Below are 57,671 nucleotides of genomic sequence, written 5' to 3' on the forward strand. Positions count from 1 at the left end.
TTAAATTGACGAAGCTTGCGCTTCATTCAAAAATTGTAAAACTTATTTTTGCCTCATCGTTCAGTTTTCAAAGTTCGTCTGCCGCTCTTGGCGACTTCATTAATCTATCACGTTTCAATTGTTTTCGTCAACAACTTTTTTCACAAATTGTTTTTCTGAAATAATCTTTTGCCGTGACAACGTTTATAACTATAATCTCTATTTACCACTTCGTCAATACAAAAAACAATAAAATTTAAAAAAAGATTTACTCTTCGTTTATAAGACGAAAAGTAAACCTTGATCACCTGTTTCATTTAAGACGAACGTAACCTGTCTTTTCAACCAACGCCTGACCATCATCGCTACCTAACCATGCTAGAAAAGCATCATATTGTTCTGCTTTTTCTTCCGTAGTGACTGCGTAGAATTCAGAGGTCAGCGGATAAGATCCGTCTTGAATCGTTTTAACAGTTGGTTCGATTCCTTCTATACGAAGTAACTTGATTTTATGATCATTCACCATTTCTGTCGCATAGTATCGGAATGAGAATCCAATCGCATTTTTATGATTTCGATACGATGAGGCTTGTTGAATGATTCCACCCATTCCTTCAGGGACATCTTCAACCGGTGCCGCCATCAACTTCCGTTCACCCATCATCTTTTGCAACGCTGTTTGACTACCGCTATCCTCTGGTCGTTGGAAAGCACGAATGGTTTCGGAGCTGCCACCGACCTCTTTCCAATTGCGAATGTCACCCGCATAAATTCCACGGACTTGTTCCATCGTCAAAGATTCGACCGGATTATCTTCATGAACGAAGAAAACAAATGCTTCTCTACCAACAGGTGTCATATGTAGAGATACGTCCTTTTGCTTGGCGACTTGCAACTGACGATCGGACGGACCCGCTACAAAAATCAAGTCCGTTTGATTGTTCATCAATCGACTGTACGCTTCTGGTGTTGTCGTCGAGACGACTTTACTCACTTGATCATTATACGGATCATACGCTCCTGAGTTTGGATACACCGCTTCTACGAATGAAGCATACATCGGGTAAAGGGCTGTCGCACCATCCAACCGTGGCACGCCATTTACGAATGAAACGGATGTTGGATGATTCAATTTCGCCAATCGCTCCGAATTCGTAAACGGCTGATAGTCAATCAACTCTACACCACGCTCTTCGATTTTTAAATGATCTTGATACATGTAGTACCCTTTGACAGAAGCGAATACAAGAACACCTGATAAAACTCCCCAACCGAGGACCCGTTTCACTTTATGATTCGTTAAAGGAGAAAAATCGTAAAGCCCCATACATACAATCAACAGAGCCGCCATATACCAAATCGTCCAAAGAATGGGGCGTCCTTGTGTGATTGGGTCTCCCATCGTAAAGAGAGCGACAACGACGGAAATCACAAACGTGACAAATAGAATGAAAATCGTTCCGATGCTAAACTTCAAAAATTTCATGCGACGTATCGTCTCCTCATCATGCTTACATACGTGGAATTAGGCAATCTCATAAAGTACTGCTTCTACTCCAACTCCCTTTGTCGGTCTCGTGACCGTACGAACATATCCTTTTCTCACTAAAAATCCGATGATACTTCCGAGGTCGACACGAAGCTCATTTAAGTTTGGATGATCCATCAATTCGGAGAACGTCCAAGCCCCCTCTTTTTCTTGCATCGTCTGAAGTAACAATAGTGTGCCGGGCAACACTTTTGATTGAATCAAATGTTCCATTCCAATCACGACAAGATGGATTCGTTGCTCAAGTGTCTCTTGTCCCCCGACAAGTTCTTCGTGCAGCTTATAAATTTCCAGATCGATTGCTCTGACTTGTTCCCACAAAACAATTTCAGGATGAATTCCAGCCTCTAGAATCGAAAGTCGCGCCAAGTGTGTGAGCGCATGGTGAATCTGGGTAAAGGCATCTTGGAATTCGCCTTCTAAAAATAAGTAGCGACCATCTTCAAAACGACGCAATAGTTTCGCAAACGAAAGCGACAGTTGAAGACGTTGTTCTCTATTCGTCAAATTACGATTTCGTTGTCGCAATTCTAAGATGTATTCATTCCGTTCAAATAGAACAATTCCGTCTTCAATCCAATGAATCGCGCGTCGGTTTTCATTTAAGACAATCCATCTGTCCATCATCGAGTCACTAACGACGTGCAAGACGATTCTTTCTTGACCGACCTGATAATGTTTTACCGTCCAAAATGGATCCGGTCTCGCTTCAATGACAATGAGCAGACGGTCCGATTGATCCGTCAACGGATCACGTGCTCGTTTTTTCTTCACTTCAATAATTCCTAGCGTTGTTTTTAATGCAGCATATTCTGAATAAATAGTGCGAGTCGCATATTCCATCGTCATCTGGACCCCTTCTCTCCCAATCGTAAGTTGACTATATATGACGATTGTCATTTTCGATACGAACAAGATTCGCCCTCTTTTCAAAAAACTCCTGCCGAAAAAGTGCAGGAACTTCTCACCCGTTTGAAGATGAGCTATGATAGAGACAGACTATTGGAGGGATTCACTTATGAAAAAACGGGGGAACAAAATCAACCGTGCACGTAATATAGCGTTACTCCTGATTTTTGGCGGAATCGGTGTCATGTATCTCGGACTTCTCGCCAAATCCATTACTTGGCTCATGATTATTTTTATGCTCCTTGGATTTATCATGGTGCTCGCAAGTTCTGCCCTTTACTTCATCGTCGGGATGGCCTCGACAAAAGCAATCATCGTCACGTGTCCGAACTGTGAGAAAGAGACGAAAATGCTCGGGCGCGTCGACTTATGTATGCATTGTGATGAACCGCTCACAATTGACCGCTCACTTGAAGGTAAAGAGTTTGATGAAAAATATAACAAGCGTCAGTCGCAACAAACTGACTGATACAAAAAACCACATCCGAATATTCGGATGTGGTTTTTAATGTGTTTGTGATTGCTCAGATTGGCAAGACGGGCACGTTCCGTACACTTCAAGGCGGTGACGATCGACTTTGAACCCAGTCAATTGAGATGCGACCGATTCGATTTCATCTAACACTGGATAGTTGAAGTCGACGACTTTTCCACACGTGTCACAAATGATGTGATAGTGTTTTGACGTCACAAAATCAAAGCGACTAGAGGCGTCCCCATAGTTCATCTCTTGAACGAGACCCACTTCTTTAAAGACGCGCAAGTTGTTATATACAGTGGCCACACTCATGTTTGGAAACCGTGCGGCAAGTGCCTTATAAATGTCATCCGCTGTAGGGTGACTGTGCTCCGTGACGAGGTACTCCAAAATGGCCTGGCGCTGAGGCGTCATTCTGACTCCATGTTCCCGGAGCGACTGAACAGCATGGTCAAGCATTTCGCTTCCCACGTCAATCCCTCATTTCTTCTATAAAATTCATGCGAAATAGTTTTGAACATTAACTTATTTCTTACATAGTAATCTTTATAAATAGTGTACTGATTTCTCAACTACTCGTCAAACACTGAGCTTATGCGGTTGACGGCTATGATACAATAAGTGCGAATTTGAATAAGGAGGCAATACATATGACTACTTCATCAAATCGTCAGTCATCCGATGCATTATACCAAGATGCACTCACTCACATCGTCGGAGGTGTCAACAGTCCATCCCGTTCATTTAAAGCGGTCGGTGGCGGCGCCCCTGTTTATATGGAACGAGGCGAAGGTGCCTATTTTTATGATGTAGACGGCAACCGTTACATCGATTATTTGGCGGCATACGGTCCAATCATTACCGGCCATGCCCATCCACACATTCATGAAGCGCTTATGAACGCTTCTTCAAAGGGTTTATTATACGGAACACCTCACCGTCTCGAGGTCGAGTTTGCCAAGAAACTAAAACAAGCCATCCCTTCTATGGATAAGGTACGATTCACCAACTCCGGAACAGAAGCCGTGATGACGACAGTTCGAGTCGCCCGTGCTTATACCGGTCGTGAACTCGTTGTGAAATTCAGCGGTTGTTACCACGGACATTCGGATCTCATGCTGATTGCAGCAGGTAGTGGTCCGGCAACACTCGGTTCTCCAGACTCAGCAGGTGTGACAAAAGCCACAGCTAAAGAAGTCATCACCGTCCCATTCAACGACGTCGAAGCGTATCGCGAGATGATGAAGGAATGGGGAGACCAGGTCGCATGCGTGCTCGTCGAACCGATTGTCGGGAACTTCGGAATCGTAGAACCGAAGCCAGGTTTCCTCCAGGCTGTCAATGACATCACACACGAACATGGTGCTCTCGTCATCTATGATGAAGTCATCACAGCATTCCGCTTCACATACGGAAGTGCTCAGCAAGTATACGGAATCGAACCGGATATGACGGCGCTCGGGAAGATCATTGGTGGCGGCCTACCGATTGGTGCCTATGGCGGAAAAGCCGAAATCATGGAGACGGTCGCACCACTCGGACCTGCATATCAAGCCGGCACGATGGCAGGAAACCCGGCTTCGATGGCGACGGGAATCGCTTGTCTCGAAGTGCTCGAACAGCCTGGCGTTTATGAAAAACTAGACACGCTCGGTGCGCGACTTGAGGCAGGGATCCGTGAAGCAGCGAACAAACATGATGTGACCATCACGCTTAACCGCTTGAAGGGAGCGCTCACGGTATACTTCACGGATGAAATCGTTACTGATTACGACGGTGCAGAGAAATCAGACGGTGAGAAGTTCGGACGTTTCTTCAAGTTGATGCTTGAAAACGGTGTGAACTTGGCTCCGTCGAAATATGAGGCTTGGTTCCTCACAACAGAACATACGGAACAAGATATCGACGAGACAATCGAAGCGGTCAACCGCTCGTTTGCACAGTTGTGAGAAAGAGATGCATGAGCATCTCTTTTTTATTGCCTAAAAGGGGACATCTTCACTAAAAATGTCTCTTTTTTTCATGTATCGTACCCCATTACAGTAGAACCAAGGAGGTGCTCAGAATATGAAATTTAAGGATTTTCCATTAAACGTCCGCTTGCGACTCGTTTGCGGATTCTGCATTCGGATTGTTGGCTCTGCCATTTTCCCATTCATGGCGCTCTACTTTTCAGAAGAACTTGGCAAAGTGCCCGCCGGAATCATCATGACGTCATTCGTGATCGTCGGCTACTTGACCGGCCTATTCGGTGGGTACTTCTCCGATCGTTTCAATCGGAAAGTTATCTTACAAATTGGTCAGGTGATTCAAATCATCTGTTTTCTTGGTATGACCGTCGCCATTCACCCATCGAATAACTGGGCACTCGTCGTTGCCATCCTTTACTTCGGGCATGCCGTGTCGAACGGGTTGAACTATCCGGCACTCGAGGCGATCGTCATCGATTCAATGGAGGAGTCGAATCGAAAAGCCATCTATGTATATGACTATTGGCTCGTCAATTTGGCCATCGCAGGAGGCGTCATGCTTGGAGGTGCCTTTTATCGAGACCATCGCTTCGCTCTCTTCATCGGCATGACAATCGTTCTTACAATCACGACGATTGTACTTCAACGTTATTTGGTCGATACGTATACTGGGAACCGTTCGACTCCGTCAAATCCGATTCACGGGGTCATCGAAAACTATAAAATCGCGTTGCGCGACCGTCGTTGGATCACCTTCGTCCTCGGAAGTATGCTCGTCTTTTCGACCGAGTTTCATATGGCGAATTACATCGGTGTCCATTTAGCCGAGTCATTTGAAAGTCGACAAATTCTCGGAATACCATTTGACGGGGTACGCATGATGGCTTTTATGCAACTTGAAAACACGTTGCTTGTCGTCGCCATCACGTTCGCTGTCACCGCATTCGTCAAGCGGTTTAAAGAGAAAGCCGTCTTCTTCGTTGGATTATCGTTGTACGTGACGGCCTATGCCGCCATCACATCGATGAATTCCTTCATCGTTCTCGCCGCACTTGCGATCATCTTTACGATTGGTGAACTTCTTTACTCTCCGATTCGACAAGTGAAACAAGTCGATTTGCTCGACCCTGAGCGACGCGCTTCTTATCTTGCATTCGGTGGCCTGACGTTCCATGGTGCCAAACTCGTCGCGGCAGCCGGTATCGTCGTCGGTGCGTTCATCGGTCCTATCTTCATGAGCGGGTATATCTTTATCTTTGGTGCCCTCGGTGCTTACTTGTATTATGTATCGCTATATAAGATGCAACCCGCTCGCCAACTCGCGGCTTGACGTTTAACATGAAGACAAAACGGTAAAACAGTACGATGAAGGAGGCGAAGCACTTGCCTGCGATTGTGTTATTCGATGGAGACTGCAACTTTTGCGATGCCAGTGTCCAGTTCATTATTCGTCACGACCGACATGCCTCGATTCACTTCGCATCGCTCCAAAGCGAAGTCGGTCATTCGTATCGAGCACGACACCGAATCCCAGAATCAGTCGACAGTATCGTCTACATTGAAGAAGGTGTTCCTTACTTGAAATCAGACGCAGCGATTCGGATTGCCGAGCACCTTGATGGCCGTTGGCGCCTGCTCCGATTCATCCGATTCGTACCCAAATGGATTCGTGATCGCGGATATGATCTCTTCGCCAAACATCGAACACGTCTATTCGGGAAGAAGGAAGTGTGCACGCTCCCTTCCCCCAATGTACGTAAACGATTTTTAGACCACTAAAAAAGTCGAGCCCTATCAGGACTCGACTTTTTCGTTATTCAACTACGGCTAAATCTTGAATCATATACAAATCATAATAGGCACCACGACGACGCATCAGTTGTTCGTGCGTCCCCGTCTCCATGATTTGTCCGTTCTCGACAACGACGATTTGATCGGCGTCGGTGATCGTCGACAAGCGATGGGCAACGATTAACGTCGTACGCCCTTTCGTCAGACGAGCAAGCGAGTCTTGAATCATCGCTTCACTCTCTAAGTCGAGTGCACTCGTCGCCTCATCTAGAATCAAAATCGGAGGGTTCTTCAAGAACACACGAGCGATTGCGAGTCGTTGCTTTTGTCCTCCGGAAAGCTTGACACCTTTCTCCCCGACCGGTGTTGCATATCCATCTTGCAGTTTCGAAATGAATTCATGAGCGTTAGCAGCCTTCGCCGCTGCGATGACTTCTTCGTCCGTCGCATCCGGATTCCCCATGCGGATGTTCATCGCGACCGATTCACTGAAGAGGACCGAGTCTTGCATGACCATTCCAATCTGGTCACGGAGCGCACGCAATTTGAAATCACGTACATCGACCCCGTCGATTTTGATCCTTCCATCCGTCACGTCATAGAAGCGTGGAATCAGACTGACCAGTGTGGACTTTCCGCCACCGGACATCCCGACGAATGCTACGCGTTCCCCAGAACGAATTTGAAGGTTCACATCGTTCAATGCTCGTGTTCCGTCTTGCTCATATGAAAAGCTCACATGCTCAAGATCGATTTTACCCGCTGTCGACAGTGGGACGAATCCGTTCGGTTTCTCCTCGATATCATATGTCTCATCCAAGAATTCAAAGACACGGTCCATCGAAGCGACCGACTGCGTGAGTGTCGTCGCCGAGTTGACGAGACGTCCGAGCGGCGCATAGAGACGGTCAATATAAGCAATGAACGCAACGAGCGTACCGAGCGTTACCTGTTCTTGAATAACGAGCCACGACGCCGTTGTGAAGATGAGGATCGGCGCGATATCTGTGATGGTTGACACGACGACATACGTTTTGGCATTCCAACTCGTATGTTTAAGCGCCGCATTCAAGAACCCGCCGTTCTGTTGTTCGAACGCCTTGTTTTCATATGGCTCTAGCGCAAAACTCCGAATGACCGCCATTCCGTTCACACGTTCTGTCAAATGTCCCTGAAGATCAGCAAGCGCTGCTGAGCGTTCACGCGTCAAACGACGCAACCTTCCATAGAAATAACGTACCGCAAACGCATAAAACGGAAGTGGTAAGATGGCAATCAATGTGAGTTGTGGATCAATCGTATACATGATCCCGATTGCGATGAGGATGGTAATCATGTCTAGCCAAATATTCATCAAGCCAGTGATGACGAAGTCTTTTGTTTGTTCGACGTCGTTGATGATTCGAGAAATAATTTGACCTGTCTTATTGTTTGAATAATAGCGAAGTGACAACTTCTGGACGTGATCGAACAGTCTGTTCCGCACATCGAACAAGACACGGGTCGCAGCCCACTGCGCCAAATATTGACGCAAGTATTCAATCGGCGGCTTGAAGACTAGGAAAATGAAGAAGACGATGCTGAACAACCAGACGAGCGTCGTGTAGTCCTGTTTCGGTGCGTCTTCCACCAAGTAATTATCGATGACATATTTATAAAGTAACGGTAATCCGAGCGGGATGGAAAACTTTAAAATCCCGACGAAAATCGTTAGGGCAATTTGTTTTTTATAAGGCTTAACAAATTGCAGATAACGTTTAATACTACCCATAGTTCCTCCTTCATTAAGAAAAAAAGCGGAGATGAGGAATCATCTCCGGTAACGTGCTTCGTATTCGCGATACCATTCATCGACGAATGTTGGGTTGAACGGCCCTTTCCGTCCTCGAATCCAGTTGATCAGTTCTTGCACGTTCTGCTTCAAGATTCGATCAATCGCTTTCGGATAATTCATCTCGCGACGATGCCGCTCATATTCATCTTCATCTAAAATCGTATACGACATATCCGGGAACACCTTGATGTCCAAATCGTAATCGATATATTTGATGGCACGTTCATCCCCATCAAATGTAGTCGGCGAACCTAGATTACAGTAGTAGTAAATCCCGTCTTCGCGAATCATACAGATGACATTGAACCAATACTCAGATGAAAAGTAGCAAATTGCCGGCTCACGCGTTCTCCATTGCCGACCGTCTGACTCACTGACCATGATGCGGTCGTTGAATCCGATCATATCCGTTTTTGACGACTGAAGGACGAGCGTTTCTTCCCAAACGCGATGCAAAGTTCCGTTGTGCTTGTAGCTCTGTATCTCGATTTTGCTACCTGCTTTGGGAAATAAGCTCATAAGCTCCTCCTTTCCGCTGTGATGCTATACAATTCTCATATTTAATTATAGCGACTTTCAGAACCAATGAAAAAGGAAATCTCTTATTTTCATGAATTTAGTGTTTTTTGGAAGGCCCGTGCCCGTTCCTGAAACATCGGACGAAGCACGAAATATTCGACGAGTATGTTCGGGACATAGCTATCGAACGTCACTTCGTCAATCATGACCGCCTTTCCGTCACGCGACTCGACACGGTGCACGTGCGTGAACCGTTTGAACGGAAACGGCAGTGTTTTCCCTTGATCACAGAACGCCCGGTTCCCTGAAATCGTGATGGCACTATTCCAAGGCAATTCTATTGGACCGACCCCTATTAACAACTTCACTTCATTGCCTTCGACCGAGGTACCATCCCCCACTAAACGTACTTTAGGAAACTTTGTCAGCTTCGTCAAAAGCGAAGCATCCTGTAATAGATCCCATAGCGTATCAACCGTCGTATCGTATGTCGACTCTACATCAAACCGTCTCACTTTCACCACCTGCCAATCGTTCTAGTTTTTGTTGAGCCACAGAAACCGTCTTCACCTCGCGCTCTGAGGCGTCTAACCAAACGACATCATCGGTCGGGAGCGTATCGACTCGATATAAATCGATATACCAGACGATATGGGAGAAGACGTGTTTCACTTGCCCGAGATAAGTTCCGTTTACCTGTTCCCCTGTTCCTCGTTCGGTAAGCGGATATTGCCACATCCCAGCGAGTAGTCCTTTGTCCGGTCGTTGTTCATAGGCGACTTTCCCGTCTTTTTCGATGCATAGCGCGTCATACATTTCGACACGTGCCGCTCCTTTTTTCGTTTTGACCGGTAGCTCATCTTGTACATGATGCGCATACGCATAACAGGTATCTTGGACCGGACAGAGCGAGCACATGGGATTTTTCGGTGTACAGACCGTCGCCCCTAATTCCATGACGCCTTCATTAAAATCGGACGCATGCGTCGGGTCCATCAAACGACGAACGACTTGTTCAAAAAGTTTACGTGTCTTCGGTACGGCGATATCGTCATAGATCCCGAATTGTCGGGACATGACGCGCATGACGTTTCCATCGACTGCTGGTTCCGGTTGGTTGTAAGCAATCGACAACACCGCTCCTGTTGTATAGGGTCCGACTCCCTTCAACTTTTCAAAACGTTCCTTCTCTTCGGGTACGATTCCATCATAAACAGAAGCGACTTCTTTGACCGCCTCGTGTAAGTTTCGGATGCGGGAGTAATAACCGAGCCCTTCCCAATATTTGACGACCTCCTCTGTCTCTGCGGAAGCGAGCGCCTCAAGTGTCGGGAATCGTTCCATGAAACGGTTGTAATATGGGATGACCGTGTCGACTCGGGTCTGTTGCAACATCACTTCGCTCACCCAGACGCGATATGGATTTTTCGCATGACGCCAAGGTAAATCGCGCTTTTCACGATTGAACCATGTGACCAACTCCTCATTGAATTGATGAATATTATAATTTGTGAACAATTTATCAAGATTAAGCATTGTGTTTCCCCTCGTTTTAAAAATATTGTATGATAAATAGGAATAGATGACGTTATATTGTGTTTATTGATGGAGGTGCTGAAGCACATTGGATACTGCGACACACATTGGTATGGGACTTGGTTTAAGTGCCATCGCGACGCTCAGCCCGGAAGTGTCAGGTGATGCACAGATGTTTCTGGCCATGACAGCCACGGCTCTCGTCGGCTCGCATGCCCCAGACTTCGACACCGTCTTTAAGTTAAAAGGAAATAGTACGTATTTACGCCAACATCGCGGTCGTTCACATGGAATCACCGCACTGCTTGCTTGGCCGATTATCGTCAGTGCCGTCATCGGTACGGTGCTTGGCGTCAATCCCGCCTCCCTATGGGTAATGGCACAAATCGCTGTGTTGTTACACGTCACGGTCGACTTGTTCAACGCTTACGGGACGCAAGCACTACAGCCATTTTCGAAAAAATGGATCGGCTGGGGTGTCATCGGAACGTTTGATCCGTACTTGTTCTCTGCTTATTACGGTGCATATGCATTATGGATGATTACCGGTGCGACTGTCCCTATTTTTGCATTGCTCATTGCGCTTGTCATTAGTTACTATGCAATTCAGTTTAAATTGCGTAACCGTGCGCTCGCTACCGTGGCACGACACTTTGCCGGTGCACATGAATTATTCATCTCACCAGGAATCGGTTGGGATGATTGGCACGTCGCCGTCCGTTTCCGCGATGGTCTCGGAGCCGTGAAAGTGAAAAAAGGGAAAGTTATCGAGTGTGGTCGTTTCCGCGACAAACCGATGCCTGGGGAAGAAGATCTGCATTTCGTCGAAGCTCGAAAAAATGCTGATCTGCAGGCGTTCCTCGAGTTTTCAAAAATTCACACATATACCGTGACACGCCATAACGGCATGATCGAGTACCGTTTCACGAATCTACGTTATTTCTCGAAAAATATGTATCCGTTCGTTGCTGTCGTCATCGTAGACGAACAGTCGAACGAAGTATTGTCTTCCTTTACTGGTTGGGTATTCAGTGAAGACAGCCTTCAGAAAAAACTAGTATACGAACAATAAAAAGTCGCTCAGATGAGCGACTTTTCTTATGCTTCAGCTTCAGTGAACTGCAGCTCGAACTCAAATTTGACTTTCTTATCGACGAGGACACCTCCCGCTTCGAGCGCTTGGTTCCATGTCAATCCATAATCTTCTCGGTTGAGAGAACCTTCCCCGGAGAACGCGTGTTTCATGTTCCCCCATGGATCTTTTGCACTTCCCTCATACTCGACTTCGAACGTTTCTTCCCTTGTCGTTCCTCGAATCGTCAAATCCCCTGTCAACTCAAACTCACCGCCGCCTTTCGAGCGGAATGATGTCGATTGAAACACGATATGTGGATATTCTTCTGCATTGAAGAAGTCTCCTGAACGAAGGTGATTGTCTCGATCCGAATTGTTTGTATCCACGGATGCTGCCTGAATCGTAACTTTTACACTCGCATTTGCCAAGTCGTTCGGGTCTCCGTTCGCTTCTATATCAAACTCTTTAAATTCGCCTTTTACCTTTGAAATCATCATATGTTTAACGGTAAAGGTGATGGAACTGTGCGCCGGGTCAACTTGATATGTCTTTGCCATGTTAGTTCACTCCTTATAGGTAATTGAATGATGTACACAATGTACTGATTACCAAAAACCTTGACTTCAAAACGTTTTTACAAAAGATTGACAAATTATTGTCGAAAAATTTTGACTTTTATCACAACATACCGTTACGATAAAAAAAGGGAGTCGTTCGCTTACCTAAAAATGTAAGCGCATACATAACTCCTCTATCTCGTATGAAAAGGGAGGAACGAACATGATTTATGAAGTACCGAACTCAGCAGGAACGAAAGTACAGTTTAAGGACCGTTACGAGAACTTTATTAACGGAAAGTGGACCGCACCGGCTGGTGGAGAATACTTTGAAAACACATCTCCTGTAAATGGGAAAGTATTATGTGAAGTCGCCCGCTCAACGAAAGAGGATATTGAACTCGCATTGGACGCTGCGCATGCAGCAAAAGAGGATTGGGGCAAAACGTCCGTCGCGGAACGTTCTGTCATCTTGAATAAAATTGCCGATCGCATGGAAGAGAATCTCGAGATGCTCGCATATGCAGAAACATGGGAGAATGGTAAAGCAGTTCGGGAAACGCTCAATGCCGACCTTCCACTCGCGATTGATCACTTCCGTTACTTCGCCGGTGTGATCCGTTCACAGGAAGGCGGAATCAGCGAACTCGACAACGATACAGTCGCCTATCACTTCCATGAGCCGCTCGGCGTCGTCGCTCAAATCATTCCATGGAACTTCCCAATCTTGATGGCGGTATGGAAACTTGCTCCGGCACTCGCAGCTGGAAACTGTGTCGTCTTAAAACCAGCCGAACAAACACCTTCTTCTATCATGGTCCTTATGGAACTGATTGAAGATTTATTGCCACCAGGTGTCGTGAACATCGTAAACGGTTTCGGTCTTGAGGCAGGTAAACCCCTCGCATCGAGTGATCGTGTCGATAAAGTCGCCTTCACGGGAGAAACGACGACGGGGCGCTTAATCATGCAGTACGCTTCACAAAACATCATCCCGGTCACACTCGAACTTGGCGGGAAATCTCCGAACATCTTCTTCGCGGACATCATGGAAGCGGATGATGATTTCTTCGATAAAGCGATTGAAGGACTTGTGATGTTCGCCTTGAACCAAGGTGAAGTGTGTACGTGTCCGTCTCGTGCATTAATTCAAGAATCCATCTATGACAAGTTCATGGAGCGCGTGCTCGAGCGCGTCAAAGCGATCAAACTCGGCAACCCACTCGATTCGGACGTCATGATGGGTGCACAAGCATCGAACGAACAAATGGAGAAAATCCTCTCATATCTTGAGATCGGGAAAGAAGAAGGCGCAGAATGTCTCATCGGTGGAGAACGCAACATGATGGATGGAGACCTCGCGGATGGATATTACATTCAACCGACCATCTTCAAAGGTCATAACAAAATGCGCATCTTCCAAGAAGAGATTTTCGGACCGGTCTTATCGGTGACGACGTTCAAAGATGATGCGGAAGCACTCGCCATCGCGAACGATACGCTCTACGGACTTGGGGCAGGCGTTTGGACACGTGACATGAACCGTGCCTATCGGTTCGGTCGTGAAATCCAAGCAGGCCGCGTCTGGATCAACTGCTACCATTCATATCCGGCACACGCTGCGTTCGGTGGCTACAAAATGTCTGGGATTGGACGCGAGAATCATAAGATGATGCTTGGCCATTATCAACGGACGAAAAACATGCTCGTCAGCTACAGCGAACAGAAGCTCGGGTTCTTCTAAGATGGTGAAACGAGTCGAGGCCACCCCCGCCGCGCTCGAACTGATCGAACGTCTAAAATCGAAACACGGTCCACTTCTTTTTCATCAATCGGGAGGATGCTGTGATGGAAGTTCACCCATGTGCTTTCCACGCGACGAGTTCATGGTCGGCGATCATGATGTGCTCCTTGGTGAAATTGGAGATACCCCATTCTATATCCACGAGAAACAATATGATTATTGGAAGCATACACAACTCATTATCGATGTGGTCGATGGTCGAGGCGGTATGTTCTCCCTCGAGGGTGTCGAAGGAAAACGATTTTTAGGACGCTCTCGAGTCTTTACAGAAGAAGAGCGTGAAGCGCTAAAGCATGAAATATAATCACGAGGACCCATTTCGATGGGTCCTTTCTCATTTCAAAAAAAACGATTCTCCTCAATTGTAAAAAATATACATATATGATTGATTTCTTATGTATAGTGGAGAAAAAGGGAGGCATTCGATGACTACATTACTCACCGAATTATTAGAGAATATATTTGTGACCTTGCTTGTGATTTTCACCCCGATTTTTCTCGTACTCGCAGCCATCATCGTCTATAAGGTTAGACGCTACAAACGAAGTCAATACTATGAACAGACACGGCATTCATATCTCAAAGTCATTCAAGATACAGGACTTTATGGTGAATATTTGTGTGTGGCAGACATCGAGTCAACATTCTCTCAACCTCTTATTTTGACGAATCTTTATTTGCCTCATCCCTCTAAGAAAGATCGAACAACAGAAATTGATGTCATCTTCATCAATCAGGCTGGAATTCACGTCATTGAATCCAAAAATTATAGCGGATGGATTTTTGGGCGTGCATGTGACCAATACTGGACGCAGACACTCCCACGTCGGAGAAAACATCGCTTCTTCAATCCAATCAAACAAAATGAATTACATCTTAAAGCCATTGAGCAAGTTCTCGGGCTCGACCGAACATATCTCCATTCATGGATTGTATTCAGCAATCGTTCTACACTCAAACAAATTGAGTCATCAGACGTTCCCGTTTTGAATCGTCAACAATGGGCTAAACAGTTGACCACCTATCAAGATTTCGTCTTTGACCAAGATACACAAATGAAACTGTATGAGACCTTATTATCTTTCACACAAGTCGACGCAGCTGTCATGATGAAACATGTCCAGGACATCGAATCAGCCTATAAGAGGTAAAAAAAACATCCCCCACTCGTAATGAGTGAGGGATGTGTTGTCATTTGCTCTGCATTTTAAAGCGTAAATACAATTCGTTATAGTAAGCGTTCATCCGCTTCCCTAAGTTTTCATACACTTCAAGTTCTTGCGTCACTTCACGAGATGGATAGAACCGCTCATCTGACGTGACTTCTTCATCTAAAAATTCGAGTGCCGCTTCGTTCGGAGTCGAATAGCCCACATAGTCCGTATTACGAGCTGCAATCTCGGCATCTAGCATGAAGTCGATGAATTGATGCGCACCGTCCACATTTTGTGCCGTACTCGGGATCACGAGGTTATCGAACCAAAGATTCGTCCCCTCTTCTGGAATGACATACGTCAGTTCTTCATTTTCGTACATGATTTCCGATGCATCTCCAGACCACACGACAGCCGCTGCTGCTTCACGGTTTGCCATCAACATTTTAATCTCATCCCCGACGATCGCTTTGATGTTCGGCCAAAGCGTTTCTAACTTTTGTTCCGCTTCAATCAACTCATCTTTGTTCGTCGTATTGAGCGAATAGCCGAGCGAGTTCAAGCCGAAGCCCATCACTTCTCGTGTTCCGTCTGCAAGAAGGATGTCATTTTCAAGCGGCATCTCCCACAAGTCGTTCCACGATGTGATTTCACCATCGACCATTTCGGGATTATAGACAATCCCGACCGTTCCCCAGAAGTAAGGAACCGAGTACTTGTTACCTGGGTCGAACGATTTGTCGAGAAAGCGTGGATCGATGTTATCGAAATTCTCAAGCTTCTCGTAGTCGATTGGAAGCAACAAATCCTCTTCAATCATTTTACTAATCGCATAGTCTGACGGGACGGCTACATCGAACGCCGTACCCCCTTGCTCAATTTTCGTGAGCATCGCCTCGTTCGAATCGAACGTCTGATAGACAACTTTTAGTCCACTCTGTTCTTCGAACTCACCGATCAAATCCTCATCGATATAGTCTCCCCAGTTATAGACGACAAGCGTATTGTCGCCACCAAACCCTTGCGCAGCGTTCAATTGCTGAATCCAAAGAAGGAGACCGAAGCTGACAATCACCGGAACAGCCAGCATGATGATTAATTTTTTCATCGTCTAACCTCCTTTGCTCCTCGTTGCGCCAACACATAATATCCAATGACAAGGATGAGGGTGAAGACGAACAAAATCGCAGATAACGCATTGATTTCAAGCGAGATTCCTTGACGAGCCCGCGAGTAGACTTCTACTGCAAGTGTCGTGAACCCGTTCCCTGTCACGAAGAACGTGACCGCAAAGTCATCTAACGAATACGTGAGTGCCGTGAAGAATCCGGCGAACACACCTGGTGTGATATATGGGAGAATGACTTTCGTCAACACATCCCATGTACTTGCCCCTAAATCACGCGACGCATCGATCAGCGTCGGGCTCATCTCTTGAAGTTTCGGTAACACCAAGATGACGACAATCGGAACCGAGAACGCAATGTGCGACAAGAGAACCGAATAGAAGCCTAATTGAATCCCGAGCATCGTAAAGAGAATCAAGAACGATGCCCCGATGATAACGTCCGGACTGACAATCAAGACGTTGTTCAATGACAAGAGTGATGTCTTCGTATACTTTTGTTTCGCCGTATAAATGGCGAGTGCCCCGATGACACCGAGCACGGTCGAAATTGTCGCCGATAATAGGGCGATGACGATCGTGTTCAAGACGATGACGAGAAGTCGCGTGTCAGTGAAGAGTGACTTATACCACTCGAGCGTGAATCCTTCAAAGTTACTCATCGTCCCGCCACTGTTGAACGAGTAGAAGACGAGATATAAGATTGGCGCGTATAAAATGAAGAACACGGCCGCCAAATATAGGTTTGATAGTTTAAAGCGTTTACGTTTCATCGACGGACCGCTCCTTTCGCACCCCAGTCACGCGTGATGACCATGACGAGAACCATCGCCAAGATCAAGAAGACGGCAATCGTAGATCCCATCCCCCAGTTTTGCGTAACGAGGAATTGTTGTTCAATCGCCGTACCGAGCGTGATGACACGGTTTCCTGCGATCAGGCGTGTAATCATGAAGAGTGACAACGCCGGAATAAAGACAATTTGAATCCCTGACTTGACGCCGTCAAGCGTCAACGGGAAGATGACACGTCGGAACGTCGTCCAGTTCGATGCACCTAGGTCGCGTGATGCATAGACGAGAGATGGTGGTAATTTTTCAATCGCGTTGTAAATCGGCAAAATCATGAACGGAATGAAAATGTATACCGAGACGAAGACGAAACTGAAGTCCGTGAAGAGAATCTGCTTCGTCCCAATCCCAATCGCCTCTAAAAACTGATTCGTGATGCCGTATGTTCCAAAAATCCCGAGGAACGCGTACGCTTTTAATAACAAGTTAATCCATGACGGAAGCAAGATGAGCAAGAGCCAAAGCTGTTTATGCTTCGTCTTCGTCAACAAGTACGCCGTCGGGTACCCGACGAGTAGTGAGAAAAACGTAATCAGGAACGCGTACCAAAATGATGATAACGTCATCGACAAGTACGTCGAAGAGAAGAACGTCTGATAGTTCTCTAAACTCAAGTTCCCGTCGATATCAAAAAACGAGTAATAGACGACGAGGACGAGTGGCGCGACGACGAATAAGGCAATCCAAATCCAATATGTCGTCAAATATACCGTCTTTGCGGTCTGGTTAGTTTGATTCATGAGGGACCTCCTCATAGGATTCGAGACGACGGTCGAACTCTTCTTCTGTCTCTCCTAATCGCATGACGTGAATCGCTTCCTCGTCAAACGTCAATCCGATTTTTGATCCGACGGTCGACTTCTTCGTCGAGTGAACGAGCCACTCGTTCCCTTCTTGGTCGTAACAGCAAATCTCATAGTGAACGCCGCGGAACAGTTGTGAATCAACATCGACAATCAGTTTCGCAGAATCGATGGATGTCATCTCCAAGTCTTCCGGACGAATGATAACCTCGACTTTTTCGTTACGGTCAAACCCTTGGTCGACGCAATCGAACGTTTTGCCAGCGAACGTGACGACATTGTCTTCTGGCATGACACCCGGTACGATATTCGATTCTCCGATGAAGTCTGCGACGAATCGGTTAATCGGTTCGTCGTAAATATCAGTCGGTGTCCCGCTCTGAACAATTTTCCCGTTGTTCATGACGAAAATCTCATCGGACATCGCGAGCGCCTCTTCTTGGTCGTGTGTGACAAAGATGAAGGTGATGCCGAGACGTTGTTGCAACTCACGTAATTCATATTGCATTTCTGTACGAAGTTTCAAATCTAAGGCAGACAACGGTTCATCGAGGAGGATGACCTCTGGCTCGTTCACGATTGCGCGGGCGATCGCGACACGTTGACGTTGCCCACCTGACATCTCATCGATTTCGCGCGAGCCGTATCCTTCTAAGTTAACAAACTTGAGAGCCTGCTCTACTTTCGCTTTAATGTCTGCTTCTTTCAACTTTTTAATGCGGAGACCGAACGCGACGTTTTCAAATACGTTCAAATGAGGAAACAGCGCATAATCTTGAAATACGGTGTTCACTTGTCGTTTGTTGGCGGGTACATCGTTGATTCGCTTCCCACTGAAGTGAATATCACCTTCAGTCGCGTCGGTAAATCCGGCGATGAGACGTAGGATTGTCGTCTTCCCACATCCCGATGGACCGAGAAGCGTATAAAACTTCCCACGCTCAATCTCAAAACTGATATCTTCTAGGACGACAGTGTCGTCGTAACGCTTTGACACGTGGTCAAAACGAATAATTGTCTCTGCATTCATGCTGTTTCCTCCTCTATTGACTTATAAATAAGAATGGGTCGCTACGATGAGACATTCACTTTCGCCATCGTGATCGTTGACGAGTTGGTGTGAATCCGAGGCGACATAATACATTGTTTCCCCTGCTTTAGCGAAATAAGTGTGATGACCTAACTTCAGCGCCACTTTGCCGGACAAGACGTATACCAATGTCTCTGAACGGGAAGGTTCATATTGCTTAAATTCTCCGTTTTTGAAAAATGTGACGAGAATCGGCTCCATCTCTTTTTCATTTGATTCTGGAATGAGCCACTCCGTCCGATATTTTCGTTCCTCATCCGTATATGTGGTGCGGTCATCGACGGTGTATACGACCTTTTGATTCAAATCTTCATCGAAGAACTCTTTTGGTGAACTTCCAAGGACGCTCAACAAATCAAATAACGTCTCTAATGAAGGAGAGCTTAAATCACGTTCGATTTGAGAGATGTATCCTTTACTCAAATCCGTACGCTCCGCTAACTCCTCTTGGGTCAATCCTTTTTTTATCCGGAGTCGCTTAATGTTTTGACCTACTTCCAACGACTGAACGCCTCCTTCTAGTTTAGTGAAACATGAGTTCAACTAAAGAAAGTTTATCTATACTATACTTACAAGCAAACTATTAGCGACCTTCATTATAACGAACTGAATGAGAATTGCAAATAAAAAATCACGCCGCAACGGACGTGATTCAATGTAAATTTCGTTTTGACATCAAGTGCTTAAACTTCTCGTTCTTCGTTTGGAAAAAATGGAGCTGTGCGCCGTATGCATCAATCTGTTGAATGACGTATTGAAACGCTTTCGCTTCTCCTGGATACGGTTCGCCTGCCTTGGCGAGCGACGTCTCAAAGTCTTCCCATAGCACTTCGACCCATGTGATGGCTTCCGAATCGTTTAGCACGTCGTTCTTCTCTTTTAGAATGACCGCGAGCCGCTCGTATTGTTCGTTTCGGTTCATCGTTTCACCTCCGACAGTTCAGAGAGTGGGATGGCGCGTTCTGTCATGTCCCCTTCAAACGTACCCCAACCCATGACACCGTTGACGAATTTTAAGCGGAACGGTTGGTCGTTGTAGTTGACGACATATGTTTCACCGGGACGAAACGATGTCGGGTCGACCAAATAGCTTTCGGCAATCGCAATCCGTCGAAGGACAACTTCGATTTCGCTGACCATGCCCATTTGTTCAGCCTTCCGCTTTCTCTCATGCAAGGCTTGAATCTCTTGCTCTAACTCATATTTCGATAAATCACTTAACCGCTTTTCCATTTCGTTCACCTCGATGTAAGCGTATCAGATTTTGCGAAAAAAAGAAAAAGGCGAGACTGAGTGAAATTCACTCAGTTCGCCTTGAAGTTGTACAACGGTTTGATGACTTGATCGATGCTGACCGCCGGTTCGATGTAACGGATAATCTCTTTCATCGATTTGTAGACGAATGGTGACTCATCCACGGTAGACGGTCGAACCGATGTCGACCATACGCCTTCCATCGTACGTTTGAATTCTTTGAAGTCGACGCGTTTGCGCGCGGCTGAACGGGACATGATCCGACCTGCTCCGTGAGGACCAGAGAAGTTCCAGTCCGGGTTCCCTTTCCCCGTACAGATGAGCGAACCGTCTCGCATGTTCATCGGAATGATGACACGCTCTCCTTCTTGCGCGGAGATGGCTCCTTTACGCAGAATCATTGCGTTATGGTCGATATAGTTGTGAACGGTGTCGAATTGATCGACGACGTTCCACTTCATCGCTTCCACAATCACATCCGTCATCGCTCGACGGTTCGCTGCTGCGTATTGTTGCGCGATTCGCACGTCATGCATGTAATCGTCCATGTCCTCCCCTTCGACATAAGCCAGGTCACGGAATGGTTTCCGCGCTTCACGTTCCGCTTCCAGATACGTCGAGATGTCTTGCTGCCGTCCAGCGGTCTTCAAACGCTCGATTGCTTCTTTTACATCGTTCGTTTCCATCATGTGTTGAATCGCGCGCTCTTGATAATGGTCGGCAATCTGTACCCCGAGATGGCGCGAACCCGAATGAATGACGAGAAACGTACGTCCCTGGTCATCCCGGTTCACTTCAATGAAATGGTTCCCCGAGCCGAGCGACCCGACCGAGCGCAAGGCGCGGTCGAGTTTATACGGCGCTCGAACCGCTTCAAGCGGAAGTTCAGACGCGTACGGATGAACCGTCTCGCGAATGTTCATCCCGCTCGGTACAAGTTCACGGATCACGTCATCGAGTCGCTGAAAGTCGATTCGTTTTGCTTTGATTTCAGTACAAAGCATCCCACATCCTAAATCGACACCGACTAAGTTCGGTACGACTTTATCGTGAATCGTCATCGTCGTTCCAACGACCGACCCTTTCCCAGCATGCATATCCGGCATGATCCGAATCGATGCCCCTTCTGTGAACGGTTGGTCGAGAAGGGTTTGAATCTGATTCCGCGTCATGTCATCGATCCGTTCATTGAATACTTTGGCGCGGTTATATTTCCCCGTAATTTCCATGTGACCTCCTTAGCTGATCGCTTGTTGCTTACTTTGTAATTCGTGCATTCGGGCATAGACGCCACCGAATTCGATGAGCGACTGATGATTCCCACGCTCGATGATTCGACCATGGTCGAGAACGAGGATTTGGTCCGCTTCACGAATCGTAGAGAGTCGGTGCGCGATGACAAACGTCGTTCGACCGTACGTGAGTGTTTTGAGTGCCTCTTGAATCAGCGCCTCGGTCTCCGAGTCGACACTCGCTGTCGCCTCATCAAGGACGAGGATGGCCGGGTCAAAGACGAGGGCGCGAGCGAAACTAATCAACTGTCGTTCCCCACTTGAAAGGGAAGCACCACGTTCAATCACCGGTTCATCGATTCCTTTTGGCAACTGCTTCACAAAACGATCCGCCCCGACGGCCGTGAGTGCGTTCCACACTTGTTCGTCCGTGATTGTCTCGTCTCCTAGCGTGACGTTTGTACGAATCGTCCCAGTGAAGAGAAACGGGTCTTGCAAGACAATTCCGAGATGGTCTCGTACCGCCTGAGTCGGCAGTTTCGTCACATCCATTCCATCGATGCGGAGAACACCTTTTGAGGGGTCATAAAAGCGCATGAGCAAGTTCATGATCGAACTCTTCCCACTGCCTGTATGTCCGACAAGGGCAATCGTCTCACCCGGAGCCGCGTGTAGTTCAATCTGTTGTAACACTGGTTTCCCAGCTTCATAACTGAATGTCACGTCATCAAAGACAACTTCCCCTTTAAATCGTGGAATGCGTTCCGATGAGACCGGCTCTCCTTTTTCATCGAGCAACTGGAACATCCGGTCGGCCGATACGAGCGCTTGTTGAAGCGGTGATAACTGGTTCATGATTTGTGTCACCGGCTCAAAAATACGCGAGACGTAATCGATATAGGCATACAAGATCCCGAGTGTCAGGATGCTTCCCCCACCGAGTGTTTGCGCCCCGACGAACCAGATGAGTAAGGCGAGCGCCATGTTTCGGAAAAAGTTGACCAAGTTATGACTCATTAACGCATCCAATTTCAACAATTTCCGTCTCGTTTGGAAGTTGTCACTGTTCTTCTCATTAAACTCGTCGTAGACGAGATCTTCGCGGACGTACGATTGAATGATCGGCATCGTCTGAATGCTTTCATTCAACTGTGCATTCATGTCTGCGACGAGCGCACGGACGCGGAAGTTATTTTTCGTCGAGAAACGCTGGAACAATTTGATCCAGACGATGACGATCGGGATGATGATGAGTGAGACGAAGCCTAGTCGTACGTCTAGGAAAAACATCGCAATCAGTACCCCAATCATCATGACGACGCTTTGGAAGACGCGGGCAAGTACCCCTAAATACAGGTCTCGAATCGTCTCCGTGTCGTTCGTGACACGACTGACAATTTTCCCGATTGGCGTCTGATCAAAATAGCGTACCGGGATCGTTTGTAGATGCTTCATCACGTCAAGACGCATCGTTTTCACGATACTGTGCGCCGAACGTTGCAAGAGCATCTGTTGTCCCCAGTTCAATCCAGCTGCGAGTAGCAATAGGACGACATAGAGACCAGATAGCATGAGCACTGCTCGTAAATCTGTCTGATAAAACTGGAACACGTCGGTCGATGAGAGCGAGACGATATTATCATATGTCGCCGTCTCATCACCTCGTGTAATCGTCAGCACGTCTCCTTCGACGTCTCGGATCCCCCCGCTCATCACTGCATCAGGGACGAGATAGTATCCGTCCGTCGTTTGCACGATGGAGACAGGCTGAACCACGTCTTGCCCATCAAGCCCCGTTTCTTTCTCATACGATTCTCCATTAAAGGAAACGCTACCGCCAGACTCGACTTGAACCCAATCACGTTCGATGGCGACGATATGCTCATCGATAATGATTTTGGCGATATACGGTCCGGCAAGTTCTGCACCGACCGCTAAAAAGAGTAATGTCAATCCGAGGAAGATTGAGCGTTTCACTTGTTTGGCGTACCCAACGAGTGAATGGATCGTTTTCTTCCGACGGACTGGATCTAATTCATATTGATCGATCATGAGAGATTCCCCCTTTCTCGGATTACTCCGACTCTCCTTGTCGAATAAATTGTTCATAGTACCAACCGTGGCGCTCCAACAGTTGGTCATGTGTGCCACGTTCTGTGACACGCCCGTCTTGAAGGACGAGGATCTGGTCAGCGTGCGCGACCGCAGAAAGACGGTGTGCGACGATGAATGTCGTTTTCGCTTCGCGGCTCGTACGAACGGAATCGATGATGCGTGATTCTGTCTTCGCATCGACCGCTGAGAGCGAATCGTCAAGGAGTAGAATCTCAGGATTCTTCAACAACGCTCGTGCAATCGACAGACGTTGTTTCTGTCCGCCCGACAGCATGACACCCTGTTCTCCGACTACCGTATCTAAACCATTCTCTAAATGTTCAATATCTGTATCAAACGCCGCGAGACGAATCGCCATCTCTAGCGCCTCATCCGAGACATCATCCACTCCGAAACGAATGTTATCGCGAACCGTTTTCGAGAAGAGAAGATGTTCTTGTGACACATAACCACTCCAGCCACGAACGGTTTCGAGTTTGATGTCCGAAATCGGCACGCCGTTCACGAGAAGTGAATCATCAATCGGATACTCCCGAAGTAACTGACGGAGTAACGTCGTCTTCCCAGCTCCAGTCGGTCCGACGACCCCAATCGTCTCACCACGCGAAACGTGCAGGACGATGTCCTCTAACGAATCACGATTCGCATTCGGATAACGGAATGAGAGCGATTTAAATGTGATTTTCTCCGGAACGTCGATCTGGACCGTCCCCGTAGAGGCAACGTCCGGAGCTTCGTTCATCGTCGATTCAATTCGTTCGAGACTCGCCGTTCCCCGTTGTACGACGTTGATCAGTTCACCGAACGCATACATCGGCCAAATGAGCATCCCTAAATAAATGTTGAAAGAGACGAGCTGACCGAGCGTGATGTCGTTCGTAAAGACGAGATACGTCCCGAACGATAGCCCAATCAAATAACTGAGTCCGACAAGGAGTTTGATGACCGGTTCAAACAATACATCGATTTTTGCGACGTGCATGTTTTTCGCCATGACATCGTCTGTGATGTCATCAAACTTTTTCGTGTCCGCCTCTTCTTGAACGAATGATCGGACGACCCGGAGACCTGAAATTGACTCGACAACTTGGTCGTTCATCACTCCAAATGAATCCTGGGCTGCCGTGAAACGTGTATGAATTTGGCTTCCGAGTTTATTCATCGACCAAGCGAGAATCGGCATCGGCAAAAGTGCAGCAAGTGTCAACTTCCAATCGATGAATACACCCATGATCGTCAACGCGATGAGCGTCATGTTGAACGAATCGACTAATGTCATGACCCCAAATCCCGCTGTTCGCTCAACCGCTTTCAAGTCATTTGTCGCGAGTGCCATCAAGTCCCCCGTACGATGTTGTTGATAAAAGCGTGGCGTTTGTTTGAGGAGGTGACCGAAAAAACGACCTCTCAATTTCTTTTCAAGTAAAAAGGCTGTCCCGAATAGTCGGGCGATCCACAAGTACGACATCACATAAGACAACACCATGATGCCTAAAAGTGATGACACAATGAGGATCAATCGTTCTGTCGTCAAACTTCCTTCACGAATCGCATCGATTGCCTGTCCAATAATCCACGGTGGCAGCATATCTACAACTCCCGTGATGATGAGTAAGATGATGGCAATCAAATACGTCCGTTTCTGTCTTTTAATAAACCAATCTAATTGTTTAATCAGCTTCATGACTGATTTCCCCCTTCCGTCCAATCCACCTAAGCACGCAAAAAAGCGCACTCCACCTGATTGTGCAACCAATCAAATGAAGCGCGCTTGAAGTAGTCTTCAATCTTTTGCATGGTCAGGGAAAGGACACTACCCCTATCCAGCTGCCAAAGTCACGCAGTTAAATACGAGTAGCCATATGATGTTTTGAGTGTGTTTGTGAGTGCAATGTTGTTCATCATTCTGGCTCCTCTCGTTTCATAGTTTTAAAATCTACTCAAACCTTAGCAGACTGTTCTGAAAATTGTCAATATTATTTTGTAAAAAAATTGTAACTTGATTTAGTTTAAGAAAAACATGCCCAAAATGAGACCAATGACCCCTGTTGCCGTGACGTAATAAATCATCGGCATGAGCGTGTATCGAATGATAGTCCCTTCTTTACCGAGCAGTCCCGCAACAGAAGCGACCGCTACGACGTTCAACACACAGATCATGTTCCCCGCGTTCGCCCCTGCCATCTGCATCGATAAGGCGAGCGTATTATCGAGTCCGACCGATTCGGCTACGTTCGTTGTCAAACTTGAAAACATCATATTCGAGAAGGTCGCCGACCCCGAGACAAAGGCGCCGAGGGCCCCAATCCACGGTGCGACGAGCGGCCATACCCCACCGAACGTGTCAGCAGCTGCCGTCGCAAGTTCGACCGGCATCGATGCAAGTCCAGCTCCCCCATTTTCAGAGTGGATGAAAATACGGACCATCGGAACAGAGGCTGCTAACGTGATGACTGTCCCGACGATTCCAAACGTCGTCGCTTTAAAGACCGACGTCACTTGCGACCAACTCATGTTGTGCAGGAAGAATGTTGCGATGATCGTCAAGATGAACATGAAGCCCGGTGAGTAGAACGGCTCCCAAGACGTCGAGATTCCTTCTACGCCCAAAATGTTCGGCAGGTTGATCCGAACGCTCCGAGACAGTTCATTCAAAAACGGAACCGTACGGGTGAGGACTAAGAAAATTGTCAAGATGAGATAAGGCGCCCACGCTTTCCACTGCGGTAGTTCACGCTTGTTCGATGTTAACGTTACTTTTTCGGTAGATGGATTCAATTCATCCATGTATCCATCGAACGTCCATACGCGTTTCGGCATGAGAATCCCTTTTCGTGCCATGGTTACGAGAATGACGAGACCTGTTAGTCCACCAAGCATTCCACCAAATTCAAATCCGAGGACGAGTGTCCAAATGTAAGCTGGCACGCTATATAACAGCGCGGCCACGATTGCAATCGGAAATACTTCGAGGGCTGGTTTGATTGACTTCTCCTTACTGAAGAAGCGCGTCAGCATCAAAATCAAAATGAACGGGATGAATAGACCGACAACCATATCGATCAATACGGTTTGCAAGACGACTTCCGTCAAAAAGGCAATTGACTCCGGTTGGTTCACGTCTAGCGAAAGACCATTCCCGATCCCGATGAGCGCTGGTGTCCCGACCGCTCCAAACGTGACAGCTGATACGTCCGCAGACAGTGCGATCACGACAGCAGCAATCGGCGGAAAACCGAGGGCGATTAAAAGCGGTGCCGCAACCGTCGCCGGTGTACCAAACCCTGAAGCCCCTTCAATGAATGAAACGAACAACCAACCGACAATCAGGACTTGAATACGCGGATCGGGTGTGATGTTGACGAATCCAGAGCGAATCGCATTCATTCCGCCCCCTTCTTTCATCGTATTCATCATCCCGATCGCACCATAGACGATCCATACGGTCGTGACGGCGATGACGAGTCCTTGTAATGTCGCCGCCATGATTCGAGTCGCATCCAATTGCCAAACGAAGAACGCTAAAATCGCCGTCGTCACGAGTGACAAGGGCATGGCTACTGATGCAGGTAAACGCATAATTACCAATAAGATGAGCACGGCCACAATCGGCGTCAGTGCTGTAATCCATTCTAAAATCGTCAATGTAGACCCACCTTTTCGTGTTTTCCCCTACCGTAAACAGATGTCCCATCACGATTCTTCTTCAACGAGTCTCTCTAACGTACGTTCAATCACATCATACGGAAATCCTTTGCGCCGAAGCTGCATCTTCATGCGCTGCTTGCGCTCGAACGCATCATACCCGCTGAACTTCCGATTCAACTTTTCAGCCTGCTTCAGACATGCCGCAATCTCGACATCTTCGTCCTCTTCTTCCCAAAAAGTTTGAATCGCCTCTGAAATAATATCAAAGGTAAACCCCCTTTGCATCAGGGTTTGTTGAATTCTTTGTTGCACTTCTGTGGCAGAACGACGATTTGTTTCCAATTGTTTCCGTTTTACGAACTTTCCGGCCTTTTCGACGAGTTCTTCGTGTGTGATTGATGCTAATACGGATTCAACAACGTCCGGTGGAATGCGGAGCTGTTCGAGCTCACGTTTGATTTTGATCGGTCCACTTGGACTCGTATTGAATTTGGTTTGGACATAAGCTTTCGCAAATTCCGCATCATTCAAGTAACGCTGCTCTTTCAGTCGCGTGATGGCATGTTTGATGGCAGTTTCGCTTAACTCCTTCTTCATGAGATAGTCCTGCACCTCTGAAATCGCACGCATTCGGTACGATAAATAATTGACGGCTAGTTTATAGGCTTTCTGTGCCTCTTCCGCCTCGAGCACATCTTGCACAAAGTCGTCTTCGAGCTCCATCCCTTTTGTGAGCCCGTACTTGATGAACACGTCAACATCGATGGCGAATGCGAACTCTTCTTTCCCTTCGCGTTCGATGAAGACGTTCAATCGATCTTTATTCTTTTGTTGGGTCGTGAACTTCGCAATTTTCACAACGACTCCCCTCCATTTCATGTTTCTAACATATCACGTTCAGGAATCGGAAAGGATTTTTGATAAGTTAGAAGAAAGGGTATTCATCTGGATATACTGACTTATACCCATTTTAGAAACAACACATGATATCGGAGGGAATTTCATGAAAATCGCAATCACCGGTGGAACCGGGTTGATCGGTCAACCGCTCGTCCGCGCACTGGCTGACGCCGGTCACCAAGTCGTCGTCTTGACAAGACATCCACGTCCCCGCCATCGCGGGGTGTCGTTCATCGAATGGCTAACGCCAACTAGCAAGCCAGAAGAAGAACTCGAAGGAACAGACGCATTCATCCATTTGGCAGGCGCGTCCATCAACGACGGACGCTGGACCCATAAACAGAAGCAAGCCATCCTCCAAAGTCGAATCGAAGGGACAAAGGAAGTCGTCCGGATCATTCAACAGTTAAAACATAAACCTCAAGTCGTCATCAGCGGCTCGGCAATCGGCATATACGGGGAAGACCGTTCCATCACGTATTCAGAAGAAACCCCATTACCGACACGAACCAATTTCCTCGGGAATGTTTGTGTCCTCTGGGAACAAGAAGCTGAACCGATTCGCGATTTGGGCGTTCGTCTCGTGACAATGCGTACAGGCGTCGTCTTATCCAATGATGGCGGTGCGTTCCCATTAATGAAACTCCCCTATCAATTCGGAGTCGGTGGTAAAATCGGATCCGGAAAGCAGTGGGTTCCATGGATTCATTTAGATGATCTCGTGCGGTTGTTCGTGCATATCATCGAAACGGATACAATCGAAGGTCCTGTAAACGGAACCGCCCCTTCACCGGTGACGATGAATGAGTTCGGGAAGACGATCGCGAAGGTGATGTATCGTCCTCACTGGATCCCGGCACCCGCCCCAATGATGAAACTCGCACTCGGTGAAAAGAGTGTCATCGTTTTAGAAGGAGCAAAAGTCGTACCGACCAAAGCGCTCCAACATGGCTTTGATTTCCGATATGACACATTAGAACCCGCATTAAAAAACCTATTACAAGATGCTTAAGGAGAATGAATCGTGAGTCACTTACTTATTCGAAACGCCCATATTTATCCGATTACCGCCCCCCATTTTTACGGAGACGTCCGTGTCCGTGATGGAAAGATTGTCGAAATGGCCGAATTGCTCGAACCGATGGATGGCGAGAATGTCATCGAAGCAGAAGGAAACTTTTTATTCCCTGGTTTTATCGATGCGCATACTCACCTTGGTTTATATGACGAGGGGACAGGCTCTGTTGGGAACGACGCCAACGAAACGGTCGAAGCGATGACGCCTCATGCTCGTGCCATCGACGGTGTCTACCCACTCGATGAAGGGTTCCAGGAAGCATTGATGGCTGGCGTGACCGCTGTCCAGGTTATGCCCGGGAGTATGAACGTCATCGGTGGTGTGACAAGTGTCATCAAAACGCACGGCCGCTATATTGATGATATGATTGTCCGCCGTCATGCGGGGTTGAAGATGGCACTCGGCGAAAACCCGAAACGAATTCATAGTATGGGGAAAACGGGCGACCTGACGCGGATGGGAATCATGGGCTTGCTCCGTGAAGCATTTCGTACGGTCGGTTCAACGAAAACGATCGGCACGTTCGGGAGTCAGATGATCCAACTCGCCCTAGACCGCGACATGCCGATTCGCGTGCATGCGCACCGTGCAGACGATATTCTTTCGGTCGTCCGTTTTGCAAAAGAGTTCGACCTCGACTACCGCATCGAACATTGTACGGAAGGTCACCTCGTCGCAGAAAAGTTACAAGAGCTCGGTGTGAAACATGTCACCGTCGGACCGACCTTTACGCGAAAGTCGAAAATCGAACTTCAAAATAAGACGTGGGAAACGTATCGCATACTCCATGAGCATGACATGATTGTTTCCATCACGACCGATCATCCGTACACGCCGGTGCAGTATTTAAATTTATGTGCTGGTCTTGCTGCACGTGAAGGGTTACCTGTCGATATTGCGCTACGAGGGATCACCATCAACCCTGCTGAATCACTCGGTGTTGACGACCGCATCGGCTCACTAGAAGTCGGAAAAGACGCCGATCTCGTGCTCTGGAATCACTTCCCGCTCGACTATTTAGCGAAGCCGATTATGACGATTGTTAATGGTGAAGTTGTCTATAAAACAGACCGTGCGGAAACGCATCATGAGGTCGAATAATTTTCATTATTTTTCATAAGCATTTTACGCACAATTTACTTGCTTTTTTAAAAATACTATATAAAATTATCTTGTAACTTCATAAAGCAGCCAAGGCGGTTCGAACAGCGAAGCCAGAAGTATGCTTTCGTTACGACTATTCTTCAGCGGTCTGAAATAGGAGGAGGAATGTAAAGGTGCTCAAATTTCGTGAGCTCACCGACTGCGCGGAGTTGTTCGAACTGATGCAACACCCAGATGTCTTTCCGTATGTCCGTCAAAAGACGGTCCACTTTGACGAGTTTTTATTTAGCACGAAGCAAATCATCGAGCTAGAAGAGCAAGGAAATATCATCTCACGTACCATCACGAACGAGTATGGCACCCCGATTGGGACGATCAGCTTGTTCGATGTCGAATCCGGCTATGGATTCCTCGGCACGTGGCTTGGCAAGCCGTATCACGGCAAAGGTTATAATCAAGTTGCGAAAGAGGCGTTCTTCTCAGAACTGTTCTTCGAGCTTGATATTGAAAGTGTGTTCTTAAAGATTCGTAAGTCGAATGAACGATCGATTGCTGCAGCAGAGAAACTCCCGTACGCATTTTGCGCGAATGAGCTTCGTTCTGAACTGCTCGCTGAGATCAACCAAGGTGATGTGGAATATGTATTATACGAAGTATCCAAGTCGAGCTTCCAACTTTACTTGCACGCTCTTCACATCCCGGAATACGAAGTCCCTTACGAGGCACAACTCGAAGCATGAGCCAATTCTGTCAAAGAATTGGCTTTTTTGTGGCGTTTTTGTGTGGATTTGATGTAGGTAACTTGTCGGAGCCGAATAAATCTGTTCTAATTCGAAGAGATAGGTATGATAAAGGTATGAGGGATTCATCACAACTCTCGTTAACCGTTTCGTAAAGGAGAATGACATATGTCAGAATCAATGTTTCGTATCCTCGTAACTGATGACGAAGAACAAATGCGAGATTTACTTGTATCAAATTTAGAAAAAGAAGGGTATGAGACGGTCACCGCCTCAAACGGTCTCGAAGCGATTGAACGCTTAAAAGAAGAAACGTTCCATCTCGTCTTACTCGACGTGATGATGCCGGAACTCGATGGATTGACGGCTTGCATGCGTATCCGTGAGTTCTCGAACGTTCCGATCATTCTGTTGACGGCACGCTCTGAAGAACTCGACCGCATACACGGTCTGAAAATCGGGGCTGACGACTACATCACGAAGCCGTTTAGCCCGCGCGAGTTACTTGCTCGTATCGAAGCGACACTCCGTCGCACACACAGTTTTTCAAAAGAACAAGAAGCGACGTTTGATGTCGGCATTCTCTCCATCGATATCGAAGGTCGTGCCGTCAGCGTGAAAGGAAAAACCGTCAACCTGACACGAAAAGAGTTCGACTTACTCTACCTGTTCATCACGAACGACGAAAAAGTGTTCTCTCGTGAACAGTTGCTCGATCAAATTTGGGGAACCGAATACCACGGTAACCTCCGCACGGTCGACACGCACATTAAGACGCTACGTCTGAAACTCGGGGAGGCTGGAGGTTACATTCAAACTGTTTGGGGCATCGGATATAAATTCGAGGCAAACGGATGAAGCGATACACGATCCGGAAGCGGATTTGGATTACCATCTGGACAGCCAGCCTCTTCTCAGCGTTCGTGTTTCTGATCATGACGTTCTATTTGTACGACAAATTCTATATCCAAACGCAAGAAGAACTGCTCATCAACCGCGGAGAGAAACTCGTCACAATCTATAAGGCCGACGGTTTCTCTGACGCGTTCGCTGACAGTATGACGTATACGAACGAACTGACCGAAACGAAAGTATTCCTTTCCTCCGTTCGAGAAGATACACTCGGCTCCGGTAAGACGTTCCTACGGCAACAAGACCTCGAACGTCTCCAAGACGGGTATGCCATTTCTGTTACGCGAAAGCATCCGACCGAGGACGTCGATATATTAATGACCGCTTTTCCGCTCATACGTGACGGGGAACTCGATAATGCGCTCATCCTCTATATGGAACTCAGTAAAATCAGCGAACCGTTCCAACCGATTCGGCTCATGATCACGTTCTTACTCGTCCTCATGATCGTGAACTTGCTCCTTTTCGGTAAACAGATCATCGATACGATCATTCAGCCGCTCATCCAGATGAAGCGTGCCTCACAAGTGTATGCGCAAGGCGATTTCTCACACCGCATCCCGATTGTGTATGATGATGAAATCGGCGAGTTGGCGGACACGCTCAACTCGATGGCGGAGTCACTCGGACTCGTCGAAGAACAGCGAAAAGAGTTTCTCGCGAACGTCAGTCACGAACTCCGTACCCCACTTTCCTACATTCGTGGGTACACGGAGATGCTTCAAGATGACACGTTGGATGAAAAAACACGGGCGCAATATTACGACATCATCGAAAACGAGACGAATCGTCTTCAACGTCTCGTCACGGACTTACTCGACCTCGCACAGCTAGAGCGCGATTCGTATCCGATGACAAAAGAACCCGTCGTGTATTCGCAAGTGCTTGAAGATGTCCTTTATCGACTCGAACCGATTGCCCGGGCAAAAGGAGTGACAATCGAATCCGATTTAGACTTCGACTTGATCATTCTTGGCGACCATGACCGACTCGAACAAGTCATCGGTAACCTTCTCGATAATGCACTCCGCTACACCGAGGCGGGCAAAACGATTTATGTGAAGACATTCGCCGAGACAAACTATGCGATCACAGAAATACGCGATGAAGGTCGAGGTATCCCGAAAGAAGATCTGGATAAATTGACGGAGCGTTTCTATCGTGTCAATAAATCACGGACACGAAAAGATGGCGGCACCGGTCTCGGGCTCGCCATCGCGAAGCATATTATCGAACGACATGAAGGATCGCTTCACTTCAGCTCAGAAGTTGGGCAAGGGACGACGGTTACGGTCGGCTTACCTCTCTTACCAGAAGAAGCGTTCGATATGTAAAAAGGCAGCCTCGCGGCTGCCTTTTAAATGTCTTTCCCTTTATATTGATCGACCGACTCTTGTTCGAGTCGCTCTCGCTCTGCATGCGTCTGCGGGTATCCGTTCGCTTGCCATTCGGCACGGTGACTCGAATCAAGTTGCGTGAGACCTTGCTCCGCTTCATCCTGATCCGCATCGACACTCTCCCGCTCGTCCATCTTCTGCCACGTGTCTTCTTCCTCACGTTGCGAAAGCAGTGCCGCCACTTTAGGTGCAACGAGTGCTGCGCCTGCGACACCGAGTACAATCCCCATCAATACTTTACGATCCATCCTGTCCCCTCCTTCACTATGAAATCTTCATTCCACCATTTGATCATCTTAAAACCCAAACCGAAAACGTTTACAACTTTTCAAGGAGTGGAATCTGTAGTGAGAAGGAGGCGATTGGATGGAAAAGAAACGACCTACGTCGAAACGTCCGTTTGATAACCCAGACGCTGTCGACACGGACAAAGAGAGTATTTTTGACGAGGACGGCATGCAAACCGTCGACCCGATTCCCGTCGAGGAATTGAATGAACGGGTGAAGGATGAGAAGAACAAACGTCACTCCAAAAATGAATCGGCGAGTGAAAAGAAATATAAAGACGAATAAACAAGCTGCGGACAATCGTCCGCAGCTTGTTACGTTAAGTCCTTCGGTGAAAATCCGTAAGGCAACATTTCTTCTTTTGTCATCACTTTTGTGTCACCGTTCAAGTTCGCAAGGATTAAGGTAAAATCCTCTCCTGCGAATTCGGCGATGACTTGACGGCACGCTCCACACGGTGAAATCGGACCTTCTGTATCGCCGACAACAACGACCGTCTCAATCGAGTCACTACCTTCCGAGACAGCTTTAAAGATGGCTGTCCGTTCGGCACACATCGAAAGTCCGTACGAAGCGTTCTCTACGTTACATCCCGTAATCTCTTTACCAGATGCATCGATGACGACGGCTCCGACGTTAAATTTTGAATACGGTGTATAGGCGCGTTTGCGCGCTTCAATGGCTTTATGCACGAGTTCTTGTACGCGTTCTTGTGAAATCATTGGATGTTCCTCCACTTCTAAATTTGAGAAGAAGTCTGACATCTGAACTATAACGTGAAAACGCTTACTCATCAAGTGTTTTCACGGACTCGTCAATATTTTTTCTTTTTCTTTTTCTCGAACACGACGACCGATTCAACGTGAGACGTCTGCGGGAACATATCATACGGTTGCACGTAATTGACCTTGTATCCCGCTTTCATCAACTGATCGGCATCTCGCGCGAGCGTTTGCGGGTTACATGATACGTAAACGATTCGTTTCGTCTTCGATGAAATAATCGAGTTGATTAATTGATGATCCATCCCTGTTCGTGGCGGATCGACGACCACGACATCTGGAATCCAGCCATCTTTCACCCAACGTGGGATCCAGTGCTCGGCACGTCCTTCGACATACGTGACATGGTTATAGCCATTTTCACGCATATGATCATTCGCATCTTCGACCGCTTCCGGTACGACTTCCATCCCGCGAATTTCTTTTGCATAAGGTGCCAACCAAAGACCGATTGAACCGACACCTGCATAGGCATCGATGACACGTTCTTCACCTGTTAACCCTGCCGCTTCAACGACTTCACGATACATTTTTTCAGTTTGTGCCGGATTCAATTGGAAGAATGCACGTGGTGATAGATGATAATGCACATCATCAAGTTGTTCATCCATCTTCTCTTGTCCTGCGATATGAACCGTCCGATAACCAAAAATCACACCTGAACGATTCGCGTTGATGTTGATATGGAATGAGACGACGTTTGGCAATTCCATGATTCGGTCACTTAATTCATCTAAATCCGGAACATCTTCATGTCCGACGACCAAAACGACTTGTACATCATTCGTTTTGTAACCTGAGCGAACGACGACCGTCCGAGCATAACCTGTGTCACGACGTGCATCGTAGACGGGAATGTCGAGTTCGTTTAAAATACGGACAATCGCATTGTTGATGTTTGTCGTGTCACGTTGTTGAACCATACAGTGCTCGATTGGTACGAGATGGTTCGAATTCGGCTTGTAAAGACCGGACACGATTTCCCCACGGCGTGTACCGAGCGGGAACTGTGATTTATTGCGGTAATACCACGGATCATCCATACCGATTGTCGGACGGATATCCGATTTTTCCACGTTGAGTTTTGTCTTTTGACGGAAAGCGTTTCGAACGATTTCTTCCTTATACTCCATCTGCAGACGTGAACTCATATGTTGGATTTGACATCCACCACACTCATCGTAAATCGGACAAGGTGCTTTAACGCGATCTTTTGAGTCATTATCGCGTTTGACGACACGTGCCTCCGCGTAGTTTTTTTCGACACGCGTGATTTCAACTTTTGCTCGTTCTCCCGGCAATAAGTTCGGAATGAAGATAACCATGCGATTGATTGTCGCAATGCCTTCTCCATTGATGCCAAGTCGTTCGACTGTGACATCTTTAAAATCTCCTGTAATTAATTTCAATCTGATTCATCCTTTCGAGACGATTGTTCTAGGTCTTTGGCGTAACGCACAACTTTGGCGCGCAACGAATCAATGTCGGCTAACAGGCGATGTAAATCTTCAGGTGTCGTATGCTCATCTAGCGTATTGACCGATAGACATAGCAATTCCGTTCTCGATTTTAGGACGTTCATCTTTCCGGCGGTATCTGTACGTGATTTACCCATCTTGTAATCGCTCCTTTGGTTCGTGACAAAGAGTTGCTATTATAGCATACTATTTCGTGTAACTTGATGAAAAGGTGGAATCCACATGCAAAACATCTCCCCAACCTTCGACCCTTGGGAAGCCTATCTCGACCAAGTCGAACATGGTCGACTCGTCTTATCCAACGTCGAAGTAACCACAACAAAATTGTGTAACATGCGCTGCGAGCATTGTGCGGTCGGTTATATGCTCGACCAAACGGAAGAACCGGAAGTGCCGCTCGAGCTGTTGATTCAACGGTTAGACGAAATCGAACATTTACGCGCTTTCTCCATCACAGGTGGCGAACCGATGTTATCGATGAAATCAGTCCGCAACTATGTCGTCCCGCTGTTACGTTATGCGAAAGAACGTGGGGCACGTACGCAAATCAACTCGAACTTGACGTTACCGTTATCTCGCTATCATCTTATTACCCCTTACTTAGACGTTTTGCACATTTCGCATAACTGGGGCACCGATGCCGATTTCCTTGAAGGTGGATTCGCGATGATGGACCGGAAACCGAGTGAAGAGGCCCGGTTAAAAATGCTCCAGACTATGAAAGATAACGCACGCGCGCTCACGGCCGAAGGCGTCATTGTGTCGGCAGAAACGATGATTAACAAACGAACGATTCCTCATTTGAAAGAAATCCATGAAGAAATTGTATCGCTCGGTTGCCAAAGGCATGAGGTTCACCCAATGTACCCCGCAGATTTCGCTAGCGCACTCGAGTCGGCGTCACTCGCGGATACGCGACAGGCGATTCACGACTTGCTCGATGTCCGAGACGAGAACGTCTGGATGTTGTTCGGCACGTTACCATTCTATGCATGTTCTGATTTGCCGGAAGATCGCGCTTTATTGAAACGACTTCATGAATCGAAAAATGTGACGGTCCGAAACGATCCGGACGGCCGTTCACGCCTTAACACGAATATCTTCGATGGTCAGATTATCGTGACCGATTTTGGTGACGAGCTCGGTACACTCGGCACGGTATATGACACGTCTTTCCAGGAAGCTTACGATACATGGACGAACAGTCAGTTGAATGCTACACTCTCTTGTCACTGTCCTGCCGTGAAATGTCTCGGGCCGAACGCACTCGTCAAACAAGCCTATTATCCGACAGTCGATTTCCAATCTCGTAAAGCTACTTCGTTTTAATTATTTCGATTCGGGAAATGTTCTGTATATTAACTGAATCGAGGTGTGTATAGATGACAGCGATTTATGTATTCATGATCACTGTAATGGCCATTATTATTTTTGGTGGTGTGCTTAGCATCTTATTGACAGCCGCATTCGTTTCAGACAAAGTAGAGCATGATGAAATGTTTAGTCAAGGAAGTTGGGATGATGAATTGCTTCACTTGAATCACTCTCCACAACCGATTGACGACACGAAAAGCTGAGAACTTTCTCGGCTTTTTACTTTGACTTCATGAGGTGAATCCATGCTCCGCTTTCGTTTTATGATTTTACTATTGATTGTCTTTATATCCGGCTTGATTCAAGGTGCGCTCATTCCCCTCCTGTCCACGTTGATTGAACGTGACGGAGCACCTGCTTGGGTGAACGGATTGAATGCAACGATGCTCTATGTCGGGGTAATCGTTTCTGCACCGCTCCTTGAGCGCTTCGTCCGAAAGTACGGATTTCGTCCAACAATCGTCTTAGGCATTGTGTTAACCGCATTCGCGACTTTCGCTTTGCCCATCTGGCCGTCTTTACTCGTGTGGGCGATGATGCGCTTCTTCATCGGATTCGGTGACTCTGCCCTCCACTATGGTTCACAAGTGTGGGTGACATCTTCTACGGATAAGCGCAGTCTCGGTCGCGCGATGGCGTATTATGGGATGTCGTTTAGTCTAGGTTTCGCCGTCGGACCTTTACTTGCACCACTTGTCGATCTATGGTTTTGGTTACCGTTTTTGATCATCGTCTTTTTCTGTCTTGCCTCATTGATGCTCGTCTTTAAAGTCGAGAATGAGTTCCCTGAAATCGAGAAAGTGAAGACGGATTCGAAGGGACGCATCCGGTTGATTCTAGTCGGTGCGGGATACACGCTTCTCCCTGCGTTTACATACGGATTCCTGGAAGCGAGCTTGAATGCCAACTTCCCAATCTTTACGTCGCGTAACGGGATGAGCCTGACAGAGACGAGTACACTAATTACGACGTTCATCGTCATGTCGATCGTCGTCCAACTCCCTCTCGGTCGACTCGCTGACTTGTATGGGAAGAAACGAATTTTGCAAATCGTTCTGGCGTTCGGTACACTCGTCTTCGCTTTAGCGAATCTTGTCGTCGATCACTATGTCGGTCTCCTCGTGTTGTTCGCTCTTGCTGGCGCAGGGTTAGGGTCGACGTATTCACTTGGTCTAGCACACATGACAGAGGTGCTCCCTCGCTCCCTCCTCCCGACTGGCAACATGCTGTATAGCATCTCATTCAGTATCGGCTCGATTTCAGGACCGATGATTGGTGCCTATTGGTTGTCGCTTCCGAAAGAGGTTTACTTCTTCATGTATACGTTGATTTTAGGCATTCTCGCCTTGCGACTCTTCACCTCTAAATCAAAACCGATCAATATATAAAGAGGCAGATGGTTCCCATGAACCATCTGCCTCTTTCATTCTACAACTCGATCCATCTCTTCATCGTTTAACTGCAACGCCTGGATGAACACTTCATCTAGTGCGAACGGCTCCGTGTCCAGCGAGGCGAGGACTTCCGATTTCAACGTCACCTCTACGACACGGTCTTCGAACTGCCATCTCGTCTGAATGTCATCCCCTTGTCTCGTCGCGCGGGTCGCCACAGGACCGTGACGTTCTTTTAAACTCTGACTCACGCACTTCATCACGTACTTGACGTACTCATCTTTCGGTTGACGCGAGATGAGGATATTACGGACGATCCGATTTCTAGTCATTGTTTTTCCTCCTTCCTTTGAATGATTGCGTACGCAAGTCTTTACAAACGAAGACCGATTTCCGAGCTTAAAATTCAGAATTTTTAATTTATTTTGTCATGGGATTTTAATTCCGTCAACTCCGTCTCTTTTTTCAATGACTCACGCTTCGTTTTTTCACGCGCTTCCCTTGAAAATAAGTAGACAAATAAATCCCTACGATAACGAAAATGAGTCCGACAATCGCGTTCCACGGTATGGTCTCCCCGAGTAAAATACCTGACAACATGACACCAAATAAGGGAACTAGGAAGATATAAAGTGAAATCCGACTGACTGGATTATGTTTCATCAACGTATTCCAGAGTGTAAATCCAATCGCTGACAACATCGCTAAGTAGAACAGGAACGCAATCGTCTGTCCTGTGTATGGCATCGAGATCCCACTTGGGTCTAACAAGTAGCCGATGACGAGCAATCCGATTGAACCTGTCACCATCGCCCAAGCCGTCATCGGGGCAACATCATATTCTTTCGAATAGTCCTTCGCAATCAAATTCCCGAACGCACCACTTACCATCGCTAAAATCAGTAAGACCTCACCCAATCCAAAACCGACCTCCGTACCAGTCGCTGGCCAGTTCGCGATCACGATTCCAGAAAAGCCAAACGTCAAGGCAAGTCCTTTCAAACGATTCAATTTGTCATCGTCATAACGGATATGAGCGAGTGCCATTTGGAAGAACGATGTCGACCCGGCAATGATTGACCCTTGTACTCCAGTCGAAATTGAGAGTCCGATATAAAAGAACAAATATTGAAGAAACGTTAAAAAAGAACCGAGATGCGAATACGCTCTAAACTTCTTAGGCGTCAATCGAATCGAACGTTTCAATACCGTCTGACTGATGATGAGCAGAAGAACCCCGGCGAGTAAGAAGCGCTCGCCTGCGAACAACAACTGTTGACCATATTCGTTCGACTGAATATCCAACTTCTCATAGCTCAGTTTGATGAACGGGAACGCACTCCCCCATAACAACGTATTAAAAATCGCCAAAAACGCCACTGTCCATGGGCGTTGAAATATATTTTGCATGACACAAAAACTCCTTAATCTTTTTATTTGTGAGTCACTAATGAGCGTGTTAAAATGAACCTAGATAATAATTATTATAAATAAAGTGATTGAGTCAACTGAAGACTAAAACCTTATATTAAGCCAATTGAAGATGATAATCATCATCAATCATTATCATTTAATCGAGATTTATTCTCAATTAGAAAGAAGGGATTCTATGAATGTCCAATCGGTTACACACGAAAAAAGCCACGTTTTCAAACGGGCTAGCTGGTACGAACATATCGAATTGATTATGGCGCTCATTAGCGGTGTATTGATTGTACTCGCTTATATCGCCGAAACACAAGAAGGAGCTCCTTGGATTCATGTCACGCTTTACTTATCTGCCTTTTTCATCGGAGGATATGCAAAAGCGAAAGAGGGAATCACGGACACGATTGAAACAAAGTCTTTGAACGTGGAACTACTCATGATTATCGCTGCCATCGGCGCCGCATCCATCGGCTATTGGATGGAAGGTGCGATTTTAATCTTTATTTTTGCTCTATCAGGTGCCCTCGAAACGTACACAATGAATAAAAATGAACGCGCACTTGAATCGTTGATGGAGCTACAACCTGAACAAGCAACTCGTTTAACCGATTCTGACGCACTTGAAGTTGTCCATATTGATGATTTGAAAGTTGGAGACCAGATTTATGTCCGTCCAGGCGAACGCATTCCTGTTGACGGGCGAATCATGAAAGGAAGCGCATCTGTCGAAGAAGCCGCCATCACAGGAGAGTCTGTCCCGGTTGACCGACAAGTCGGAGATGACGTGTTCGGCTCAAGCGTCAACTTAAACGGTGTCTTGACGATTGAAGTGACTAAGCTTGCGACCGAGACGTTGTTCCAAAAAATCATTCAAATGGTCCAGCAAGCGCAGGAAGAAAAGTCACCTTCTGCGCAGTTCATCGACCGCTACGAAGGGCGATATGTACAAGTTGTTCTTCTATCCGTCGCAGCCATCATCCTGCTCGGCCCCTTCTTCACGTCATGGTCTCTCGAAACAAGTATTTATCGCGGAATGATTTTACTTGTCGTCGCTTCCCCTTGTGCCCTTGTTGCCGCCATCACGCCTGCTGCCCTAGCAGCCATCGCCTCATCGGCGAAACACGGGATCCTGTTCAAAGGTGGTGCTCATATCGAGAACATGGGTCGGTTGAAAGCAATCGCATTTGATAAAACCGGAACGCTCACGATCGGGAAACCAGTCGTCCAAGAAGCGCTTATCTCACCTGATTTACAGGAAATCGAGGTCAACCGAATCGTCAGTTTGATTGAAGAGCATTCGATGCATCCGCTCGCAGAGGCACTTGTCTCTTATTCCGGAAGACATACCGGGGAGATGACGCACTTTAAAGACATCACCGGTTCTGGAATCGAGGCGACAATTGACGGGACGACATATCGCGTCGGTAAACAGAAGTTCGCTGACCGAAGTGGTGACTTCTTCAAAGAAGATGTGGAACGGCTGAAAGAAGCCGGTCATACACTCGTGTTTATTAGTGATGACTCTCGTACAATCGGCGCCTATGCCCTACGAGACACACTGCGGTCCGAGGCTAAAGTAGCAATCGAGCGTCTGAATGACCTCGGAATCGCGACGATCATGATTACGGGAGATAATGAAGCGACTGCTCGTGCCATCGCAAATGAAGCTGGATTGACACGTTATATTGCCGAATGTTTACCAGAAGAAAAAGTTTCACAAATCAAAGCGTTACGTGAAGAGTACGGTTCAATTGGAATGATAGGCGACGGCATCAATGACGCACCTGCCCTTGCGACCGCTGATGTCGGAGTCGCGATGGGTGAAGGAACCGATGCTGCTCTTGAAACAGCCGATGTCGTCTTGATGAAAAACGACCTCATGCGTTTGAGCGACGCCATTCGCCAATCCCGCAAGCTGAACCGAATCGTCCTACAAAACGTCGTCTTTGCGCTCGGTGTCATTCTCGTCCTTATTGCCACAAACATTTTCGAGCTGCTCATCATGCCATTCGCGGTCGTCGGACACGAGGGTTCTACCATTCTGGTCATCTTGAATGGACTTCGTCTTCTCACCTCTTCATGGGAGTAACCGATTCGACAAAATCGAATCGGTGATTGAAACGATATGTCGATTTCGTTATAATTGAAACAATGTGTCTAAATAGACTGAAACAGATCGAAAGATTGGCTAAAGGTGGTACATGATATGAATACGATTGCAGTCATCGGCAAAGTGTTTGTCGATATTAAAGGAACATCTTTCGCACCGCTTCATAAAGATGCGAAAAATGTCGGCGACATCACTTTCTCTAATGGCGGAACAGGTCGGAACGTTGCTCAAAACTTAGGTGTACTCGGTAATGACGTTCGCTTCGTCTCAACTGTCACGAACGACCAAATCGGGGTCGGCGTCCTCGAGGAGTTACGTGGTTTACAGGTCAATGTCGATGGTGTCGATATGCTCGACGATAACGGAATGGGAATGTGGCTCGCCGTCATGGATAACAATGGCGACCTCCAAACATCGATTTCGAAACAACCTGACGAAGCACGGATGGAAGAAGCGATTTTACGTCGAATCGACACAGTCTTTAAAGAGAGCGATGCGGTCGCAATCGACTTAGACTTGTCTGTTAACGTCTTAAACGAAACGATTGAACTTTGCCGTGAGATGGACTTGCCACTATACGGTGTGTGTGGCCACCTTTCTGTCATTGAACGGAACCGCCATTTACTTCAAGGCTTCACTGGATTCATCTGCAGCCGCGAAGAAGCGGAAATCTTGTCCGATATGTCAATCGTCACGGTGGATGACGCACTACGCGTCGCCGAAGTACTCGCCATGAAAGGTGCACCCCTCACAATCGTTACGATGAGTGAGCTCGGGGCTGTTTATGTCGACCTTCGTACGAATGAACAAGGTCACGTCCCGACAACGAAAGTAAAAGTGGCCGACTCTACTGGGGCCGGTGACTCATTCTTCTCCGCTGTCATCTCAGAGCTGATGAAACAGCATCCAATCGAAGATGCGCTTCGTCTCGGGATGCGTGTCGCAGGAAAAGTCATCGCGTCACACGAGAACGGATTGACGCAAGACATGTATGATTCATTAGAACAACCTACGCAAAAATGAGTTGAACGCATCGGCGAATCGTCGATGCGTTTTGTGCAAAATTATAGGAATGAAAGGAACGATCTCAGTGGTTCGAACGAAATTAAGAAGTGCAATCATTCTCATGAATGACCAAGATGAAGTGGCTTTGATTCGCCGCGAAAAAGAAGATGTCTTGTATTATGTATTCCCTGGAGGCGGAGTAGAATATGGACATACGACTGAAGAAACAGCCGTTCGTGAAGCGTTTGAAGAACTCGGCGTTCATGTCGAATTAGAAGGGGTTGCCGCCTATGTTGCCTTTAATAACGAGCTAAACCCTTACTATTGGGCGAAGATGACGGGTGGCGAATTCGGTACCGGGACGGGTGAAGAGTTCCAGGAAGAACAGACAAACGGATCCTATACCCCGATGTGGATTAAGCGATCGGCGTTACCCCATCTTCCGGTCCGTCCTCCATCGCTCGCTGAAAAGCTCGCCTCGCATGAGTCACGTTTTTACGATTTGACGTTATCTGAGGATTAATCATGTGTATCCTTGGCCGAATTCGGGAAACGTTTCTTAATGACCGAATCAGGAGGATTTCACGATGGCAATGACAGAAGTAAAGGAAAAAAAGAATTGGCTTGGGTTTGGAAAAGAGTTATTCCGACGCTTTCAGGAGCATGATGTACAAGATTACGGGGCCACGCTCGCATTCTTTTGGTTTTTATCGATTTTCCCCGGCATCATCTTCATTTTGGCACTCTTATCATTTTTTGATGTCTCACAAGATTCATTCCAAAATCAATTGAACGATTTGGCTCCAGGATCCGCTGCTTCCGGATTCTTGACGGGTATTTTTGACGCAATCGGGGAGCCTCGAGGCGGTCTCTTATCACTCGGTGCGATTTTAGCCATTTGGTCTGCCGCAAAAGGTGTCGATCGACTCATCACGACTTCACTGCATGCGTATGGCGAGGACAACGAACGGAATTTCTTCGTCAAAAAAGGATTAGCGCTTGGTCTGACGATTTTACTCGGAATCGGGATGTTGCTCCTCATTCTTTCGAACGTGTTCGGATCGCAAATCATCTCGTTCGTCACCGAATATTTACCCGTCAACATTACCGGGGCAGAAGAGATGATGATTAATGTGTTCCGCTACATCTTAACGACGGTCGTCTTGATTTTGACGCTTTCGATTTTTTATAAAGTTTCACCGCAGCAACATGTATTCTGGAAAAGTACGATTCCAGGAGCCATATTCGGTGTCATCGGTTGGCAGCTTGTATCTTTCGGGTTCAGTTTGTACGTCTCAAACTTCGGAAGTTACGACTCCACCTATGGCTCGCTCGGTGGAATCATCGTCACGTTGCTTTGGTTACAATTGACGGGAATGATCATCCTCATCGGGTCTGAAATTAACGCGACGTGGATGCGTTTCTTTAAAACGCCAAGTGAACAAGAATATGAACGTGACTTCAAGAAGAACAAAAAGAAAGCGAAACAAAAACAAGAAGAGGATGACTATGAAGACATCCCAACGAATACGTATGGCTAATACAAAAGGAGCACGTTCAAGCTGAACGTGCTCCTTTCTTATGCCTCTACTGGATCAAGGCGTCCTGTTGCCGGATCAATCACGAATCCATGCACGTTCGTGCCTGGTGGCAACAGAGGATGGTTGTTGATTAAGTTGATTGAATGAACGACGTTCTCTTCGACCGAATCAAATCCATGTAGCCATTGCTCCAAATCCATCCCTGACGATTTCAACGTCTTCAACGTCTGAGGATCGATTCCTCGACGTTCCATCTCTTCAATCACGACAGACGGCTCGATTGCTGCCATTCCACAATCGTAATGACCGACCACGACAACTTCCTCCGCGCCTAGCGCATAAAGCGCGACTAAAATCGAACGCATGGCTGAACCAAATGGATGCGACAAGACAGCCCCCGCATTTTTGATGATTTTAGCGTCTCCGTTCTTAAGTCCTAGCGCTTGAGGTAACAATTCCGTCAGACGTGTATCCATACACGTCAAAATCACAATTTTCTTATCCGGAAATTTATCAGATACGAACGGCTCGTACTGTTTTTCCTCTACGAAACGTTTGTTAAATTCAAGCATTTCTTTTACGACTGACACGTTAACGCCTCCCCTTTTCTCACATCACAAATCTTGAAACAATGAGTCCGACGACCATCCATGCCCCGAACAACGTATTCACCTTCGCCGTCATCGCCATCGCAGGCATTAATGCGGCCGGTTCGGCTTTTTGCCAAAAGCGTTGAATCGCCTTAACCATGACCGGTACGGTGAATAATGATAGCAAGACCCATGGTGTGACTCCATAATACACGACGGCAACGATGATGCCGACTAATGCGGCGATAAAGAATGCCGCGAGCACATATACAGCACGTCGATGACCAACTAGACACGCGATTGTTTTTCGCCCGTTCTCTTTATCGTTATCTAAGTCGCGAATATTGTTCGCAAGTAAGATCGCTCCAATCAACAAGGCCATCGGGAACGACACAAGCAACAACTCCGTCGTTACCGTATTGATTTGAATATATCCGGCGATTCCAATGATGACATATCCCATGAAGAGACCGGCAACAATCTCACCAAACGGCGTGTACGCAATCGGTAACGGGCCTCCTGTATACAAGTATCCAACGAGCATGGATAACGCACCGACCCAAAGCAGATGCCAACTCGTTGACGCTGCGATATAAAGTCCGAGTATCGCCGAGACGGCATACATACCAAGGGCGATTGACAGGATTTGATTTGGCGTAAACCCGTCACGTACGATGGATCCACCAATCCCGATTGATCCTTCATGGTCTAACCCGCGCTTATAATCATAATACTCGTTAAATAAGTTCGTCGCGATTTGAATGAGGACTGACGCGACCAGCATCGCAAGAAAGAGTCCCCACTTCAGTTCGGTTTGATCGAGGACGATGAACGTCCCGAGCAAGACCGGAATAAAGCTTGCTGTCAGGGTATGTGGGCGAATCATTCGCCAATATGCCCCTTTTGATTTCTGTTTCATTTCGTTCCCTCCCTTCGTTAGTTTACGTCTCGATGAAAAAATCTGTCAACGCTAGCCACCTCTCTCACGTTGCTAACAATTTCTCAAGCATTTCATAGGCAAGTCGATTGCGAACTCATGATACACTAAAGAGTGAGAATTCTATCGGATTGAGGAGGCTTTTCTTTCATGCCAGATACTCAAACACATATAAAACAGCGAATCGAGCAAGCCCATAAACGGGCGCGAGCTTGGCAACGACCTGTCCTCGCATCCTACACATGGGAAATCCCGGCGTTCGATGCGTTTCAAATCATTCAAAACACGAATACGTCCCATTATTACTTCATGACACCAGACCGTACGCTTGAAATGCTCGGGTGCGGAGATGCACTCGTTTTGAGTGCATCAGGACCCGAACGATTTCAGCGACTCCAATATGATTGGAGTCTTCATCGACGAGATGTCGACGCAACCGTCCATGCGTTTGCTGGCTTTTCGTTCGATACGTTCATGCGTCCACAAAAAAGTATGTGGGATGCCTTTGGGGAGGCATCACTCGTCGTTCCAAAATTTTTATACCGTCGTTATAAAGACCGACACACATTGACAGTCGCGACCCTTGTCTCTTCGAAACAATCGGTCGAACAGTATTTAATTCAATTAGCCGATCAATTGGCGCAATTCAACTCACTTCGCCCGGCCGAAGAGTCAACACCGTCCTATTCGAAAGTAAAAGACGGTGTAGAACATTACAAATCAAGTTTTCAGCAAGCTAAGCAATTGATCGAGGAAGAGCGAGTCGAAAAAATCGTCATCGCGCGAGAAGAGATTTATCAACGTTCTGACGATGCCTTTCCATTCGCGAAGAGTTTGAAGCATTTGGCGGAACATCAAGAGTCGAGTTATATCTACTTATATCAACCTAAACGTGACATCGGCTTTTTCGGGGCGACACCTGAGCGATTGATTCAAAAAGAAGGGATGCGACTGAATACGGCTGCCATCGCCGGAACAATCAAGCGCCCCCAGACCGAAATTGAAAGCGACCTCGCGAAGGAACAATTGTTACACGATGCGAAAAATCGTGAAGAACATCAAATCGTCGTAAAAGATATTAAGCAAGCTTTGACACCTTACACCGCGCCGATTCACACGAGTGAAACACCACAAATTCTCGCGAATCGATCGGTGTTCCACTTGCACACTCCGATCCAGGCGACACTCGAAACAAACGCTTCCTTGTTGTCGTTAGCGGAAGCACTTCATCCAACCCCAGCCCTCGGAGGCTCGCCGAAGCGGACATCGGTCCGATTGCTTCGTGAAATCGAGCGGTTCGACCGTGGATGGTACGGTTCTCCATTTGGCTGGGTCGATAACGAAGGGGATGGCGAGTTCGTCGTCGCCATCCGCTCGGCACTCGTACAGCATCAGTTCGTCGCACTTTACGCAGGAGGCGGTATTGTCAAAGACTCGGTTCTCGAGCAAGAACTTGAAGAAACCGAAATGAAAATGAGTCCAATCAAACAAGCTTTACAGTTTGATTCGCACGACTAAGGAGGCACCCTACATGAATAAGATGTTGACCGACTGGGTAGCATCCATGGTGAATCGACTTGTTGAATCCGGCGTGACCGATGTGGTCATCAGTCCAGGCTCTCGTTCGACCCCACTCGCGATGGCGGCATATTTGCACCCGCAAATCCGCCATCACATCATCGTCGACGAGCGCTCCGCTGCCTTTTATGCTCTCGGATTGACTCGGTCGACGGAGATGATCCGTCCTGTCGCACTCATTTGCACGAGCGGCACGGCTGCGACAAATTACTACTCGGCAGTGACGGAGGCATTTATTTCGCAATTGCCGCTCATCGTCTTGACGACCGATCGACCACATGAACTTCGGAACGTCGGGGCACCACAAGCGATCAATCAAATTCGATTATACGGTGAACAAGTAAAGACGAGTCTCGACTTACCTGTACCTGAAGAAGCAACGCTGCCGTTCATGCAGCAGACAGTCACCCGGTTCACGAACCTCGCCATGCAGTCACCCATGGGACCCGTTCACTTGAATGTCCCATTCCGGGAACCGTTACTCCCGGATCTTGAACAGTTGAAGCTGATGCTGAGAGGTGAACCTGCTATACCAGAAAGACAGAGCGTTCGCCCAACAAATACCGACCGGGAAATCTTTTTGGAACGTACGAGTCAAAAGCAACTCGCATTCGTTGTCGGCCCTTACACACCAATGTCATGGCAAAAAGCCATTTACAAATCGGCGATCGAGAATCACATCCCGATTTTTGCCGATCCACTAAGCGGCATGCGTCGTTTCGACGGTGTCTTGACGAACTACGACACGTGGCTCGCAAGTGAACATAAAGCCGACTGGTTACCGGATGTGTTCATTCGATTCGGTGCCGCGCCCGTTTCAAAACGGCTCAATCAGTGGATGACTGCGACGGAACTAGTTGTGATTGAAGAGCCGGGCTCTTATCGTGACCCAAGTAGCCGTGCGACCATCTGTTACGGAGACTCACTCGACTTTTTACCACTCATTGAATCAACGAATGATCCACGTTACGTTGAACGCCTACGTTTCTTCGAGGATGTCACGGAAACGGCGAAGCCTTCACTCCAGGGAGAAGCTGAATTGACGAGACGATTACTCGATACGTCAATCGAACGCCTTTTCGTCAGTAACAGCATGCCGATTCGTGATGTCGATACGACATTATCAGCCGGAAAGAGCGTGCAAGTTCTCGCCAACAGGGGCGCCAACGGAATTGACGGAATTCTTTCGAGCGCACTCGGGAGCTGTTTTGACACGTCGCATGCTGCTTTGTTAATCGGTGATTTGGCATTCTATCATGACAGTAACGCTTTACAACTGTTGAAGCGACATCCCGAGAAGTTTTCAGTGGTGATTTCGAATAATAATGGTGGAGGAATCTTCTCCTTTTTACCGCAAGCTTCTGTCGATGCCCAGCTTTTTGAAGATTTGTTTGGGACACCGCTTGATTTGAATATTCGTGGATTTGCCGAGACTTACGGATTATCCTATCGTCTGATTGAGCAGCCACAGGAGATTCAAGAAGCGATTGAAGACGGCATCCATTTGATTGAGTTCCCATCGGATCGTGAGCAGAATGTAACAACTCACCGAGGATGGACGCAGTCTGTCTGCGCTCGTCTCATCACGGAGAACGAGGCATGACCATCTGTTTGAGAGATGTGGACTATGAAGTACGCATTAGAGGGGAAGGAAAACCGGTATTATTCTTACACGGATTTACAGGAAATGCTCAATGGGTCGATTCATTTCCTGCCTTACCCGTTCGACTCGTGTCACCTTCATTATTGCAACATGGTGCAACGGAACACCCTCCCGTCAATCGTTCAACGATGAGTCAACAAGTGAAGGACTTGTCACGCCTACTCGATTTAGACAATCGCCCTTGGACAGTCGTCGGTTATTCACTCGGCGGTCGAATCGGATTGACGCTCGCCGCGTGCGATCAACGCGTCGAACATGTCATCGGAATCAGCACGACACCCGGTCTCCGCTCTTCTAAAGAGCGGACAACTCGTCGACGTCAAGACGAAGAACTTGCCCGATTCATTGAGACCGAAGGACTCTCCGCATTCGTCAAGCGATGGGAGAACCTTGCGCTTTGGCGACAAACTGAAGAGATGAAACAATCACTCAGGAAGGACCGACTCGCACAACATCCGACTGCTCTTGCGAACAGTTTGCGGGCCATCGGTACAGGTCACATGCCGTCGCTGTGGGATGCACTCCAGCACCTCCCTCGCACCGACCTGATTGTCGGGGCAGAAGATTCTAAGTTCAAAGCGATTGCACGAGACATGCAGAAAGAACGGTCTGATATTAAAATCTACGAAATTTCAGATGCGGGGCATGCTCCTCATATCGAGAATGCACCAGAGTTTGGTACAATAATAAAGAAATTGATTTTAGGGGGTATTTAAAATGGAATCAGTAGCGAACTGGACATCGGTCCGTACGTATGAAGACATTAAATATGAAACATGGAATGGGATTGCTAAAATCACCATCAACCGTCCAGAGGTACGCAACGCGTTCCGTCCGTTGACGGTCAATGAATTGATTGATGCATTCGCACGCGCACGCGACGATAAAGAAGTCGGCGTCATCATCTTGACGGGTGAAGGCGAAAAGGCATTCTGTTCAGGTGGAGACCAAAAAGTTCGTGGGCATGGCGGCTACGTCGGGGAAGATGAAATCCCACGCTTGAACGTCCTCGACCTTCAACGCCTCATTCGAGTCATTCCAAAACCGGTCATTGCCATGGTCGCAGGTTTTGCAATCGGCGGAGGACATGTCCTTCATGTCGTATGTGACTTAACAATCGCAGCGGACAACGCTCGCTTCGGACAAACAGGTCCTAAAGTCGGTTCGTTCGATGCAGGATACGGCTCTGGTTACTTAGCACGCATCATCGGTCATAAGAAAGCTCGTGAAATCTGGTACCTTTGCCGCCAGTATGATGCACAAGAAGCACTCGAAATGGGACTCGTCAACACAGTCGTCCCTCTCGATCAACTCGAAGCAGAAACAGTCAAGTGGTGCCAAGAAATCTTACAACACTCACCAACTGCACTTCGCTTCTTGAAAGCAGCAATGAATGCGGACACAGACGGTCTTGCCGGGCTTCAGCAACTCGCTGGAGACGCAACGCTTCTCTACTACACAACCGATGAAGCGAAAGAAGGACGCGATGCGTTCAAAGAAAAACGTGACCCTGACTTCGGTCAATTCCCACGTTTCCCTTAATTTTGTTGAGAGAGTAGCGATTCCGCTACTCTTTTTTTGGAGGTTACAGACATGTATGAATGGATTGATCAACATCCGGCATCACAGATTGCACTCGTGACACATGAAGAGAGACTGACGTGGGAAGCGTTACGTACCGAGAGCCTGCAACTTGCCCAATACATCCATGAACAGGCACCCACTGCCGAAAAGATTGGCATATTCGCTAAAAACAGCAAAGACTATATCATCGCCATCCATGCGGTGCACCTGCTTGGCAAAGTACTCGTTCCAATCAACACACGCTTGACCGAAGAGGAAGTGCGCACTCAGTTAAACACAGCAAGAGTCGATTTGCTTCTCGTCGATGATGAGATTGATTTACCGGTAACACAACATTTCGTGACACGTCGGGCGCGTTCATGTTTCACGGTGACACATGAGTGGAAAGAAAATGACACCATGTCTCTCATGTTCACGTCCGGTACGACGGGGCGGGCCAAGGCTGTACAACAGACGTATGGCAATCATCTCGCAAGCGCACGTGCTGCCGAAGCGCATCTAAACTATCGTCCATCTGACCGCATGCTTACGGTGACGCCACTTTTTCATATGAGCGGGCTCTCTCAAGTGTATCGGAGTGCAATCATCGGTTCGACGCTATATGTCGAACCCCGTTTTGATGTCGACCGAACCCTTCATTTAATTGAAACTGAAGGCATTACCCAGTTGTCACTCGTCTCCATCATGCTACAGCGACTACTGGATGCCGGTTTAGAAAAACACCGCCTTCGGACGTTGCTCGTCGGAGGTGGACCGGTCCCTCGCCCGTTACTAGAAGAAGCAGAGCGACGACAGTTACCGGTCGCTCAAACATATGGGATGACCGAAACGTGTTCTCAAGTCGCCACGCTACTTCCAAGCGAAGCGCTCTCACATATCGGTTCGAGCGGGAGAGCCATCGCACCGACCGTGATCCGAATCAGTCAGGACGGGGAGATTGAGGTAAAAGGACCAACTGTGACGAGTGGGTACTTCGAACAACCTGAATCAGATGCTTGGACACCAGACGGTTACTGGAAAACAGGTGATCTCGGAACGATGAAAGACGGGTATTTATATGTACACGATCGCCGAAGCGACCTCATTATTTCTGGTGGCGAAAACGTGTATCCTGCTGAAATCGAGGCTGCGATGTTACGATGTGCCGGTGTCCGAGACGTTGGGGTTACGAAACAAGCACACCCGACCTGGGGAGAAGTCCCGCTCGCCTTCGTCGTCGGATCATATGACCTGACGGAGATGCAGGCAATCCTCGATTCCCAGTTAGCCAAGTATAAACATCCGCTTGCGATTCATCACGTAGAGGACCTACCCCGAAACGCGAACGGAAAATTAATGCGTCATCGCTTAAAGGAGCTACTGCCATGATCAAACGTGCCGACCTTTCAATCGTCCCTTTGACATTTAAACACCCCATCGTAACGGCGCACGCCGTTTTGTCGGTGAGACGAACACTCATCCTTCGACTTGAAACTGTAGATGGTGTCGTCGGATATGGCGAAGGTGTCGCCTTTGAGACACCTTGGTACACGGAAGAAACGACTCAGTCCATGATTGATACATCAAAATTGATTCTTCATCTATTAAAGGGCATGACGGTCACGACGGACGTGTTTCCGACCCTCGTCTCATCGGTTATCGGTCAACGAATGGCGAAAGCGATGTGGGAAAGTGCATTATGGGAGATTGAAGCAGCACGTGCGAACATGTCACTTAAGTCGTATATGAAGGCCGGAGATACCGTCTCCTGCGGTAGAACGATTGGGATTGGGCTACTCCATCAGACGATGAACTCGATTGAAGCAGCGCTAGCCGATGGTTTCGAGCGAATCAAATTAAAAGCCTCCCCTAATGAATTACTCCCGGCACTACGCGAAATCCGAGCTGTCTTTCCAGATGCGCCACTCATGATTGACTTAAACGGAAGCGCGTCCGATCAACCGATAGAATGGTTCGAACAAATCGACGCCCATCGGTTATTGATGATTGAACAACCGTATCCGAGCCGCCAGTTCGCCAAATCGGCGACTCTTCAACAAAAACTCAAGACACCCATCTGCCTCGATGAGTCGATTACGTCTTACGACGATGTGGAGACGATGACGCAACTCGGCGCGGGTAAAATCGTCAATATTAAGCCTGCACGTGTCGGGGGTTTCAGTGAGGCGTTACACATTCGGAAACACGGAACACCGTACTGGGTCGGCGGGATGTATGAATCTGGAATCGGAAGGTATCACACGCTTTTATTCGCTTCGCTCAGCGGCGCGAGCTTTCCGGCGGATATGTCTGGGACGAGCGCTTACTTCGAACAGGATTTGCTCGATACACCGCTCGAGGTCGAGAATGGGAATTTGACGCTTCCGGATTCGGTACAACCCGACTGGGATGTGATTGAACAGCTACGCGAAGAAGTGATTTTCTTGCAAACATAAAAAAGGTGCGGTTCACGAGAACCACACCTTTTTTTAACGGAATGACCCCGTTAACACTTCATATCCATCTTCGGTGACGATGACCGTATGCTCGAACTGTGAGACGAGGCTCTTGTTCGGTGTGAAGAGTGTCCATCCGTCTTCTTCCGACTGATAGACGATTTCGTCTTTCGTCGAGATGAATGTTTCGACCGCAATCACTTGCCCAGCTTTTAAGAGCTGATTCTCTTCGCGGCTGTAGTAGTTCGAAATCGTCTCCGGCTCTCCGTGTAACGTCCGACCGAGTCCGTGTCCGGCTAAGTTACGGATGACCGTGAATCCATTCTTTCTCGCGTCCGAATAAATGGCTTTCCCGATCTGGTTGACTTTCACGCCCGCTTTGACTTTGCTAAGACCCGCTTCGAGCGACGTCAATGACACTTCGACCAATCGTTCATGTTGAGGTGATTTTGCTGCGCCTGCAATGACCGTACGACCTGTATCCGCATAATAGCCATCCTTCACAGCCGAGACGTCAACGTTGACGATATCACCTTCTTGAATGATCTCTTCCCCAGGAATACCATGGGCGGCGACGTCATTGAGTGAGATACATGTGTATCCTGGGAACTCATACATCGTAATCGGTGCAGAAGCCGCACCCTCTTCTTCTAAAATACGTTGCCCAATCGCATCCAATTCTTTTGTCGTCATGCCCGGTTTGACGGCTTTCGCCATCTCATCTCGTGCAAGTGCGACGATTCGACCGATTTCACGTAACGCATCGTAATCATAATCTAACATTATAACTCTTCCTTTCAGTCTAATAATCGATTCTGGTACAGATATTCTTCGGATATGTCGGCGAATAAGAACATGCCGTCGGGTAACGGATAACTGAACGTACGCGTCACTTCGTTTGAACTGAAATCACGATAGTCTCCTGATAAATAACCACGTCCCCGAACGTCCATGGCCGCCATCGTTTGAATGAAATATGGACGGAAACTCCAGTTGTAACCCCGATACGTATTATCGACACGCCATTCTCCGTTCACACAGTAGACGTTTGCACTCGTCTGAAAACCTGTCTTATCCGTCAAATAGTAACGGACAAACACTTCCTCGAGCTTCGGTGCGATGTATTGAATCCACTCGTCTTTCTTATCTCTCGACCATTTCCCGGATTGAACGAGTTCTCCGATTCGACGATGTAACTCAAACTCAAGTTCGTATAAACGATTCAATCGCTTCTGATCATGTAAAAAGAAAGAAGGCACTTCTTGCGCCAAGACACCCATTCCTTTGATTTCTCGTTGTGGATGCTCGTCTTCTAGACCAAGCAAACCACCCATATAATAGCGACCGCCGTGTTGCCAAGCATAACGAAGCTGTCCGATATGGTTGATGGATTTGTACAGAAGCGGTGCACCGAGCTTCGAAGCGATATATTCCATCGTTTGAAGCATGTTCGGATAGGTGACCGACAACGTCTTTTTCTCCACCATCGTACCAAGATCGACAAGCAACAATTCTGGCGCGAGTGTCATAATGTCCTCGATACTCGTCGACTCTGCGAAGTCTAGGGCAATTTTCAGTCCATATGAACGGTAGTATTGAATGACACGCGATAGGCGAGGAACATCAACCAGATTCGTCCCTTGAAGCGTCACATAAATACGATGTAACGGGAAATTCAATTCGCGAAGCGGAGCTAAAAAAGCTTCTCCCCCTTCTTCAAGAATCCATTCCGACCGACATCTAAATGTGACGAATGGCTTGGCGTCTCGAAGTTGTGCTGCTGCCAATTGCTCCATCCGTTGGGCGATGTCTAACTGATACTCGAGCGGAACGTCATCATCATAAAAAAATGGCGTCAACGATTCTCCTCGGAATCGCCCATGTACCATATAGCCTTCCACTTGAAACGTCGCCGCTCCAAGGATTGGTTCATACGTCACCATCACTTCTTCGGGATGGACCATCACTTCTACCGCATCCATAACTCATCACCTCTTCGTTAAATGCGAAAACGAGCTACAATCAGCTCGTTCGCGTGTGTACAAACATATAGGCACCGAAACAAGCAATAAAATAGGCGATACTCATTACGCCATATGCAATGCCCATCTTTCCGCCTACTCCAATGGCTAACACTAAAAAAATCATCGCTCCAAATAACAATGTCGCCACGGGGATATAACGAAAGTTAGGACGGTCTGTCTTTGACACGATTGGTTTGAGTGCGAGCACACAACCAAGTAGCACAAGGAGACCGAAACTTAATTCCACCATCCGTTGACACCTCATCCTTCTATCTCTACTCAACTAGTGTAGCACGACACAATAAAAAAAGCCGCAAATCCACTTAAGGAAATGCGGCATTTTACAATGATTAGTCACGCGGACGGCGTGGACCACGGTCATCCGAGCGACGACGATCGTCACCACGGAATGATCCTTTACGGTCTCCGCTACGTCCATCACGACGTTCGCCACCGCGTCCACCACGACGATCACCACCACGGCCACCGCCACCGCCACGACGGTCGTTACGACCACGGTATCCACCGCGATCACCACCACGGCCACCTTGACGTTTGACACGAACTGGCTCAGCGTACGAGATTTCAACAGGTGTTGAATCCGGCTCTTTTGTCAATCCACGAAGGGCTGCAGCGAGAATTTCAACTGCTTCATACTCTTCAAGAAGTTCAGTCGCAAGTTGCGTGTACGCTTTGAAGTCGCCCGCTTGAACGCGTTCGATCAACTCTTCAGCTGCTTGCTTTTGATTTCCTTCAAGTACTTCCGCGATTGTCGGTACGTGACGACGGTTCATGCGTTTGTTCGTTACACGTTCAATTGCTTTCACTTGTCCAAACTCACGTGGTGTGATGAATGTGAGGGCAGTACCTGTTTTACCAGCGCGGCCTGTACGACCGATACGGTGTACGTAGCTCTCTGGGTCTTGTGGTACATCGAAGTTGTAAACGTGCGTGACACCTGAAATATCAAGTCCACGTGCAGCAACGTCAGTCGCTACTAAGATATCGATTGTTCCGTTTTTGAAACGACGAATCACTTGGTCACGTTTTGATTGCGTCAAGTCTCCGTGAAGACCGTCTGCAGTGTATCCACGCTTGATAAGTGCTTCTGTCACTTCGTCAACGCGTTTCTTCGTACGAGCGAAGATGATGCTGAGTTCTGGTGAGTCGATGTCGATCAAACGGCAAAGCGTATCGAATTTTTGACCTTCACGCAATTCGATGAACTGTTGGTTGATGTTCTCAACTGTCATTTCTTTCGCTTTGACTTTGATGATTGTCGGCGACTTCATGAAACGCTCTGCAATCTTTTTGATTTGTGGTGGCATCGTCGCTGAGAAAAGAAGCGTTTGGCGCTCTTCAGGAAGACCTGCCAAAATCGTTTCGATATCTTCAACGAAGCCCATGTTGAGCATTTCGTCTGCTTCATCCAAGATGACTGTTTGAATGTCATCAAGTTTGATTGTTTTACGTTTCATGTGGTCCATGAGACGTCCTGGTGTCGCAACGACGATTTGCGGGTTCTTTTTCAAACCACGGATTTGACGGTCGATTTGTTGACCACCGTAAACAGGAAGTGCGTATACGCGCTTTGTTTCTCCGATTTTGTTTAATTCTTCTGCAACTTGAATCGCAAGTTCACGTGTCGGTGCAAGAACGAGTGCTTGGACTTGACGTGCCTTTGAATCGATTCGCTCAATTGTCGGAATACCGAAAGCTGCTGTTTTCCCTGTACCTGTTTGTGCTTGCCCTAATACGTCCACTCCTGTGAGTGCGACAGGAATTGTCTCAGCTTGGATCGGTGTAGCTTCCTCGAAGCCCATTTTGTGTACACCTTTTACTAACGCTTCACTTAATTGTAAATCTTGGAATTTTGTCAAATTATATTCTCCTTTGTTCATACAAAAAACGTCTGAGTTCAGTTTGACAGATCTACAGACGTTTTCTCAATGTTTCCTCATAGTCAACTTTATTAACTATAACGTATTTATTCCTAAAATGAAAGAAATACATTTTCAAACTTTTTCATGTCATCCGAACATGAGTTATCTTATT

The 57,671-nt window shown here is 47.4% G+C and carries 60 protein-coding genes (1 of these 60 running past the window's edge); 27 read left to right on the plus strand and 33 right to left on the minus strand.

The features are described 5' to 3' along the window. Positions 1 to 292: 292 nt before the first annotated feature. Together KNP62_RS11860 and KNP62_RS11865 are read right to left on the minus strand one after the other, a co-directional pair. The gene (locus tag KNP62_RS11860; protein WP_214785656.1) at positions 293 to 1,465 is read right to left on the minus strand and encodes a PstS family phosphate ABC transporter substrate-binding protein; all 1,173 of its coding nucleotides are present in this window, start codon (positions 1,463 to 1,465) and stop codon (positions 293 to 295) included. A gap of 39 nt (positions 1,466 to 1,504) precedes the next feature. Next, on the minus strand, positions 1,505 to 2,443 hold the full coding sequence (locus tag KNP62_RS11865) for a nucleotidyltransferase-like protein (RefSeq protein WP_251125700.1): 939 nt from the start codon (positions 2,441 to 2,443) through the stop codon (positions 1,505 to 1,507). Between the two features lie 103 nt (positions 2,444 to 2,546). Here KNP62_RS11865 and KNP62_RS11870 point away from each other — a divergent pair, with 103 nt between their 5' ends. After that, positions 2,547 to 2,906 carry a YgzB family protein gene (locus tag KNP62_RS11870; protein WP_015880902.1) on the plus strand — a complete coding sequence of 120 codons (360 nt, stop codon included), beginning with the start codon at positions 2,547 to 2,549 and terminating at the stop codon, positions 2,904 to 2,906. A 36-nt stretch (positions 2,907 to 2,942) separates the two neighbouring features. Here KNP62_RS11870 and perR read toward each other — a convergent pair whose 3' ends face one another. Next, the gene (gene perR / locus KNP62_RS11875) at positions 2,943 to 3,374 is read right to left on the minus strand and encodes a peroxide-responsive transcriptional repressor PerR (RefSeq protein ID WP_031421138.1); all 432 of its coding nucleotides are present in this window, start codon (positions 3,372 to 3,374) and stop codon (positions 2,943 to 2,945) included. Between the two features lie 191 nt (positions 3,375 to 3,565). Between perR and KNP62_RS11880 the strand changes: the two genes are divergently transcribed. The 3 genes from KNP62_RS11880 to KNP62_RS11890 all read left to right on the plus strand — a co-directional run bounded on the left by KNP62_RS11880 (position 3,566) and on the right by KNP62_RS11890 (position 6,664). After that, positions 3,566 to 4,864: a glutamate-1-semialdehyde 2,1-aminomutase gene (locus tag KNP62_RS11880; RefSeq protein WP_214785657.1), complete on the plus strand. Its 1,299-nt coding sequence runs from the start codon at positions 3,566 to 3,568 to the stop codon at positions 4,862 to 4,864. A gap of 118 nt (positions 4,865 to 4,982) precedes the next feature. Then, positions 4,983 to 6,215 (plus strand): MFS transporter, encoded by a 1,233-nt coding sequence (locus KNP62_RS11885; RefSeq protein ID WP_214785658.1) that lies wholly within the window; start codon positions 4,983 to 4,985, stop codon positions 6,213 to 6,215. Positions 6,216 to 6,268: 53 nt separating this feature from the next. Further along, positions 6,269 to 6,664 carry a thiol-disulfide oxidoreductase DCC family protein gene (locus KNP62_RS11890; RefSeq protein ID WP_214785659.1) on the plus strand — a complete coding sequence of 132 codons (396 nt, stop codon included), beginning with the start codon at positions 6,269 to 6,271 and terminating at the stop codon, positions 6,662 to 6,664. A 34-nt stretch (positions 6,665 to 6,698) separates the two neighbouring features. Here KNP62_RS11890 and KNP62_RS11895 read toward each other — a convergent pair whose 3' ends face one another. From KNP62_RS11895 to mutY, 4 genes are all read right to left on the minus strand, one after another. Continuing rightward, positions 6,699 to 8,447 (minus strand): ABC transporter ATP-binding protein, encoded by a 1,749-nt coding sequence (locus KNP62_RS11895; protein WP_214785660.1) that lies wholly within the window; start codon positions 8,445 to 8,447, stop codon positions 6,699 to 6,701. Between the two features lie 39 nt (positions 8,448 to 8,486). Then, on the minus strand, positions 8,487 to 9,029 hold the full coding sequence (ntdP, locus tag KNP62_RS11900; RefSeq protein ID WP_015880896.1) for a nucleoside tri-diphosphate phosphatase: 543 nt from the start codon (positions 9,027 to 9,029) through the stop codon (positions 8,487 to 8,489). A gap of 89 nt (positions 9,030 to 9,118) precedes the next feature. Then, positions 9,119 to 9,544, minus strand: a complete 426-nt coding sequence (locus KNP62_RS11905) for a hypothetical protein (RefSeq protein ID WP_214785661.1) — start codon at positions 9,542 to 9,544, stop codon at positions 9,119 to 9,121. Next, positions 9,531 to 10,565, minus strand: coding sequence for an A/G-specific adenine glycosylase (gene mutY, locus KNP62_RS11910; RefSeq protein ID WP_214785662.1), 1,035 nt, complete (start codon positions 10,563 to 10,565; stop codon positions 9,531 to 9,533). Before mutY ends, KNP62_RS11905 begins: the two co-directional genes overlap by 14 nt. An 88-nt stretch (positions 10,566 to 10,653) precedes the next feature. On the opposite strand from mutY, the gene KNP62_RS11915 reads away from it, so the two are divergent. Then, positions 10,654 to 11,637 carry a metal-dependent hydrolase gene (locus KNP62_RS11915; RefSeq protein ID WP_026826711.1) on the plus strand — a complete coding sequence of 328 codons (984 nt, stop codon included), beginning with the start codon at positions 10,654 to 10,656 and terminating at the stop codon, positions 11,635 to 11,637. Between the two features lie 26 nt (positions 11,638 to 11,663). On the opposite strand, the gene KNP62_RS11920 is transcribed toward KNP62_RS11915, so the two are convergent. Then, the gene (locus tag KNP62_RS11920; RefSeq protein ID WP_214696307.1) at positions 11,664 to 12,197 is read right to left on the minus strand and encodes a YceI family protein; all 534 of its coding nucleotides are present in this window, start codon (positions 12,195 to 12,197) and stop codon (positions 11,664 to 11,666) included. A gap of 223 nt (positions 12,198 to 12,420) precedes the next feature. Between KNP62_RS11920 and adh the strand changes: the two genes are divergently transcribed. The 3 genes from adh to KNP62_RS11935 all read left to right on the plus strand — a co-directional run bounded on the left by adh (position 12,421) and on the right by KNP62_RS11935 (position 15,152). Then, positions 12,421 to 13,941, plus strand: coding sequence for an aldehyde dehydrogenase (adh, locus tag KNP62_RS11925; RefSeq protein ID WP_214747121.1), 1,521 nt, complete (start codon positions 12,421 to 12,423; stop codon positions 13,939 to 13,941). A gap of 1 nt (position 13,942) precedes the next feature. Beyond that, positions 13,943 to 14,305, plus strand: coding sequence for a DUF779 domain-containing protein (locus KNP62_RS11930; RefSeq protein ID WP_214785663.1), 363 nt, complete (start codon positions 13,943 to 13,945; stop codon positions 14,303 to 14,305). Between the two features lie 121 nt (positions 14,306 to 14,426). Continuing rightward, entirely contained in the window at positions 14,427 to 15,152 is a 726-nt protein-coding gene (locus KNP62_RS11935; protein ID WP_214785664.1) for a nuclease-related domain-containing protein, read from the plus strand. A 40-nt stretch (positions 15,153 to 15,192) separates the two neighbouring features. On the opposite strand, the gene KNP62_RS11940 is transcribed toward KNP62_RS11935, so the two are convergent. The 12 genes from KNP62_RS11940 to recX form a co-directional block, all read right to left on the minus strand. Continuing rightward, the gene (locus tag KNP62_RS11940) at positions 15,193 to 16,263 is read right to left on the minus strand and encodes an ABC transporter substrate-binding protein (RefSeq protein ID WP_214785665.1); all 1,071 of its coding nucleotides are present in this window, start codon (positions 16,261 to 16,263) and stop codon (positions 15,193 to 15,195) included. Continuing rightward, positions 16,260 to 17,054, minus strand: coding sequence for an ABC transporter permease (locus KNP62_RS11945; RefSeq protein ID WP_074033109.1), 795 nt, complete (start codon positions 17,052 to 17,054; stop codon positions 16,260 to 16,262). The genes KNP62_RS11940 and KNP62_RS11945 overlap by 4 nt, the downstream gene beginning before the upstream one ends. Next, positions 17,051 to 17,872, minus strand: a complete 822-nt coding sequence (locus KNP62_RS11950; RefSeq protein WP_074033108.1) for an ABC transporter permease — start codon at positions 17,870 to 17,872, stop codon at positions 17,051 to 17,053. Before KNP62_RS11950 ends, KNP62_RS11945 begins: the two co-directional genes overlap by 4 nt. Beyond that, positions 17,859 to 18,965: an ABC transporter ATP-binding protein gene (locus KNP62_RS11955; protein ID WP_214785666.1), complete on the minus strand. Its 1,107-nt coding sequence runs from the start codon at positions 18,963 to 18,965 to the stop codon at positions 17,859 to 17,861. The genes KNP62_RS11950 and KNP62_RS11955 overlap by 14 nt, the downstream gene beginning before the upstream one ends. 21 nt (positions 18,966 to 18,986) lie before the next feature. After that, positions 18,987 to 19,526 (minus strand): helix-turn-helix domain-containing protein, encoded by a 540-nt coding sequence (locus KNP62_RS11960; RefSeq protein ID WP_214747136.1) that lies wholly within the window; start codon positions 19,524 to 19,526, stop codon positions 18,987 to 18,989. 151 nt (positions 19,527 to 19,677) lie between these two features. Further along, positions 19,678 to 19,947: a YfhJ family protein gene (locus KNP62_RS11965; RefSeq protein WP_214785667.1), complete on the minus strand. Its 270-nt coding sequence runs from the start codon at positions 19,945 to 19,947 to the stop codon at positions 19,678 to 19,680. Continuing rightward, positions 19,944 to 20,258, minus strand: a complete 315-nt coding sequence (locus KNP62_RS11970; protein WP_074033104.1) for a YfhH family protein — start codon at positions 20,256 to 20,258, stop codon at positions 19,944 to 19,946. Before KNP62_RS11970 ends, KNP62_RS11965 begins: the two co-directional genes overlap by 4 nt. 71 nt (positions 20,259 to 20,329) lie before the next feature. Next, complete coding sequence (locus tag KNP62_RS11975) at positions 20,330 to 21,508, minus strand: RtcB family protein (RefSeq protein WP_214785668.1); 1,179 nt, start codon at positions 21,506 to 21,508, stop codon at positions 20,330 to 20,332. A 9-nt stretch (positions 21,509 to 21,517) separates the two neighbouring features. Next, positions 21,518 to 23,563 carry an ABC transporter ATP-binding protein gene (locus KNP62_RS11980; protein ID WP_214785669.1) on the minus strand — a complete coding sequence of 682 codons (2,046 nt, stop codon included), beginning with the start codon at positions 23,561 to 23,563 and terminating at the stop codon, positions 21,518 to 21,520. A gap of 22 nt (positions 23,564 to 23,585) precedes the next feature. Further along, a complete protein-coding gene (locus tag KNP62_RS11985) occupies positions 23,586 to 25,310 on the minus strand; it encodes an ABC transporter ATP-binding protein (protein ID WP_214785670.1) in 1,725 nt (574 codons plus the stop codon). Between the two features lie 320 nt (positions 25,311 to 25,630). Next, positions 25,631 to 27,271, minus strand: coding sequence for an L-lactate permease (locus KNP62_RS11990; RefSeq protein WP_214785671.1), 1,641 nt, complete (start codon positions 27,269 to 27,271; stop codon positions 25,631 to 25,633). 48 nt (positions 27,272 to 27,319) lie between these two features. Continuing rightward, complete coding sequence (gene recX, locus KNP62_RS11995) at positions 27,320 to 28,132, minus strand: recombination regulator RecX (RefSeq protein WP_214785672.1); 813 nt, start codon at positions 28,130 to 28,132, stop codon at positions 27,320 to 27,322. A gap of 145 nt (positions 28,133 to 28,277) precedes the next feature. Between recX and KNP62_RS12000 the strand changes: the two genes are divergently transcribed. The 5 genes from KNP62_RS12000 (at position 28,278) to KNP62_RS12020 (ending at position 33,342) form a co-directional block, all read left to right on the plus strand. After that, the gene (locus tag KNP62_RS12000; protein WP_214785673.1) at positions 28,278 to 29,186 is read left to right on the plus strand and encodes a TIGR01777 family oxidoreductase; all 909 of its coding nucleotides are present in this window, start codon (positions 28,278 to 28,280) and stop codon (positions 29,184 to 29,186) included. Between the two features lie 12 nt (positions 29,187 to 29,198). Continuing rightward, positions 29,199 to 30,353: an amidohydrolase gene (locus tag KNP62_RS12005; protein WP_214785674.1), complete on the plus strand. Its 1,155-nt coding sequence runs from the start codon at positions 29,199 to 29,201 to the stop codon at positions 30,351 to 30,353. 176 nt (positions 30,354 to 30,529) lie between these two features. Beyond that, on the plus strand, positions 30,530 to 31,096 hold the full coding sequence (locus KNP62_RS12010; RefSeq protein WP_074033096.1) for a GNAT family N-acetyltransferase: 567 nt from the start codon (positions 30,530 to 30,532) through the stop codon (positions 31,094 to 31,096). 168 nt (positions 31,097 to 31,264) lie between these two features. After that, positions 31,265 to 31,954: a response regulator transcription factor gene (locus tag KNP62_RS12015; protein WP_015880873.1), complete on the plus strand. Its 690-nt coding sequence runs from the start codon at positions 31,265 to 31,267 to the stop codon at positions 31,952 to 31,954. Then, positions 31,951 to 33,342 (plus strand): sensor histidine kinase, encoded by a 1,392-nt coding sequence (locus tag KNP62_RS12020; RefSeq protein ID WP_214747166.1) that lies wholly within the window; start codon positions 31,951 to 31,953, stop codon positions 33,340 to 33,342. The genes KNP62_RS12015 and KNP62_RS12020 overlap by 4 nt, the downstream gene beginning before the upstream one ends. A gap of 23 nt (positions 33,343 to 33,365) precedes the next feature. Here KNP62_RS12020 and KNP62_RS12025 read toward each other — a convergent pair whose 3' ends face one another. Beyond that, positions 33,366 to 33,653, minus strand: coding sequence for a hypothetical protein (locus tag KNP62_RS12025; protein ID WP_214696335.1), 288 nt, complete (start codon positions 33,651 to 33,653; stop codon positions 33,366 to 33,368). Positions 33,654 to 33,771: 118 nt separating this feature from the next. Here KNP62_RS12025 and KNP62_RS12030 point away from each other — a divergent pair, with 118 nt between their 5' ends. Continuing rightward, positions 33,772 to 33,978, plus strand: a complete 207-nt coding sequence (locus KNP62_RS12030) for a hypothetical protein (protein WP_214785675.1) — start codon at positions 33,772 to 33,774, stop codon at positions 33,976 to 33,978. Positions 33,979 to 34,007: 29 nt separating this feature from the next. Here the strand turns inward: KNP62_RS12030 and KNP62_RS12035 are convergent, their stop codons facing one another. From KNP62_RS12035 to KNP62_RS12045, 3 genes are read right to left on the minus strand one after another with little or no spacing between them, the layout of a single operon-like run. Continuing rightward, positions 34,008 to 34,457: a cytidine deaminase gene (locus KNP62_RS12035; protein WP_214747524.1), complete on the minus strand. Its 450-nt coding sequence runs from the start codon at positions 34,455 to 34,457 to the stop codon at positions 34,008 to 34,010. A 50-nt stretch (positions 34,458 to 34,507) separates the two neighbouring features. Then, positions 34,508 to 35,884, minus strand: a complete 1,377-nt coding sequence (rlmD, locus tag KNP62_RS12040) for a 23S rRNA (uracil(1939)-C(5))-methyltransferase RlmD (protein ID WP_214785676.1) — start codon at positions 35,882 to 35,884, stop codon at positions 34,508 to 34,510. Then, a complete protein-coding gene (locus KNP62_RS12045; protein ID WP_015880867.1) occupies positions 35,881 to 36,090 on the minus strand; it encodes a hypothetical protein in 210 nt (69 codons plus the stop codon). The genes rlmD and KNP62_RS12045 overlap by 4 nt, the downstream gene beginning before the upstream one ends. Before the next feature lie 85 nt (positions 36,091 to 36,175). Between KNP62_RS12045 and yfkAB the strand changes: the two genes are divergently transcribed. From yfkAB to KNP62_RS12060, 3 genes are read left to right on the plus strand one after another with little or no spacing between them, the layout of a single operon-like run. Then, positions 36,176 to 37,282 (plus strand): radical SAM/CxCxxxxC motif protein YfkAB, encoded by a 1,107-nt coding sequence (gene yfkAB / locus KNP62_RS12050; RefSeq protein WP_214785677.1) that lies wholly within the window; start codon positions 36,176 to 36,178, stop codon positions 37,280 to 37,282. A gap of 53 nt (positions 37,283 to 37,335) precedes the next feature. Then, entirely contained in the window at positions 37,336 to 37,530 is a 195-nt protein-coding gene (locus KNP62_RS12055) for a hypothetical protein (RefSeq protein ID WP_214785678.1), read from the plus strand. Between the two features lie 42 nt (positions 37,531 to 37,572). Next, positions 37,573 to 38,715 carry an MFS transporter gene (locus KNP62_RS12060; RefSeq protein WP_214785679.1) on the plus strand — a complete coding sequence of 381 codons (1,143 nt, stop codon included), beginning with the start codon at positions 37,573 to 37,575 and terminating at the stop codon, positions 38,713 to 38,715. 35 nt (positions 38,716 to 38,750) lie between these two features. Here the strand turns inward: KNP62_RS12060 and KNP62_RS12065 are convergent, their stop codons facing one another. Both KNP62_RS12065 and KNP62_RS12070 read right to left on the minus strand, forming a co-directional pair. Next, complete coding sequence (locus KNP62_RS12065) at positions 38,751 to 39,053, minus strand: hypothetical protein (RefSeq protein ID WP_214696351.1); 303 nt, start codon at positions 39,051 to 39,053, stop codon at positions 38,751 to 38,753. A gap of 133 nt (positions 39,054 to 39,186) precedes the next feature. Further along, positions 39,187 to 40,131, minus strand: coding sequence for a DMT family transporter (locus tag KNP62_RS12070; RefSeq protein WP_214785680.1), 945 nt, complete (start codon positions 40,129 to 40,131; stop codon positions 39,187 to 39,189). A 199-nt stretch (positions 40,132 to 40,330) separates the two neighbouring features. On the opposite strand from KNP62_RS12070, the gene KNP62_RS12075 reads away from it, so the two are divergent. From KNP62_RS12075 to KNP62_RS12090, 4 genes are all read left to right on the plus strand, one after another. Further along, complete coding sequence (locus KNP62_RS12075) at positions 40,331 to 42,238, plus strand: heavy metal translocating P-type ATPase (protein ID WP_214785681.1); 1,908 nt, start codon at positions 40,331 to 40,333, stop codon at positions 42,236 to 42,238. 117 nt (positions 42,239 to 42,355) lie between these two features. After that, positions 42,356 to 43,282 carry a carbohydrate kinase family protein gene (locus KNP62_RS12080; protein ID WP_074033083.1) on the plus strand — a complete coding sequence of 309 codons (927 nt, stop codon included), beginning with the start codon at positions 42,356 to 42,358 and terminating at the stop codon, positions 43,280 to 43,282. Positions 43,283 to 43,349: 67 nt separating this feature from the next. After that, positions 43,350 to 43,787 (plus strand): NUDIX domain-containing protein, encoded by a 438-nt coding sequence (locus KNP62_RS12085; RefSeq protein ID WP_214696358.1) that lies wholly within the window; start codon positions 43,350 to 43,352, stop codon positions 43,785 to 43,787. A 64-nt stretch (positions 43,788 to 43,851) separates the two neighbouring features. Beyond that, the gene (locus KNP62_RS12090; protein WP_214785682.1) at positions 43,852 to 44,805 is read left to right on the plus strand and encodes a YihY/virulence factor BrkB family protein; all 954 of its coding nucleotides are present in this window, start codon (positions 43,852 to 43,854) and stop codon (positions 44,803 to 44,805) included. 38 nt (positions 44,806 to 44,843) lie between these two features. On the opposite strand, the gene KNP62_RS12095 is transcribed toward KNP62_RS12090, so the two are convergent. Both KNP62_RS12095 and KNP62_RS12100 read right to left on the minus strand, forming a co-directional pair. Next, positions 44,844 to 45,377: a beta-class carbonic anhydrase gene (locus tag KNP62_RS12095; RefSeq protein ID WP_074033130.1), complete on the minus strand. Its 534-nt coding sequence runs from the start codon at positions 45,375 to 45,377 to the stop codon at positions 44,844 to 44,846. Positions 45,378 to 45,414: 37 nt separating this feature from the next. After that, positions 45,415 to 46,314 (minus strand): 1,4-dihydroxy-2-naphthoate polyprenyltransferase, encoded by a 900-nt coding sequence (locus KNP62_RS12100; RefSeq protein ID WP_214785683.1) that lies wholly within the window; start codon positions 46,312 to 46,314, stop codon positions 45,415 to 45,417. Between the two features lie 168 nt (positions 46,315 to 46,482). Here KNP62_RS12100 and KNP62_RS12105 point away from each other — a divergent pair, with 168 nt between their 5' ends. The 6 genes from KNP62_RS12105 to menC are packed head-to-tail and all read left to right on the plus strand — an operon-like array spanning position 46,483 to position 53,592. Further along, positions 46,483 to 47,850 (plus strand): isochorismate synthase, encoded by a 1,368-nt coding sequence (locus KNP62_RS12105; protein ID WP_214785684.1) that lies wholly within the window; start codon positions 46,483 to 46,485, stop codon positions 47,848 to 47,850. Positions 47,851 to 47,863: 13 nt separating this feature from the next. Continuing rightward, positions 47,864 to 49,513, plus strand: a complete 1,650-nt coding sequence (gene menD / locus KNP62_RS12110) for a 2-succinyl-5-enolpyruvyl-6-hydroxy-3-cyclohexene-1-carboxylic-acid synthase (protein ID WP_214785685.1) — start codon at positions 47,864 to 47,866, stop codon at positions 49,511 to 49,513. Continuing rightward, entirely contained in the window at positions 49,510 to 50,289 is a 780-nt protein-coding gene (locus KNP62_RS12115) for an alpha/beta fold hydrolase (protein ID WP_214785686.1), read from the plus strand. Before menD ends, KNP62_RS12115 begins: the two co-directional genes overlap by 4 nt. A 1-nt stretch (position 50,290) precedes the next feature. Beyond that, entirely contained in the window at positions 50,291 to 51,115 is an 825-nt protein-coding gene (menB, locus tag KNP62_RS12120) for a 1,4-dihydroxy-2-naphthoyl-CoA synthase (protein WP_214696369.1), read from the plus strand. Positions 51,116 to 51,166: 51 nt separating this feature from the next. Then, on the plus strand, positions 51,167 to 52,525 hold the full coding sequence (gene menE / locus KNP62_RS12125) for an o-succinylbenzoate--CoA ligase (RefSeq protein ID WP_214785687.1): 1,359 nt from the start codon (positions 51,167 to 51,169) through the stop codon (positions 52,523 to 52,525). Then, positions 52,522 to 53,592 (plus strand): o-succinylbenzoate synthase, encoded by a 1,071-nt coding sequence (menC, locus tag KNP62_RS12130; RefSeq protein ID WP_214785688.1) that lies wholly within the window; start codon positions 52,522 to 52,524, stop codon positions 53,590 to 53,592. The genes menE and menC overlap by 4 nt, the downstream gene beginning before the upstream one ends. Before the next feature lie 33 nt (positions 53,593 to 53,625). Here menC and map read toward each other — a convergent pair whose 3' ends face one another. From map to KNP62_RS12155, 5 genes are all read right to left on the minus strand, one after another. Further along, positions 53,626 to 54,375 carry a type I methionyl aminopeptidase gene (map, locus tag KNP62_RS12135; protein ID WP_214785689.1) on the minus strand — a complete coding sequence of 250 codons (750 nt, stop codon included), beginning with the start codon at positions 54,373 to 54,375 and terminating at the stop codon, positions 53,626 to 53,628. Positions 54,376 to 54,389: 14 nt separating this feature from the next. After that, positions 54,390 to 55,574, minus strand: a complete 1,185-nt coding sequence (locus KNP62_RS12140; RefSeq protein ID WP_214785690.1) for an EAL-associated domain-containing protein — start codon at positions 55,572 to 55,574, stop codon at positions 54,390 to 54,392. Positions 55,575 to 55,614: 40 nt separating this feature from the next. Next, positions 55,615 to 55,866, minus strand: coding sequence for a hypothetical protein (locus KNP62_RS12145; RefSeq protein ID WP_214785691.1), 252 nt, complete (start codon positions 55,864 to 55,866; stop codon positions 55,615 to 55,617). A 100-nt stretch (positions 55,867 to 55,966) separates the two neighbouring features. Beyond that, positions 55,967 to 57,496, minus strand: a complete 1,530-nt coding sequence (gene cshA, locus KNP62_RS12150) for a degradosome RNA helicase CshA (protein ID WP_078146356.1) — start codon at positions 57,494 to 57,496, stop codon at positions 55,967 to 55,969. Positions 57,497 to 57,666: 170 nt separating this feature from the next. Beyond that, a protein-coding gene (locus KNP62_RS12155) for a CvfB family protein (protein WP_214696385.1) crosses the window boundary here: on the minus strand, positions 57,667 to 57,671 show its final stretch. The gene runs 847 nt beyond the window's last position; only the last 5 of its 852 coding nucleotides appear in the window; its start codon lies beyond the right edge, outside the window; the stop codon is at positions 57,667 to 57,669.

Origin of the sequence: Exiguobacterium sp. s183 (assembly GCF_018617655.1) — a bacterium.
In the GTDB taxonomy this organism is placed as follows: Bacteria; Bacillota; Bacilli; order Exiguobacteriales; family Exiguobacteriaceae; genus Exiguobacterium; species Exiguobacterium aestuarii_A.

Bases quoted from the DNA above. Each gene is read 5' to 3' on its own strand.
- KNP62_RS11880 (WP_214785657.1), top strand. From the start codon at position 3,566: ATGACTACTTCATCAAATCGTCAGTCATCCGATGCATTATACCAAGAT.
- KNP62_RS12030 (WP_214785675.1), top strand. From the start codon at position 33,772: ATGGAAAAGAAACGACCTACGTCGAAACGTCCGTTTGATAACCCAGAC.
- KNP62_RS11945 (WP_074033109.1), bottom strand. From the start codon at position 17,054: ATGAAACGTAAACGCTTTAAACTATCAAACCTATATTTGGCGGCCGTG.
- KNP62_RS11895 (WP_214785660.1), bottom strand. From the start codon at position 8,447: ATGGGTAGTATTAAACGTTATCTGCAATTTGTTAAGCCTTATAAAAAA.
- KNP62_RS11885 (WP_214785658.1), top strand. From the start codon at position 4,983: ATGAAATTTAAGGATTTTCCATTAAACGTCCGCTTGCGACTCGTTTGC.
- KNP62_RS12100 (WP_214785683.1), bottom strand. From the start codon at position 46,314: ATGAAACAGAAATCAAAAGGGGCATATTGGCGAATGATTCGCCCACAT.
- KNP62_RS11870 (WP_015880902.1), top strand. From the start codon at position 2,547: ATGAAAAAACGGGGGAACAAAATCAACCGTGCACGTAATATAGCGTTA.
- KNP62_RS11950 (WP_074033108.1), bottom strand. From the start codon at position 17,872: ATGAATCAAACTAACCAGACCGCAAAGACGGTATATTTGACGACATAT.
- KNP62_RS12060 (WP_214785679.1), top strand. From the start codon at position 37,573: ATGCTCCGCTTTCGTTTTATGATTTTACTATTGATTGTCTTTATATCC.
- KNP62_RS11970 (WP_074033104.1), bottom strand. From the start codon at position 20,258: ATGGAAAAGCGGTTAAGTGATTTATCGAAATATGAGTTAGAGCAAGAG.
- KNP62_RS12045 (WP_015880867.1), bottom strand. From the start codon at position 36,090: ATGGGTAAATCACGTACAGATACCGCCGGAAAGATGAACGTCCTAAAA.
- KNP62_RS12070 (WP_214785680.1), bottom strand. From the start codon at position 40,131: ATGCAAAATATATTTCAACGCCCATGGACAGTGGCGTTTTTGGCGATT.
- KNP62_RS12080 (WP_074033083.1), top strand. From the start codon at position 42,356: ATGAATACGATTGCAGTCATCGGCAAAGTGTTTGTCGATATTAAAGGA.
- KNP62_RS12095 (WP_074033130.1), bottom strand. From the start codon at position 45,377: ATGCTTGAATTTAACAAACGTTTCGTAGAGGAAAAACAGTACGAGCCG.
- KNP62_RS11940 (WP_214785665.1), bottom strand. From the start codon at position 16,263: ATGAAAAAATTAATCATCATGCTGGCTGTTCCGGTGATTGTCAGCTTC.
- KNP62_RS12090 (WP_214785682.1), top strand. From the start codon at position 43,852: ATGGCAATGACAGAAGTAAAGGAAAAAAAGAATTGGCTTGGGTTTGGA.
- KNP62_RS12065 (WP_214696351.1), bottom strand. From the start codon at position 39,053: ATGACTAGAAATCGGATCGTCCGTAATATCCTCATCTCGCGTCAACCG.
- menB (WP_214696369.1), top strand. From the start codon at position 50,291: ATGGAATCAGTAGCGAACTGGACATCGGTCCGTACGTATGAAGACATT.
- yfkAB (WP_214785677.1), top strand. From the start codon at position 36,176: ATGCAAAACATCTCCCCAACCTTCGACCCTTGGGAAGCCTATCTCGAC.
- KNP62_RS12055 (WP_214785678.1), top strand. From the start codon at position 37,336: ATGACAGCGATTTATGTATTCATGATCACTGTAATGGCCATTATTATT.
- KNP62_RS11920 (WP_214696307.1), bottom strand. From the start codon at position 12,197: ATGGCAAAGACATATCAAGTTGACCCGGCGCACAGTTCCATCACCTTT.
- menD (WP_214785685.1), top strand. From the start codon at position 47,864: ATGAATAAGATGTTGACCGACTGGGTAGCATCCATGGTGAATCGACTT.
- KNP62_RS12115 (WP_214785686.1), top strand. From the start codon at position 49,510: ATGACCATCTGTTTGAGAGATGTGGACTATGAAGTACGCATTAGAGGG.
- KNP62_RS12025 (WP_214696335.1), bottom strand. From the start codon at position 33,653: ATGGATCGTAAAGTATTGATGGGGATTGTACTCGGTGTCGCAGGCGCA.
- KNP62_RS11860 (WP_214785656.1), bottom strand. From the start codon at position 1,465: ATGAAATTTTTGAAGTTTAGCATCGGAACGATTTTCATTCTATTTGTC.
- menE (WP_214785687.1), top strand. From the start codon at position 51,167: ATGTATGAATGGATTGATCAACATCCGGCATCACAGATTGCACTCGTG.
- KNP62_RS12000 (WP_214785673.1), top strand. From the start codon at position 28,278: ATGAAAATCGCAATCACCGGTGGAACCGGGTTGATCGGTCAACCGCTC.
- map (WP_214785689.1), bottom strand. From the start codon at position 54,375: ATGTTAGATTATGATTACGATGCGTTACGTGAAATCGGTCGAATCGTC.
- KNP62_RS11980 (WP_214785669.1), bottom strand. From the start codon at position 23,563: ATGATCGATCAATATGAATTAGATCCAGTCCGTCGGAAGAAAACGATC.
- perR (WP_031421138.1), bottom strand. From the start codon at position 3,374: ATGCTTGACCATGCTGTTCAGTCGCTCCGGGAACATGGAGTCAGAATG.
- ntdP (WP_015880896.1), bottom strand. From the start codon at position 9,029: ATGAGCTTATTTCCCAAAGCAGGTAGCAAAATCGAGATACAGAGCTAC.
- KNP62_RS12015 (WP_015880873.1), top strand. From the start codon at position 31,265: ATGTCAGAATCAATGTTTCGTATCCTCGTAACTGATGACGAAGAACAA.
- KNP62_RS11965 (WP_214785667.1), bottom strand. From the start codon at position 19,947: ATGAACCGAAACGAACAATACGAGCGGCTCGCGGTCATTCTAAAAGAG.
- KNP62_RS12105 (WP_214785684.1), top strand. From the start codon at position 46,483: ATGCCAGATACTCAAACACATATAAAACAGCGAATCGAGCAAGCCCAT.
- mutY (WP_214785662.1), bottom strand. From the start codon at position 10,565: ATGCTTAATCTTGATAAATTGTTCACAAATTATAATATTCATCAATTC.
- KNP62_RS12020 (WP_214747166.1), top strand. From the start codon at position 31,951: ATGAAGCGATACACGATCCGGAAGCGGATTTGGATTACCATCTGGACA.
- KNP62_RS12075 (WP_214785681.1), top strand. From the start codon at position 40,331: ATGAATGTCCAATCGGTTACACACGAAAAAAGCCACGTTTTCAAACGG.
- KNP62_RS11985 (WP_214785670.1), bottom strand. From the start codon at position 25,310: ATGAAGCTGATTAAACAATTAGATTGGTTTATTAAAAGACAGAAACGG.
- KNP62_RS11955 (WP_214785666.1), bottom strand. From the start codon at position 18,965: ATGAATGCAGAGACAATTATTCGTTTTGACCACGTGTCAAAGCGTTAC.
- KNP62_RS11930 (WP_214785663.1), top strand. From the start codon at position 13,943: ATGGTGAAACGAGTCGAGGCCACCCCCGCCGCGCTCGAACTGATCGAA.
- KNP62_RS11935 (WP_214785664.1), top strand. From the start codon at position 14,427: ATGACTACATTACTCACCGAATTATTAGAGAATATATTTGTGACCTTG.
- KNP62_RS12035 (WP_214747524.1), bottom strand. From the start codon at position 34,457: ATGTCAGACTTCTTCTCAAATTTAGAAGTGGAGGAACATCCAATGATT.
- menC (WP_214785688.1), top strand. From the start codon at position 52,522: ATGATCAAACGTGCCGACCTTTCAATCGTCCCTTTGACATTTAAACAC.
- KNP62_RS12145 (WP_214785691.1), bottom strand. From the start codon at position 55,866: ATGGTGGAATTAAGTTTCGGTCTCCTTGTGCTACTTGGTTGTGTGCTC.
- adh (WP_214747121.1), top strand. From the start codon at position 12,421: ATGATTTATGAAGTACCGAACTCAGCAGGAACGAAAGTACAGTTTAAG.
- KNP62_RS12140 (WP_214785690.1), bottom strand. From the start codon at position 55,574: ATGGATGCGGTAGAAGTGATGGTCCATCCCGAAGAAGTGATGGTGACG.
- KNP62_RS11975 (WP_214785668.1), bottom strand. From the start codon at position 21,508: ATGGAAATTACGGGGAAATATAACCGCGCCAAAGTATTCAATGAACGG.